This window comes from Brevibacterium luteolum (assembly GCF_013004595.1).
GTDB classification, from domain to species: domain Bacteria; phylum Actinomycetota; class Actinomycetes; order Actinomycetales; family Brevibacteriaceae; genus Brevibacterium; species Brevibacterium luteolum.
Map to the genome: position 1 here is coordinate 1 of NZ_JABEMC010000008.1, position 57,671 is coordinate 57,671.

Annotated in this window: 47 protein-coding genes and 1 pseudogene (1 of these 48 running past the window's edge); 26 read left to right on the forward strand and 22 right to left on the reverse strand. The window is 67.1% G+C overall.

All coding sequences use genetic code 11. The annotated features are described in order from the left end of the window. Positions 1-161: 161 nt before the first annotated feature. Positions 162-1,151 (forward strand): annotated as a pseudogene (locus HLA91_RS13920) (M14 family zinc carboxypeptidase). Further along, a complete protein-coding gene (locus HLA91_RS11125) occupies positions 1,148-1,678 on the forward strand; it encodes a hypothetical protein (RefSeq protein WP_170274726.1) in 531 nt (176 codons plus the stop codon). The pseudogene HLA91_RS13920 and the gene HLA91_RS11125 overlap by 4 nt, the downstream one beginning before the upstream one ends. Before the next feature lie 195 nt (positions 1,679-1,873). Here HLA91_RS11125 and pcp read toward each other — a convergent pair whose 3' ends face one another. The 3 genes from pcp to HLA91_RS11140 are packed head-to-tail and all read right to left on the reverse strand — an operon-like array spanning position 1,874 to position 4,385. Further along, positions 1,874-2,533, reverse strand: coding sequence for a pyroglutamyl-peptidase I (gene pcp, locus HLA91_RS11130; RefSeq protein WP_170274727.1), 660 nt, complete (start codon positions 2,531-2,533; stop codon positions 1,874-1,876). Further along, the gene (locus HLA91_RS11135) at positions 2,533-2,802 is read right to left on the reverse strand and encodes a hypothetical protein (protein WP_170274728.1); all 270 of its coding nucleotides are present in this window, start codon (positions 2,800-2,802) and stop codon (positions 2,533-2,535) included. Before HLA91_RS11135 ends, pcp begins: the two co-directional genes overlap by 1 nt. Then, entirely contained in the window at positions 2,799-4,385 is a 1,587-nt protein-coding gene (locus tag HLA91_RS11140) for an acyl-CoA carboxylase subunit beta (protein ID WP_170274729.1), read from the reverse strand. The genes HLA91_RS11135 and HLA91_RS11140 overlap by 4 nt, the downstream gene beginning before the upstream one ends. A gap of 63 nt (positions 4,386-4,448) precedes the next feature. On the opposite strand from HLA91_RS11140, the gene HLA91_RS11145 reads away from it, so the two are divergent. The 4 genes from HLA91_RS11145 (at position 4,449) to HLA91_RS11160 (ending at position 7,464) form a co-directional block, all read left to right on the forward strand. Beyond that, on the forward strand, positions 4,449-5,297 hold the full coding sequence (locus HLA91_RS11145) for a biotin--[acetyl-CoA-carboxylase] ligase (RefSeq protein WP_170274730.1): 849 nt from the start codon (positions 4,449-4,451) through the stop codon (positions 5,295-5,297). Then, the gene (locus tag HLA91_RS11150) at positions 5,294-6,529 is read left to right on the forward strand and encodes an adenylate/guanylate cyclase domain-containing protein (protein WP_170274731.1); all 1,236 of its coding nucleotides are present in this window, start codon (positions 5,294-5,296) and stop codon (positions 6,527-6,529) included. Before HLA91_RS11145 ends, HLA91_RS11150 begins: the two co-directional genes overlap by 4 nt. A gap of 261 nt (positions 6,530-6,790) precedes the next feature. After that, entirely contained in the window at positions 6,791-7,072 is a 282-nt protein-coding gene (locus HLA91_RS11155) for a type II toxin-antitoxin system Phd/YefM family antitoxin (protein ID WP_170274732.1), read from the forward strand. Next, positions 7,069-7,464 (forward strand): PIN domain-containing protein, encoded by a 396-nt coding sequence (locus tag HLA91_RS11160; RefSeq protein WP_170274733.1) that lies wholly within the window; start codon positions 7,069-7,071, stop codon positions 7,462-7,464. Before HLA91_RS11155 ends, HLA91_RS11160 begins: the two co-directional genes overlap by 4 nt. A gap of 5 nt (positions 7,465-7,469) precedes the next feature. Here the strand turns inward: HLA91_RS11160 and HLA91_RS11165 are convergent, their stop codons facing one another. Beyond that, complete coding sequence (locus HLA91_RS11165; protein WP_170274734.1) at positions 7,470-10,097, reverse strand: DNA gyrase/topoisomerase IV subunit A; 2,628 nt, start codon at positions 10,095-10,097, stop codon at positions 7,470-7,472. Positions 10,098-10,182: 85 nt separating this feature from the next. Further along, positions 10,183-12,864: a bifunctional acetate--CoA ligase family protein/GNAT family N-acetyltransferase gene (locus HLA91_RS11170; RefSeq protein ID WP_170274735.1), complete on the reverse strand. Its 2,682-nt coding sequence runs from the start codon at positions 12,862-12,864 to the stop codon at positions 10,183-10,185. Positions 12,865-12,944: 80 nt separating this feature from the next. Here HLA91_RS11170 and HLA91_RS11175 point away from each other — a divergent pair, with 80 nt between their 5' ends. Further along, positions 12,945-13,547: a DUF5998 family protein gene (locus tag HLA91_RS11175; RefSeq protein ID WP_102162839.1), complete on the forward strand. Its 603-nt coding sequence runs from the start codon at positions 12,945-12,947 to the stop codon at positions 13,545-13,547. 2 nt (positions 13,548-13,549) lie between these two features. Further along, complete coding sequence (locus HLA91_RS11180; RefSeq protein WP_170274736.1) at positions 13,550-14,698, forward strand: alkaline phosphatase family protein; 1,149 nt, start codon at positions 13,550-13,552, stop codon at positions 14,696-14,698. Positions 14,699-14,735: 37 nt separating this feature from the next. On the opposite strand, the gene HLA91_RS11185 is transcribed toward HLA91_RS11180, so the two are convergent. Further along, positions 14,736-15,197: a GtrA family protein gene (locus HLA91_RS11185; protein ID WP_170274737.1), complete on the reverse strand. Its 462-nt coding sequence runs from the start codon at positions 15,195-15,197 to the stop codon at positions 14,736-14,738. 124 nt (positions 15,198-15,321) lie between these two features. Here HLA91_RS11185 and HLA91_RS11190 point away from each other — a divergent pair, with 124 nt between their 5' ends. The 3 genes from HLA91_RS11190 to HLA91_RS11200 are packed head-to-tail and all read left to right on the forward strand — an operon-like array spanning position 15,322 to position 18,273. Continuing rightward, entirely contained in the window at positions 15,322-16,536 is a 1,215-nt protein-coding gene (locus HLA91_RS11190; protein WP_338076748.1) for a 5-(carboxyamino)imidazole ribonucleotide synthase, read from the forward strand. Continuing rightward, complete coding sequence (gene purE, locus HLA91_RS11195) at positions 16,533-17,066, forward strand: 5-(carboxyamino)imidazole ribonucleotide mutase (RefSeq protein ID WP_170274739.1); 534 nt, start codon at positions 16,533-16,535, stop codon at positions 17,064-17,066. Before HLA91_RS11190 ends, purE begins: the two co-directional genes overlap by 4 nt. A 58-nt stretch (positions 17,067-17,124) precedes the next feature. Then, on the forward strand, positions 17,125-18,273 hold the full coding sequence (locus HLA91_RS11200; protein WP_170274740.1) for an acyl-CoA dehydrogenase family protein: 1,149 nt from the start codon (positions 17,125-17,127) through the stop codon (positions 18,271-18,273). An 86-nt stretch (positions 18,274-18,359) separates the two neighbouring features. Here HLA91_RS11200 and HLA91_RS11205 read toward each other — a convergent pair whose 3' ends face one another. The 3 genes from HLA91_RS11205 to HLA91_RS11215 form a co-directional block, all read right to left on the reverse strand. After that, entirely contained in the window at positions 18,360-19,790 is a 1,431-nt protein-coding gene (locus HLA91_RS11205) for a TIGR00366 family protein (RefSeq protein ID WP_170274741.1), read from the reverse strand. 59 nt (positions 19,791-19,849) lie between these two features. Next, positions 19,850-21,376 carry an AMP-binding protein gene (locus tag HLA91_RS11210; RefSeq protein WP_170274742.1) on the reverse strand — a complete coding sequence of 509 codons (1,527 nt, stop codon included), beginning with the start codon at positions 21,374-21,376 and terminating at the stop codon, positions 19,850-19,852. Between the two features lie 123 nt (positions 21,377-21,499). Further along, positions 21,500-23,179, reverse strand: coding sequence for a helix-turn-helix domain-containing protein (locus tag HLA91_RS11215; protein WP_338076747.1), 1,680 nt, complete (start codon positions 23,177-23,179; stop codon positions 21,500-21,502). 289 nt (positions 23,180-23,468) lie between these two features. Between HLA91_RS11215 and HLA91_RS11220 the strand changes: the two genes are divergently transcribed. The 3 genes from HLA91_RS11220 (at position 23,469) to manA (ending at position 29,274) form a co-directional block, all read left to right on the forward strand. Continuing rightward, positions 23,469-24,953, forward strand: coding sequence for an LCP family protein (locus HLA91_RS11220; protein WP_170274744.1), 1,485 nt, complete (start codon positions 23,469-23,471; stop codon positions 24,951-24,953). Positions 24,954-25,254: 301 nt separating this feature from the next. Further along, on the forward strand, positions 25,255-27,897 hold the full coding sequence (locus HLA91_RS11225) for an NlpC/P60 family protein (RefSeq protein WP_239557054.1): 2,643 nt from the start codon (positions 25,255-25,257) through the stop codon (positions 27,895-27,897). Between the two features lie 156 nt (positions 27,898-28,053). Continuing rightward, a complete protein-coding gene (manA, locus tag HLA91_RS11230; protein WP_170274745.1) occupies positions 28,054-29,274 on the forward strand; it encodes a mannose-6-phosphate isomerase, class I in 1,221 nt (406 codons plus the stop codon). Here the strand turns inward: manA and HLA91_RS11235 are convergent. The 5 genes from HLA91_RS11235 to HLA91_RS11255 all read right to left on the reverse strand — a co-directional run bounded on the left by HLA91_RS11235 (position 29,265) and on the right by HLA91_RS11255 (position 33,383). Then, entirely contained in the window at positions 29,265-30,014 is a 750-nt protein-coding gene (locus HLA91_RS11235) for a hypothetical protein (protein WP_170274746.1), read from the reverse strand. The two genes, manA and HLA91_RS11235, sit on opposite strands and share 10 nt — an antisense overlap. A gap of 71 nt (positions 30,015-30,085) precedes the next feature. After that, entirely contained in the window at positions 30,086-30,742 is a 657-nt protein-coding gene (locus HLA91_RS11240; RefSeq protein ID WP_170274747.1) for a CoA transferase subunit B, read from the reverse strand. 1 nt (position 30,743) lies between these two features. Next, positions 30,744-31,514: a CoA transferase subunit A gene (locus HLA91_RS11245; protein ID WP_170274748.1), complete on the reverse strand. Its 771-nt coding sequence runs from the start codon at positions 31,512-31,514 to the stop codon at positions 30,744-30,746. 24 nt (positions 31,515-31,538) lie between these two features. Beyond that, on the reverse strand, positions 31,539-32,183 hold the full coding sequence (locus HLA91_RS11250) for a TIGR03089 family protein (protein WP_170274749.1): 645 nt from the start codon (positions 32,181-32,183) through the stop codon (positions 31,539-31,541). A 15-nt stretch (positions 32,184-32,198) separates the two neighbouring features. After that, positions 32,199-33,383 (reverse strand): coenzyme F420-0:L-glutamate ligase, encoded by a 1,185-nt coding sequence (locus HLA91_RS11255; protein WP_239557053.1) that lies wholly within the window; start codon positions 33,381-33,383, stop codon positions 32,199-32,201. Between the two features lie 367 nt (positions 33,384-33,750). Here HLA91_RS11255 and HLA91_RS14285 point away from each other — a divergent pair, with 367 nt between their 5' ends. The 3 genes from HLA91_RS14285 to HLA91_RS11270 are packed head-to-tail and all read left to right on the forward strand — an operon-like array spanning position 33,751 to position 38,713. Then, positions 33,751-34,179, forward strand: coding sequence for a WhiB family transcriptional regulator (locus HLA91_RS14285; RefSeq protein WP_375544692.1), 429 nt, complete (start codon positions 33,751-33,753; stop codon positions 34,177-34,179). Continuing rightward, positions 34,176-37,262 carry a glycosyltransferase family protein gene (locus HLA91_RS11265; protein ID WP_170274750.1) on the forward strand — a complete coding sequence of 1,029 codons (3,087 nt, stop codon included), beginning with the start codon at positions 34,176-34,178 and terminating at the stop codon, positions 37,260-37,262. The genes HLA91_RS14285 and HLA91_RS11265 overlap by 4 nt, the downstream gene beginning before the upstream one ends. Next, on the forward strand, positions 37,259-38,713 hold the full coding sequence (locus HLA91_RS11270; RefSeq protein ID WP_170274751.1) for a DUF5719 family protein: 1,455 nt from the start codon (positions 37,259-37,261) through the stop codon (positions 38,711-38,713). The genes HLA91_RS11265 and HLA91_RS11270 overlap by 4 nt, the downstream gene beginning before the upstream one ends. Before the next feature lie 3 nt (positions 38,714-38,716). Here the strand turns inward: HLA91_RS11270 and HLA91_RS11275 are convergent, their stop codons facing one another. Next, a complete protein-coding gene (locus HLA91_RS11275) occupies positions 38,717-39,103 on the reverse strand; it encodes a metallopeptidase family protein (RefSeq protein WP_102162856.1) in 387 nt (128 codons plus the stop codon). A 25-nt stretch (positions 39,104-39,128) separates the two neighbouring features. Here HLA91_RS11275 and HLA91_RS11280 point away from each other — a divergent pair, with 25 nt between their 5' ends. The 3 genes from HLA91_RS11280 to ahcY are packed head-to-tail and all read left to right on the forward strand — an operon-like array spanning position 39,129 to position 42,361. Then, positions 39,129-39,461 (forward strand): DUF3499 domain-containing protein, encoded by a 333-nt coding sequence (locus tag HLA91_RS11280; protein WP_165883309.1) that lies wholly within the window; start codon positions 39,129-39,131, stop codon positions 39,459-39,461. Continuing rightward, positions 39,461-40,894: a phosphohexomutase domain-containing protein gene (locus tag HLA91_RS11285; RefSeq protein ID WP_170274752.1), complete on the forward strand. Its 1,434-nt coding sequence runs from the start codon at positions 39,461-39,463 to the stop codon at positions 40,892-40,894. The genes HLA91_RS11280 and HLA91_RS11285 overlap by 1 nt, the downstream gene beginning before the upstream one ends. A 15-nt stretch (positions 40,895-40,909) precedes the next feature. Continuing rightward, entirely contained in the window at positions 40,910-42,361 is a 1,452-nt protein-coding gene (gene ahcY, locus HLA91_RS11290; RefSeq protein WP_102162859.1) for an adenosylhomocysteinase, read from the forward strand. Here ahcY and HLA91_RS11295 read toward each other — a convergent pair. Then, on the reverse strand, positions 42,355-43,275 hold the full coding sequence (locus HLA91_RS11295) for an RDD family protein (RefSeq protein ID WP_259854992.1): 921 nt from the start codon (positions 43,273-43,275) through the stop codon (positions 42,355-42,357). The two genes, ahcY and HLA91_RS11295, sit on opposite strands and share 7 nt — an antisense overlap. 206 nt (positions 43,276-43,481) lie before the next feature. Then, entirely contained in the window at positions 43,482-45,062 is a 1,581-nt protein-coding gene (locus HLA91_RS11300; RefSeq protein WP_170274753.1) for an HNH endonuclease signature motif containing protein, read from the reverse strand. Between the two features lie 253 nt (positions 45,063-45,315). On the opposite strand from HLA91_RS11300, the gene HLA91_RS11305 reads away from it, so the two are divergent. Beyond that, a complete protein-coding gene (locus HLA91_RS11305) occupies positions 45,316-46,314 on the forward strand; it encodes a stage II sporulation protein M (RefSeq protein ID WP_170274754.1) in 999 nt (332 codons plus the stop codon). Positions 46,315-46,390: 76 nt separating this feature from the next. Here HLA91_RS11305 and HLA91_RS11310 read toward each other — a convergent pair whose 3' ends face one another. The 5 genes from HLA91_RS11310 to HLA91_RS11330 all read right to left on the reverse strand — a co-directional run bounded on the left by HLA91_RS11310 (position 46,391) and on the right by HLA91_RS11330 (position 52,074). Beyond that, complete coding sequence (locus HLA91_RS11310; protein ID WP_170274755.1) at positions 46,391-47,683, reverse strand: DUF58 domain-containing protein; 1,293 nt, start codon at positions 47,681-47,683, stop codon at positions 46,391-46,393. Next, on the reverse strand, positions 47,680-48,801 hold the full coding sequence (locus HLA91_RS11315) for an AAA family ATPase (protein ID WP_239557219.1): 1,122 nt from the start codon (positions 48,799-48,801) through the stop codon (positions 47,680-47,682). Before HLA91_RS11315 ends, HLA91_RS11310 begins: the two co-directional genes overlap by 4 nt. 194 nt (positions 48,802-48,995) lie before the next feature. Further along, the gene (locus tag HLA91_RS11320; RefSeq protein ID WP_170274756.1) at positions 48,996-50,240 is read right to left on the reverse strand and encodes a DUF4350 domain-containing protein; all 1,245 of its coding nucleotides are present in this window, start codon (positions 50,238-50,240) and stop codon (positions 48,996-48,998) included. Continuing rightward, entirely contained in the window at positions 50,237-50,962 is a 726-nt protein-coding gene (locus HLA91_RS11325; RefSeq protein WP_170274757.1) for a DUF4129 domain-containing protein, read from the reverse strand. Before HLA91_RS11325 ends, HLA91_RS11320 begins: the two co-directional genes overlap by 4 nt. Beyond that, positions 50,959-52,074: a DUF7544 domain-containing protein gene (locus tag HLA91_RS11330; protein ID WP_170274758.1), complete on the reverse strand. Its 1,116-nt coding sequence runs from the start codon at positions 52,072-52,074 to the stop codon at positions 50,959-50,961. The genes HLA91_RS11325 and HLA91_RS11330 overlap by 4 nt, the downstream gene beginning before the upstream one ends. A 213-nt stretch (positions 52,075-52,287) precedes the next feature. On the opposite strand from HLA91_RS11330, the gene mtrA reads away from it, so the two are divergent. The 5 genes from mtrA to hpf all read left to right on the forward strand — a co-directional run. After that, positions 52,288-52,968, forward strand: a complete 681-nt coding sequence (gene mtrA, locus HLA91_RS11335; RefSeq protein ID WP_102162867.1) for an MtrAB system response regulator MtrA — start codon at positions 52,288-52,290, stop codon at positions 52,966-52,968. Further along, on the forward strand, positions 52,965-54,686 hold the full coding sequence (gene mtrB, locus HLA91_RS11340; RefSeq protein ID WP_338076746.1) for an MtrAB system histidine kinase MtrB: 1,722 nt from the start codon (positions 52,965-52,967) through the stop codon (positions 54,684-54,686). The genes mtrA and mtrB overlap by 4 nt, the downstream gene beginning before the upstream one ends. Continuing rightward, entirely contained in the window at positions 54,673-56,367 is a 1,695-nt protein-coding gene (locus tag HLA91_RS11345) for an LpqB family beta-propeller domain-containing protein (protein WP_170274760.1), read from the forward strand. Before mtrB ends, HLA91_RS11345 begins: the two co-directional genes overlap by 14 nt. Before the next feature lie 72 nt (positions 56,368-56,439). After that, positions 56,440-57,180 (forward strand): ComF family protein, encoded by a 741-nt coding sequence (locus tag HLA91_RS11350; RefSeq protein WP_170274761.1) that lies wholly within the window; start codon positions 56,440-56,442, stop codon positions 57,178-57,180. 80 nt (positions 57,181-57,260) lie between these two features. Beyond that, positions 57,261-57,671, forward strand: partial view of a ribosome hibernation-promoting factor, HPF/YfiA family gene (hpf, locus tag HLA91_RS11355; RefSeq protein WP_102162870.1) — the 5' portion only. It continues 279 nt past the right edge of the window; 411 of the gene's 690 nt are visible here — the first part of the coding sequence; the start codon lies at positions 57,261-57,263; the stop codon falls past the right edge of the window.

Genomic DNA, 57,671 nt, shown 5'->3' on the forward strand with positions numbered 1-57,671 from the left:
CCGGATCGGCCTGAGCATGGATGACAAGCTCTACGGCACGAGCCTTAAGTTCGTCGGTGTATTTCACTGGCAAGAGAGAATCTCCTTCTTCCAATCTCCCTGCCTCTATTATCCCCGGGGCGATTCAAAACCCAGGACGCTTCAAGGGTGGTCACGACCTCGTGGCGGTGCGCATCACCGCCGGTGTTAAGGATCAGCCCACATACACGGACGGTCAGGAGGGCAAGCCGCGGTTCTTCTTTGGCACTCAGACGCACTCGCGCGAGATTATCACCAGTGAGATGGCCTGGCGCTTCGCTAGCGAGATCATCGGAGGTTACGGCAAGGACGCCCAGATCACCTCTCTTCTCGACTCGACCGAGGTGTGTGTGGCGTTCCAGCACAATGCCGACAGCGTCGACGTCGTCGAGAAGGCATTCGCCGACGGTGTCGACACGACTCCTGCCGGTGATGGCAATCCGGATTCGCGATCGAAAGCATGGCAGCGCAAGAACCAGAACGCAACGGGCTTCGAAGACAAGGGCGCCCCGTGGTCGCGCAATCAACCCAGCATCGACCTCAACCGCAACTGGCCCTACCAATGGGGCGGTGCTTAAACGAGCAGCGATCCGGCGAGCATCCTCTACAAGGGATCTGCTCCGGCCTCCGAGCCCGAGGTGGCAGCGCTGAAGAAGCTGCTCGAAGGCCTGTACGGAACCTACAGCGTCGAAACGTCGACGCCGGCCCCGAAGGACCGGAACGGAACCTACATCCACCTGCACTCGTACTCGAACCTCGTTCTGTACCCGTACGGTTTCGACAACTCAGCCAAGGTCCCCAACTCGGACGCGCTGAGGGCTGGAGCCTTCCGCCAGTCCCACGGCAATGACTACGCCACCGGCGCACCGGGTGACGTTCTCTACAACGCTTCCGGCGGGGACTTCGATTGGGTCTACCGCAAGCTCGGAGTGCCGGGATATGTCTACGAGATCGGCACCGGCGAGGAAGGCGGATTCTTCCCCGGTTTCCAGCGCGCTGACAACTACTGGAAGAAGGTGGGCCCGGCCTCCGCTTCGCTGCCGAGGCCGCGTACGAGCCGTACACCACCTCGCTCGGCGGAGCCGTCTCCGAGCTCAAGACTGAACGTCAGGACGACGGTTCGATCACCGTGACCGGAACCGCAACAGACGAGGCCTACGGCAATGATGCCAATTCCTCACCGCGACGTCCGAAGGTCACCGACATCTCCGACGTGGAAGTCGCCGCGGCTGTCGACCGCAACGCGCTCGACGCGGGGGAGAAGACCGGTGCTGATGGGAAGACGGTGCCCACGCTGGCGAAGACCGTCAAGTTCGACACCAGCGTGCCGAAGGCAGGGTCCGAGAAAGCGAAGTACGTATTTGCGCGGGCCAAGAACGGCAGTGGTGAATTCGGCTCATGGCAGGCCGTCTTCGTCGACCCCGCCGGTGACGAGGGCACACCCGAGCCCGAGCCCATCGACACTGAGACCCCGGATCCGGACCCGACCGACACACAGTCGCCGAATCCTGAACCGACACCGTCAGATGACAGCAAGAACGACGGCTCAGATGACAACGACAGCGATGGCGGCCGGGATAATGACAAACCCTCGCGCGACAACGATGCACGGGGCCGCGACGATCGTTCGTCGCTGCCCCGGGCAGGCACCGGACTCTGACCGCTTGCCGCCGGAGCCGCGCTGCTTGTCGAAGGTGGACTCGGCGTCTGGTCAACTCGGCGCAGGAGCTGACCGCTCTCTGCTGAGGAGCTGAACAGCTGATAAACGGCGGGTGCGGTGTCGCAATAGGGCGACGTCGCACCCGCCGTTTCATGTCATCGATGAGTTACCCGCAGCGAAGCGCGCAGGTGGTGGCTACGAGGTTGCGCCGATGTCGGTGCGAAGATCGCCGTCGCGGACCGAACAGCTCAGCTTTGCAGCACTCACGACTGCGGCATCGATGAGATGTTGTTCGACCGAGGGCGTACCCGTGTCTGAGCCGGGCTCAGTCGCCGACGGAACGTGGACGAACCCAGTCCGCACGTCCATGCCCGTCGTCTGTGCATGCTCCGCCGCCGCATACGCGACCGCATTGCACACATATGTCCCGGCGGTGTTGGAGAGGCTCGCCGGGATGCCCTCATCCCGGAGCGCCTGGACGATCGCCTTGTTCGGCAGCGTCAGGAAGTGCGCGGCCGGACCACCTGCAACGACCGGTTCGTCGATCGGCTGTGCGCCCGAATTGTCGGGGATCGGGGCGTCCATGACGTTGATCGCCACGCGCTCGGGCGTGATCTCGGTCCGTCCTGCCGCCAGACCCAGACTGATAACCATATGCGGCTGGTGCTCGTCCATGAGCTCGCGGACGCGCGTACAGGCGGCATCGAACTCAACCGGCAGCACCTCGGTGACAGCACCGGGGCACTCGCGAGCCACCGCCTCGGCGGCGGCGATCGTCGGGTTTGTCTCATGCTCGCCGAACGGTTCGAAAGCCGTGACGAGCACACCCTCGTACGGCAATTGGTCGCGTGCCATCAGCGCCTCCGCCACGACGGCGGCAGGGGCCGGCGCACTTTGCGCCTCGGATCGGCGAACCCTCCAGCCTTCTTCACCGGCTCCTCGGCAGCGGCACCGGCAAGCTGACGCACAGCCACAAGTGCTGCCGCCACAGCAGCACGGGCCAGGCGGCGCTCCTCGTCAGCCGACAGCGTCGTGCTGCCGGCCTGCTTGTCGAAGCTGACCTCGATGCCGTCGAGATCCGTGTCGCTGGCCATGATCGGGTTCTCTGCCTGCTCGTCACTCACAGCGGGATGTTCCCGTGCTTACGAGCTGGCGGATCGATGTGCTTGTTCTTCAGCGCGCGCAGCCCGCGGATGATCCGCTCGCGGGTCTCGCTCGGCTTGATGACCGCGTCGATGTAGCCCTCCTCGGCGGCCTTGTATGGATTCAGCAGCGCATCCTCGTAGTCCTGGATGAGCTCATCGCGCAGCGCGTCGACGTCCTCGCCGGCCTCACCTGCGGCCTTGAGCTTGCGGCGGTAGACGATGTTGGCAGCCCCCTGGGCGCCCATCACGGCGATCTGGGCGCTCGGCCACGCGAGGTTGAGGTCAGCACCCAGTTGCTTGGAGCCCATGACGCAGTACGCGCCGCCGTAGGCCTTGCGGGTGATGACGGTGATGAGCGGGACGGTCGCCTCACCATAGGCGTAGATGAGCTTCGCGCCGCGGCGGATGATGCCGCCGAGCTCCTGGTCGGTGCCGGGCAGGAACCCGGGCACGTCGACGAACGTGAGGATCGGGATGTTGAAGGCATCGCAGAGACGGACGAACCGGGCGGCCTTCTCCGAGGCGTCGATGTCAAGCGTGCCAGCCAGCTGCATCGGCTGGTTGGCGATGACACCGACCGTCGTGCCCTCGACGCGTCCGAACCCGGTGCACACATTCGGGGCGAACAGCTCGGAGATCTCCAGGAACTCACCCTCATCGAGCACCCGGGTGACGACATCGAGGATGTCATACGGCTGGGAAGGCGAATCCGGCATCAGCTCATCGAGTGCCAGATCCTCATCATCAACCGTCAGATCGGCCGGGGCATCGAAGTCCTGGGCATCGTCGAGGTTGTTCTGCGGCAGGAACGACAGCAGATCGCACACGAAGTTCAGCGCATCGGTCTCATCGGCTGCCAGGTAGTGGGCGTTGCCGGACACCGAGTTGTGCGTCCGCCCTCCGCCGAGCTCCTCATGGCCGACGTCCTCACCGGTGACGGTCTTGATGACATCCGGCCCGGTGATGTACATGTGGCTGGTCCCATCGACCATGATCGTGACATCGGTCAGCGCAGGGGAGTAGACCGCACCACCGGCAGACGGGCCCATGATGAGCGAGATCTGCGGGATGACACCAGACGATGCGACGTTCCATTTGAAGATCTCAGCGAACAGCGCAATCGAGCCCACGCCCTCCTGAATGCGGGCGCCGCCGGAGTCGTTGATGCCGATGATCGGGCAGCCGAGCTTGAGCGCGAGCTTCTGCACCTTGACGATCTTGCGGCCATTCGCCTCCGCCAGCGACCCGCCGAGGACCGTGAAGTCGTGGGCGAACACCGCCACCGTGCGTCCGTCGATCGTGCCGAGACCGCAGACCACCCCATCGCCGTCGGGCCGGTTGTTCTCCATCCCGAACTGCGTGTTGTGGTGGCGGACGAACTCGTCGATCTCCTGGAACGACCCGTCATCGAGCAGCTGATCGATGCGCTCGCGGGCAGTCTGCTTGCCTCGCTTGTGCTGATTGGCAACGGCACGCTCATTTCCGGCATGCGCGGCCTGACGACGGGATTCGAACGCGGCGATGCGTTCGGCGGTGGTACGCGGCACAGTGCTTTCGGTCATGGCACTAATGTACCGCCCGCCTCCTGCGTTGTGCGAAGCCGCCAAAAGCCATACAGTGATCTGGTGCACACCGTTCCTTCCCGCCCTTCTTTTGATATCCCTGCCCTGCGATCCGCGCTCGCCCGCGCCGAGGTCACCGTCCCGCGCATCGAGTGGCCAGCCGCCTGCCCGTCGACCAATGATGCGCTCGTCGAGGCGATCGCCACCGCTCCCGAGGAGTGGCCTGACTATGCCGTCTACGGCACCGATCATCAGACCGCCGGCCACGGCCGGCTCGGCCGTACCTGGACCGTCCCGGCTGCTGCCAGCCTGACGTTCTCGACCATCATGCGGGTGCCCGTGGGGTTCGATCTGGCCGGCCTAGGCTGGCTGCCGCTCATCGCCGGCTGGGCCGTCGCCGAGGCCGTGGGAACCGCCGGTGTCAACGCGCAGGTGAAATGGCCCAATGACGTACTCGTCGACGGGAAGAAGATCTGCGGGATCCTCACCCGCGCCACCCAGCTGCCGAAGACCGACGAGGCCGAGATGGCCGTCATCCTCGGCATCGGCATCAACGTCGACATGACCGCAGACGAACTTCCGGTCGAGACTGCCACCTCGCTCACGCTGGCCGGCGGGTCGATCTCCCGGGAGGTGCTGCTGGCCGAGGTGCTGCGCCGTCTGCACCAGGCGACCCCGTTCCTGCTGGCCTCCTCAACCGCCGAGGCGTTCTCCCAGTCCGTGGCCGCCGATGAGATCCGCAACCGCATGGCGACCCTCGGCATGGATGTCCGCGCTGAGCTTCCCGGTGACACCCAGGTGCGCGGCCGCGCCGTCGGTGTCGATGCCGGCGGCAACCTCATCATCGACACCGGCACCGGCCGCGAGGTGGTCAGCGCCGGCGACGTCACCCACCTGAGGCCCAGCCGATGAGCGAAACGCCCAACGACGACGAGAACCTCGCCTCTGAGGAACTCGGCGACGAGGCGCTCGACGCTGTCGCCGCAGCTGCCCAGGAGGCCTTCGCCGCCCGCCTGGCCGGATCCCGGCCGGTACCCGAGACCGTCGACGAATCGATCGTCGACGAGCGTGAGAAGGCCGAGATCGAAGACACGATCTACCACCTGCGCTCAGCCGCCCAGAAGCTCGAGGAAAGCCTGCTCGGCGGCAAGCGCGTGCTCACCCGCAAAGAGGTCGCCCAGCTCGCCGGCGTCTCCACGGTTGCGGCCCGTAAGTTCTGGCGCGCCCTCGGTATGTCCCGCGTGCCCGAAGGCCAGACCGCCTTCACCGTTGAGGACGCCAAGGCGCTGCGCGAGATCGCCTCGGTCGTCGATGCCGGTGTGCTCGATGAGGCGACAGTGCTTTCGCTGGCCCGCGCCATCGGTCAGACGAGCGACCGGCTTGTCGTATGGCAGATGGAGACGCTCGTCGAGTATCTGTCCGATACCCGCGGGCTGGAGGAGACGCACGCCCGCCAGCAGGCGATCGAGCTGTTCGAGAGCAGTATCGAGCCGCTCGAACGGGTCCTCGTATACGCGTGGCGCCGCAATCTCGCCGGCGCACTCGGGCGCATGAACGTCAATGTCGCAGAAGGCCTGGCGATTGAGAACCGGCAGGGCTGGTACGACTCCCAGATGCCGCTGGCCCGCGCCGTCGGCTTCGTCGACCTCGTCTCCTACACCCGTCTGTCCCAGCGGCTGGAGCCCAAGCAGCTGGCTTTCCTCGTCAAGCGCTTCCAGGACATCGTCTTCAACGTCGTGGCCACCGGCAACGGCCGGGTCATCAAGACCGTCGGCGATGAGGTCTTCTTCGTCGCCGAGACCCCGCAGGCCGGTGCGGAGATCGCGCTGACGATCCGGGACCTCATCATCGACGACAAAGAGTTGCCTCAGGCCCGCCTCGGCCTCGCGTGGGGGCGCGTGCTCTCACGGCTCGGCGATGTCTTCGGCTCGACGGTCAACCTCGCCGCGCGTCTCACCGCGATCGGCGAGCCCGGAACCGTCGCAACCGACTGGGAAACCGCCCGCATCCTCGAACGCTCAGGGGAGTACGTCTTCTCCAACCGCCAGACCATCACCCTGCAGGGCCTCGGTGAGATCTCGATGTTCCAAATGGACCGCGGCACCGCCGAAAGCCTCGACCTGTCGATGGATGGGGACGAGTAGCAGCTCATCAGTGGCTGTGAAGGACGTCTGAGTCTGCGTTGATCCTCCGAACGGGGCGACGCTTGATTCGCTCCCATGTCTTTCTGCTGGCGTTCTGGAAGCGGACCCGAAAGGTTTCAGTCGCGCCGAGATTGCCGTCGGGGAACTGAATGACCACCTGAAGTTCTGCAGGTGGCGTGATGGCGGGACAGGAGTCGGGTGCAGAAGCTAGCCCACCGCAGAGCTAAGGCGTGCTCGTCGCACGGGTGCTACACTTGAGTCATGAGTGTTGCCCAGCCCGAATCCGAAAGCCTGTCTCAGCGCGAACTGCGAAATGAGTCAAGTCGTGTCCTGCGCGAAGTGAGCGAAGGTCACTCCTTCGTGCTGACAAATCGCGGAGTCCCGGTCGGTCGCGTCATCCCTTTGGATGCGCCTGCGCCCGGACTTGAGATCACCCGTCCTGCCAAGCGCATCGGCGGCTGGTCGGACCTCAGTATCAAGCGCAGGCGCAGCGAACGATCTGTGCAGAAGCTCATCGATGAGCAGCGTGAGGATCGGGTGTGAATGCCAGAGTCGTCTACGTTGATACCTCCGCGCTGGCAGCACTCCTGAAGCCTGAGCCGCAAAGCGAATCTTTGGAGCGCTGGCTCGACGACACTTCGGCGACGCTGGTCTCCAGCATCCTGCTTGAGACTGAGCTCCGTCGCGTCGCCGTCCGCGACGGGCTGAGCCAAACTGATGTGACAGCGCTGCTCGACGGAGTGGCTCTCGCTTCGCTCGACCGGGCAGTCTTTCGCAACGCTGGGTTCCTGCCGATGGAGATGCTGCGGACTCTTGACGCGCTGCATCTTGAGGCCGCTATTCGCCTCGATGCCGACGCCATCCTGACGTACGATCATCGTCTCGCGCAGGCGGCCGAATCCGCTGGACTGACAGTCATCGCGCCCGGCCGCTGAGCCGCTCAGAACAGCGCGCCGCCCGCATCGTCCTCGTCACTGGAGACGATCACGACAGGGGAATCGTCCTCATCACGAGCCTGAGCGATCTCCTCCTTGCGGCGCGCCAGCTCGGCGGCACTGAGCCCACCCGCTGCGCCAGCATCCGCGGCGCTGCCAGCTCCCGCCTCGGGAACGGGCACCGCACCAGCTTCTGCACCGTAGTCATGCGCCACGGTGCCGATCGCATCGACCTTCGACTCCAGCGGTTGACCGGAGCCATCCCGCCTACCCAGCTCTGTGGGCAGCTTGCGGGCACCGCCGCCGGTGGCTGCGCCCTGCGGTTCGGGCCCGGCGAAGGCGGTGACGAGCTCGGTCTCGCCCTTGAGGAAGCGATGCGCACGCACGCCGGCGGTCGCGCGTCCCTTGGTGGGGAACTCGGCGAGATCGGTGACCTTGACGCTCAGCGCGGTCTCACCGTAGAAGTTCTCACCCGTCGCGATTGTCACAACGCGGTTCTCCGCCGCGGGATCGACAAGGCTGAAGGCGATGACCGAGGCATCGGCGGCGACCTTCATGCCGGTGACACCTCCGGCGTTCCAGCCCTGGGCGCGCAGCAGATCGGTGCCGAAGGTCAGCAGCTGGGCGTTCGAGGTGATGAGCACCGCGCGGGCGGCGTCGATGTCGGGCAGCTGGCCGGCACCGATCACCGTGTCACCGGACTTGAGGTTGATGACATCCCAGGCATCCTTGCCCTTGGCAGGCTCCGCACCGGCAACGCGCTTGATGACCCCGCGGGCGGTGGCGAGGACGAAGTCCTTGGTGATGTCGACGAGCCCGAGCACCTTCTCCCCGGAGTCGAGGGTGACGAACTCACCGACCTTCACACCTCCGGCCAGGCCCGGCCGGGTGGCCTGCGGCGGCAGGGCCGGCAGGGCAACAACGTCGACGGTCAGCAGACGGCCCTTCGAGGTGATCGCACCGATGATCCCGCGGGTAGTCGAGGCGACCTGAGAGACCAGCGCGTCATGAGCTAAGCGCTTGCCGCCGGTCGGCAGAGCCGAACGGTCAGAGGTGCGGGCGATCCGACCCGAGGTTGAGAGCAGCACCCACGTCGGTGAGTCGGCGACCTGCAGCTCCGGTGAGCCCTTCTTGCGGCCGCGGGCAGTGATCTGCTTGTGCGAGCCTTCGACGAGCACGGTGCGGCGCGGGGAGTCGATCTGCTCGGCGACGGCGCCGAGCTCCTCAGAGACGACCTGGCGCAGCTTCGCCTCATCGTCGAGGATCGACTGCAGGTAGTCGATGCGCTTCTTCAGCTCATCCTGCTCCGCCTCAAGTTCGAGCCGGGAGAACTTCGTCAGCCGGCGCAGCTGCAGGTCGAGGATATAGGTCGCCTGCACCTCGGAGAGGTCGAAGACGCTCATCAGCCGGGTGCGGGCGATCTGCGCATCATCTGAGGATCGGATGAGTTCGATGACCTCGTCGATGTCGAGGATCGCGGTCAGCAGGCCCTCGACGAGGTGGAGGCGGTCCTTGGCCTTGCCGAGCTGGAAGACTGTGCGCCGGCGAGTGACGGCGATGCGGTGGTCGACGTAGACCTCCAGCAGCGCCTTGAGCCCAAGCGTGCGCGGCTGCCCGTCGACGAGGCAGACGTTGTTGATGCCGAAGGAGTCCTCCAGCGGGGTGAGCCGGTAGAGCTCTTCGAGCACCGCATCGGGGTTGAAACCGTTCTTGATGCCGATGACCAGCCGCAGGCCGTGCTTGCGGTCGGAGAAGTCGTCGATCGAGGCGATGCCGGCGAGCTTCTTGCTCCCGACGACGTCCTTGACCTTCTCGATGACCTTCTCCGGGCCGACGAGGTAGGGCAGCTCGGTGACGATGATGCCCTTGCGGCGGGCAGTGATGTTCTCGATCTTCACCGTCGCCCGGGTGCGGAAGGACCCGCGGCCGGTCTCGTAGGCCTCACGCACACCGGACAGCCCGATGATCCGGCCGCCGGAGGGGAGGTCGGGGCCAGGGACGTACTTCATGAGCTCCGAGAGCTCCGCTTCGGGGTTGTCGATGAGGTGCTGGGCTGCGGCGATGACCTCGCCGGGGTTGTGCGGGGCCATGTTCGTGGCCATGCCGACCGCGATTCCCGAGGCGCCGTTGACGAGCAGGTTCGGAAACGCACTCGGTAGGACTTCGGGCTGGGTGGTCGAGGAGTCGTAGTTGGGCACGAAGTCGACGACGTCCTCATCGAGGCCGGCGATCATCGTCAGCGCTGCGTCGGTCAGGCGGGCTTCGGTGTAGCGCGGGGCGGCCGGGCCGTCGTCAAGCGAGCCGAAGTTGCCGTGGCCGTCGACGAGCGGGGTGCGCATGACGAAGTCCTGGCTCAGCCGCACGAGGGCATCGTAGATGGCGACATCGGAGTGCGGGTGCAGTTTGCCCATGACGTCGCCGACGATGCGGGAGCTCTTGACGTGCGGACGGTCAGGGCGCAGGCCCATCTCGCCCATCTGGTAGATGATGCGCCGCTGCACGGGCTTGAGACCGTCGCGGGCATCTGGCAGTGCCCGGGAGTAGATCACCGAGTAGGCGTACTCGAGGAACGAGGTCTCCATCTCCTCGGAGACGTCGATATCGACGACCTGGCCAGCGACCGGCTCTGTCATGGAACTCCTTCGACGGGCGAAACGACAGGCCTATGCTACCGGCAAACCGACGCGAAGCCCGGGATTTCGCCGGGTGCGGAGGTTCTCACCCCATGCTCATGCGCCGGCGCAGCGAATCCATCCGGTCGGCTTCAGCGGCGAGTTCGACTTTGACGGAGAGCAGGTACGCATCGCCTTCGGTCACCGAGATCGGCCGCAGCTCGATCTCACGCACAGCCGGGAACTCCTCGACGAGTGCTGAGAGCCTGAGGATGACCTCCTCGGCCGGTGCCATGTTCATCACCGGCAGGCCCTTGTAGCCGAACAGCCGTGGTGAGGACTTCAGCGAACGGACCATCTCCCTGGCGTCGACATCGGTCAGCGGTGCGACCCGATGGGCGACGTCATCGAGCAGCTCAGTCGTATCCCCGGCCAGGGAGAAGGACACCATCGGCCCGAGCAGCGGATCCTCACCGGCGGAGATGACACACGCGGTGCCGGGCGGGGCCATCGGCTGCACATCGATGCCGTGGTCCTCGTCCTCGTTAAGCAGCGAATCGATGACCTCGGCGATGCCCTCCCAGTCCTCGGCGAGCTCTTCCGGGGTGTCGATGTTCAGCCGCACCCCGCCGAGCTCCATCCGGTGCCGCAGCCGTTTGTGCACGGCTTTGAGCGCGACCGGGTAGCCGAGCTTCTCAGCGGCGGCGATGCCCTCCTCGACGGAGTACGAGGTGATGTAGGGCAGGCATTCGACGCCGTAGTGGGCGAGCAGCTGCCGGGAGTCGTCCCGGCTGAGGATGACCCGTTCACCGGCGTCGACGCCGTCGAGGTTGCGTTCGATGATCTTGCGGGCTGCGCGCACATCGAGGTCGTCGAACTCCGGGTAGACGCCGTGGTCGGCCTTCTTCCACATCGCATAGTCGGTCGCCCGAGCCAGCGCCCACACAGCATCTTCGGGGCCGATGTAGCTGGGCACCGTGTGCGCGGTCGTGGTGCCCTCACCGTCGTCGATGCGGGCGGTGAGCTCGTCCTGCACACCGGTGATGCCGAGGAAGCAGGCGACGGTCGTCTTGCCCGAGGCCGCGGCCGTCTCCGCCAGCACGGTGGCGATCTCCCGCTCATCAGCACCGGCCGAGGGGGTGAAGGTGACGACGACGGTGTCGATCGAGCTGTCGGCGTACATGTCCTCCAACTGTCGGCCGAACTCCTCGACGCTGACCTCCGGGTGCATCGACACAGCAGGCGATTCCACCCGCAGCCCTTCGGAGCGGGCGCGCTGGATGATCAGCGTCGAGAGAGCCGCGGAATTGCCGATCACTCCGACCCGCCGGCCGCGCGGTGCCGGCTGGGTCGCGAAGACCTGGGCTGCGTCGAAGAGCTGGTGGATCGTATCGGCGCGGATCACCCCGGCCTGCCCGAGCACCTGGTCGAGTGCCTTGCCCGACAGACTCGACAGACGCACCTGGTGCCCGGGCGGCAGCTCCCGGCCGGTGAGATCGGATTTGATGACGATGACCGGTTTGACCCGGGAGACCCGGCGGGCGATGCGGGAGAACTTGCGCGGATTGCCGATCGACTCCAGATACAGGCCCACCGCCTGCGTCGCCGGGTCCTCCTCCCAGTACTGCAGCATGTCATTGCCCGACAGATCCGCCCGGTTGCCGGCAGACACGAACGTCGAGATCCCCAGCCCGCGGGTCTTCGCCGCAGCCAGGAGCGCGGTGCCGAGCGCCCCGGACTGGCTGAACAGGCCCAAGGTTCCCGCCTCGGGCAGGAACGGGGCGAGCGAGGCGTTGAGCGAGACCTCGGGCGAGGTGTTGGCCACGCCGAACGAGTTCGGGCCCACCACCCGCATGCCGTGGGAGCGGGCGGTGGTGACCATCTGCCGCTGCAGCTCCAGGCCGTGCTCGCCGGTCTCAGCGAAACCAGACGAGATGACGACGCAGGCCTTCACGCCGTGGGCGGCGCAGTCGCGGACCACCTGGGCACACGATTCGGCAGGCACGGCGATGATCGCCAGGTCGGCCGGGTCGTCGAGCTCATCGAGCGAGCGCACCGCGGGCACACCGGCGACCGCATCGGCTTCGGGGTGGACGACGGAGAGCGTGCCGGTGAAGTCGGCGCCGACGAGGTTGCGCAGCAGCAGGTTGCCGGTCGAGTTGTGGGTGCGGCTGGCGCCGATGACGACGACTGAGGTCGGGTGCAGGACCTGGCGCACCGAGATCGCCTCTGCGCGGTGCTCGCGGGCCTCCTGGACCTGCATCGACTTCTCGGTCGGGTCGATGTCGAAGCGCACGGCGACGACCCCGTCGTCGAACTCGCGGGAGACCTCGTAGCCGGCGGCGGCGAAGACCTGCAGCATCTGCCGGTTCTGGGGCAGCACCTCGGCGGTGAAGACGCTGATCCCGCACTCCCGCGCAGCAGCGGCGAGGTGCTCTAAGAAGATCGAGCCGATGCCGCGGCCGTGGTGGGCGTCAGCGATGTTGAACGCGACCTCCGCCGAGGTGTCGTCGAGCCGGTCGTAGCGGGCGGTGCCGATGATCTCCTCGCCGATCGTCATGACGAAGGCGACCCGGTCGTGATAGTCGACGTTGACGAACCGGTCGAGGTCCTTGGCCGGGATCACCGGCAGGGGAGCGAAGAAGCGCAGATAGATGGACTCCGGGGACTGCTTGGAGTGCATCTCCTGCACACCGGCGGCATCCTCCGGCACAATCGGGCGCAGATGAGCCGTGGCTCCATCGCGCAGGACGACATCGGCTTCCCAATACGCTGGATATGCTCCCATGACGCCAGCATAGTGACTCGGCTGCACCCGGTGGTAGTGGCCGGTGGGGTGCAGGCCGGGCTGTGGGGCACAATGGGGGCATGCCCACGATCCCGCAATCACTTGCCCACGACCTGCAGTCAGCCGGGTACTATCCGCAGCTGGCCGCTGAGATGCTGAGCGAATCGCTGTTCGGTGAGCCGGTCGTCTCACACCTGGTGCACATGGAGACCCACGTCGATCTCGACGCGATCCACCGCCACCTCACCGCCTTCGTCCTCACTCCGACCCGGCTGCTGCTCACCCACATCGACGACGAACCGCAGACCGAGCTTGGCAAGATGCCCCGAGGGCTCACCACCACCGAGGACATCGCGCTCGCCCGCGTGAGCAACGCCCTCATCTCCCGCACCTACGACAATCCAGCCGACTTCGAACCCGGTGAACGCCCCGTCGAGGTCGCCCTCACCTTGGGCTGGGGATCGATGCGCCGCATCGACACGGTGCCCGAATCCTGCGGCGACCCCGACTGCGACGGCGACCACGGCTACTCCGGCTCCAGCTATCCCGAGGACGTCACCCTGCGGGTCTCCGCCCAGGCCGAAGGGCAGGCCGCTGTCGACCAGGCGCTCGACTTCGCCCTCAACCTGCGCCGTCTGGTCTTCGAGGCCCGCCGCAGCGCTGGTCTGCCCGGCGGGCTGTGAGCATGCAGACGCGCCAAGCCCCTGACTACCGGAACTCCCCGCTGCTCTCCGATGTCATCCCGGCTGCCGCGATCAGCCTCGGGGCCCGGGAGATCCTCGACGACGGAGCTGCTGAGCGGGCGCTGAAGCTCGGCTTCGATGCCGAACCGCGGGTGGTCGTCGTCGCGCTCATCGACGGACTCGGCGCCGAGCTGCTGCGCGCCCGTGCTGCGCACGCCCCGTTCCTGCGCGGGCTGCTGCCGGACATGCTCGCCATGAGCGCAGGCTTCCCGTCGACGACGGCGAACTCGCTGTCCTCCCTGGGCACCGGGATGCTGCCCGGCGCCCACGGGGTGGTCGGCTACCAGCTGCTCGACCCGGAGCGCGAGATCGTGTTCAACCAGCTGACCTGGGACCCCGAGGTCGATCCCGAGGTGTGGGTGCCGGATGCGACGATGTTCGAACGCCTCGTCAGCACCGGGGTCGACGTCGTCAGTCTGGGAGAGCCGAAGTTCGCCGGCCGCGGGCTCAACCAGGCATCCCTGCGCGGCGGCCGGTTCCGCGGCTCACGCACGATGAGCCAGCGCGTCGATCACGCCCTCGAAGAGATCCGCCGGCCCGGCAGGCGCCTCGTCTACTTCTACTGGGGCAACCTGGACAAGACCGGCCACGTCCACGGCGTCGACTCATGGCATTGGCTCGAAGAACTCGAAGAGGTCGACGGGCACCTGTCGCGACTGGCCAACGGCCTGCCGCATGACGCCCAACTGGCCATCACCGCCGACCACGGCATGGTCGACATCCCGCATGAGGGCCGCCTCGACCTCGCCGACCATCCGCACCTGCGCGAGGGGCTGCGTGCTGTGGGCGGCGAACCGCGTGCGGTGCACCTCTACGTGCGGCCCGGCGCCTGCGAAACCGTCCACACCGCCTTCGCGGAGGCTCTCGGTAACCGGGCGCTGGTGATGACCCGTGAGCAGGCGATCGCCCGTGGCTTCTTCGGACCCGTGCGCCCGCAGAACCTCCAGCGCATCGGCGATGTCATCGTCGTCTGCGAGGCCGGCACCGGCATCGTCGATTCGGAGCACGACTCACCCTCGGCGCTCGCCCTCATCGGTCACCACGGCGGCATCACCAGCCAGGAGCTGGCGATCCCGCTCTTACGCACGTAAGCCGGCCACCGCCTCGGGCGCGGGGAGTGACACGCGGTCAACCGCCGTCGACGTTGAGCACCTCACGGCGGTGCTTCCGGCGCCTGGGGGTCACGCGGTAGACGACGAGGCGGTACATAAGGTAGCGGAAGATGTTGCCCAAGCCGACGCCGACGACATTGGCGGAGATGTTGTCGGCCAGTGCCGAGCGGAAGCCGAGCAGGTAGTGCGAGACCCACAGACACGCCATCGCGATGAGCAGGCCGATGGCGTTGACGACGAAGAACCACACCGCCTCACGGGTCGCTGAGCGGTTCCTGCCGTCTCTGAACGTCCAGTAGCGCGAACCGAGCCAGGCGACGAGGGTGGCGAGGGTGACCGAGATGATCTTCGCCCACATCGGGCCGATCCCGAGAGCCTCGGGGCGCAGCAGGTTGAAGACGAGGAAGTCGACGCCGAAGGCGACGAGGCCGACGACGGAGAACTTCGCGACCCGCTTGGCCTCCTTGCGCATCTCCATGACCGCGCACCTGTCTGTCGTCGGGATCCGTCATTCCTGCCGTTTCCGAGATTACCGGACGCGCATGCCCGGCGGTCGCAGACCCTCCGGCTGCCCACGGTGTGGTGACGGGTACAGTGGTGCTGTGACTTTTCCCAAAGTAGGAGTGATCGGCGGAGGCCAGCTGGCGCGCATGATGGCCCCGGCCGCCGAGGCGCTGGGCGTGGGATTCCACGTGCTGGCCGAAAGCGACGACGTCTGCGCCACCGAGGTCTCCGCCCATGTGACCGTCGGCGACTACCGCGACTATCCGACGCTCAAAGCCTTCGCCGAGACCGTCGATGTCCTCACCTTCGACCACGAGCACGTGCCGCCGGAGCACCTGCGTCAACTCGCCGCCGCCGGCCACCCGTGTCATCCCGGTCCCGAGGCGCTCATCCACGCCCAGGACAAGCTCATCATGCGCGCGAAGATGGACGAACTCGGCCTGCCGAACCCGCGCTGGGCGCAGGTGAGCTCGACCGAGGAGCTCGAGGCCTTCGGTGCCGAGATCGGGTTCCCGCTCATCCTCAAGACCCCGCGCGGCGGCTACGACGGCCACGGCGTGCGCGTCATCGACGCCGCCTCCGAGGCCGCCGACTGGCTGGCCGAGGGCGCACCGCTGCTGGCGGAGGAGAAGATCGACTTCACCCGCGAGCTCGCCGTCATGGTCGCCCGCTCGCCGATGGGCCAGACTGCCGTGTGGCCGGTCGTGGCAACCTACCAGCAGGACGGGATCTGCAAGGAGGCCCTCGCCCCCGCTCCCGGTCTCGACGCCGAGCTGGCCCGGCAGATCTCTGCCGATGTGCTGCGGGTGGCCGGCAGCCTCGAGGTCACCGGCGTCATGGCGATGGAGATGTTTGAGACCTCAGACGGCTACGTCGTCAACGAGCTGGCGATGCGCCCGCACAACACCGGCCACTGGAGCCAGGACGGCTCGATCACCTCGCAGTTCGAACAGCACCTGCGCGCCGTCCTCGACCTGCCGCTGGGCGACCCGGCAGCCCACACACCGGTGACCGCGATGGTCAACGTGCTCGGCGCTGACCGCGACGACCTCTACCACGCCTACCTGCACGTCATGGCCCATGACCCGCAGGTCAAGATCCACATGTACGGCAAGCAGGTGCGGCCCGGCCGCAAGCTCGGACACGTCAACCTCACCGGCACCGACGCCGCCGAGGTGCTGCGCCGGGCCCGGCATGCCGCCGACTACATCGCCGGCACCGACCCCGACCCGCACCCGGACCACCGCACCGGGGGAGCAGAGCACCTCGTCGGCGGGGGCGCCGGCCCAGCTGCAGAAGGGAACCGTTCATGACTGAGCCAGCCACCGCTGCGAAAGCGGGCCCGGTCGGCATCGTGATGGGATCGGACTCCGACTGGCCGACGATGCGCGCGGCCGCCGAGGTGCTCGGCGAGCTCGGCATCTCCGCCAGCGCCGAGGTGGTCTCAGCCCACCGGATGCCCCACGAGATGATCGAATGGGGCACCACCGCCGCCGAGCGCGGGATCCGGGTCATCATCGCCGGCGCCGGGGGAGCGGCCCACCTGCCCGGTATGCTCGCTTCGGTCACCTCACTGCCGGTCATCGGCGTGCCGGTGCCGCTCAAGCAGCTCGACGGGATGGATTCCCTGCTCTCAATCGTGCAGATGCCCGCTGGCGTGCCCGTGGCGACCGTCTCGATCGGCGGTGCCAAGAACGCCGGCCTGCTCGCCGCCCGCATCCTCGGGGCAGGCGAGTCAGAGGACGCTGCTGCGATCCGGCAGCGACTCGATGGCTACCGCAACGAACTCAAGGCCACCGCCGAGGCCAAAGGCCGCGCGCTGCTCGACCAGCTCGACGGCTGACCCCCACTCGACCCGACCCGGCACCTGGGTGCCGGAGCATCACCTGACAAGGAGAGACATGTTCGACATCTATAAGCTGAGCGAGGACCACGAAGCGATCCGCGAAGCCGTCCGCGAGGTCGTCGACGCCAAGATCGCCCCGCACGCAGCCGACGTCGACGCCAGCGCCCGCTACCCGCAGGAAGCCCACGACGCGCTCGTGGCCACCGACTTCTTCGCCCCGCACATCCCCGAGGAGTACGGCGGCGTCGGCGCTGATGCGCTGGCCACCGCGATCGTCATCGAAGAGGTCGCCCGCGGCTGCATGTCGTCGTCGCTCATCCCAGCGGTCAACAAGCTCGGCTCGATGCCGGTGCAGATCGGCGGATCCGAGGAGATCAAGCAGAAGTACTTCCCGGCTGTCGCTTCAGGTGAGTCAGGATTCTCCTACGGCCTGTCCGAGCGCGAGGCCGGCTCTGATACCGCGAGCATGAAGACCCGCGCGGTGCGCGACGGGGATGACTGGGTGCTCAACGGCGTCAAGACCTGGATCACCAATGCGGGTGTGTCCGACTTCTACACCGTCATGGCCGTCACCGACCCCGATGGGCCGCGCGGACGCAACATCTCCGCCTTCGTCGTCGAGAAGTCCGATGAGGGCTTCTCCTTCGGTGAGAAGGAGCGCAAGCTCGGCATCAAGGGCAGCCCGACCCGTGAGCTGTTCTTCGAGAACTGCCGCATCCCCGGCGACCGGATCGTCGGCGAGGAGGGCCAGGGACTCAAGATCGCACTGCAGACCCTTGACCACACCCGCGTCACCATCGCCGCGCAGGCACTCGGCGTGGCCCAGGGTGCGCTCGACTACGCGATCGGCTACATCAAGGAGCGCAAGCAGTTCGGCAAGCCGGTCTCGGAGTTCCAGGCGCTGCAGTTCATGGTCGCCGACATGGGCATGAAGCTCGAAGCCGCCCGCCAGCTCACCTACGCCGCCGCGGCCAAGAGCGAGCGCAACGACGACGACCTCGGCTACTTCGGTGCTGCTGCCAAGGCGTACGCCTCGGATGTCGCCATGGAGATCACCACTGATGCCGTGCAGCTGCTCGGCGGCGCCGGCTACGTGCAGGACCACCCGGTCGAACGGATGATGCGCGATGCCAAAATCACCCAGATCTACGAAGGCACCAACCAGATCCAGCGCCTCGTCATGGGCCGCAAGCTGCTGGGGTGATGTGACGCTGATGGGGCCGGTGCGGACGCGTTACGCGTTCACACCGGCCCCATTATCGTCTCCGGATTACTCTCCGTCCTGTTGGGTCAGCCGATCGCCGACAAGATGAGGAGATAGGTGCTGACGACGCCGATCATGACGAGCACCGGCGGCACCGTGTAGCCGACGACCTCACCGAACTTCAGCTTGAAGTTCGCGAGGTACGGCAGCGCGAAGAACGGGATGAGGAGATTGAACACCGCGTCACCCATCTGGTAGGCCTGCATGACCAGGCTGAAGTCCGCCTGCAGGTCGAGTGTGGTGGGAACGATGTACGGAGCCTCAATGACGAACTTGGAACCGCCGGACGGGACGGCGATGTTGAGGATTCCCGAGTAGAGGAACGCGATGAACGGCCAGGTCGTCGCGTTCGAGATGGCGGTGAACGCCTGCGAGATCAGGACGCCGAGTCCGGTGGCACTGATGAGGCCGAAGATTCCTGCGTAGAACGGGAACTGCAGGATGAATCCCCACGTGCCGGAGATGCCCTCACGCACGAGTCCTGCGTAGTATTCAGGGCCCTGATTGGCGCACAGCAGAATGCCGAGGGTCAGGAACAGGAAGTTGTAGGCGTTGAGGTCGAGGCCGGCGATGCCGGTTGCAGCGATATTGAGGATGCTGAAGGCCAGACCGATGCCGCCGACCACGATCATGACGATGCGGCTGGCGTTGGCGCGCTGTGCCGGGGTGTTGCGTTCGACGATCGCCGAGGCGGCACCTGACTCAAGCTCCTCGAAGACCGAAGCGTCGACCTGCTTCATCTTCGTCTGGTCCTTCGGGTGCATCAGCAGCATGAAGATGATGCCGACGAGCATGCAGGCGACGAGCAGAAGGCCGAAGTCCGGACGGACGACGGTGTCGGTCAGCGGCACGGAGACCGGGGTCGCTTCGACGTGGGAATCAGGCACCAGATCGCGCAGGTACTCCGGGGTGGCTGCATACAGCACTGCGGCTCCGGACATGCCGGCTGCTCCGGGGACCATGCACATGAACAAGGTGGCCACGAGGACCGGTGCGTGGAGTTTGATATCGCGCTTCTTCGCCTCGGCCAGGAGCTCCTTGCCGAGGACGATGCCGCCCATCATGCCGAGTCCCCAGTGCACGAAGCCGAGGAGGCTGGCAACGGTTCCGGCCAGGATGATCACCTGTGTGCGGTTCTTCGGGATCCGGGCGACCCAGGTAAGCAGGCGCTTGGCCGGGGGAGAGGTGGCGACCGCGTTGCCGGTCGCCAGCAGCACTGTCATCTGCATCGTGAATTCGAGCAGGTTCCAGAAGGAACCCGTCCATGCAGACACGAGCGTGACCTCTTCGGCATCCGATGACCAGAACGAGGTCCCGGTGAGGAAGAAGGCGAGCGCGCCGACGATGATGGTCAGGGCTAAGCAGATGACGAACGAATCCGGCATCCAGCGGATGAACCAGGCAAGGTACCGGTCGAGGAACTTTGGCTTACGTTCGAGGTTGGTGGTCGAGCTCATGTGTGAAGTTCTCCTTGGAAAATGTGCGTGCCGGCGGGCATGCGCGAATGACGCTGGGCTCAGCTGTGCTCGCGCAGCTGCTTCTTGTTGATCTTGCCGACGGCCGTGACGGGCAGAGCGTCGGTGAGGTGGACGTACTTCGGCCGCTTGTAGCTGGAAAGCACGTCCCGGGAGGCGTTGATGATGTCGCCGGGCTCGACACCCTCACGTGCGGGTACGACGTAAGCGGTGACCGCCTCACCCCAATCCGGGTGAGGAGTGCCGACGACAGCGACGTCTTGGACGAGATCGAGCGCAGACAGCGCCTGTTCGACCTCGCTGGCGTAGACGTTGAAGCCGCCGGTGATGATCATGTCCTTCTTGCGATCGACGAGGTAGACGTAACCGTCTTCGTCCATGTAGCCGAGGTCGCCGGTGTAGAGCCACCCGTTGCGGACTGTCTCCTCTGTCGCTTTGGGACGGTTGAGGTAGCGGTCCATGACATAGGGCGCGCTTCCGATGACTTCGCCGACCTCATGCGGATCGCAGTCGGTGTCGTCATTGCGCACGACGCGCACGGCGGCCATGAGCGAGCGCTGGCCACAGCTGCGCAGCCGTTTGGGGAAGCGGTCGGCGTCGTGGTCGTCTTTGCGAAGGCGTGTGAGGAAGTTCGGTGCCTCGGTCTGTCCGTAGAGCTGCATGAACACCGGGCCGAAGATCCGCAGTCCCTGACGCAGTCGCTCCTCCGAAATGGGGGAGGCGCCGTAGAGGATCGTCTGCAGTCGGCCGGGATCGAATTTCGGGCGTTCCTCGGTCGCATCCAGAAGCCGGTTGATCATGGTCGGCACCATGAACAGATACGTCACGCCACCGGTCTCGATCTTGTTTAGGGTGGACTCCATGTCGAACTGCTTCATCACCTCGACAACGGCTCCCTGCAGCAGACCGGCGAGTGCAAGGACGCCTGCGCTGTGGGGGAGCGGCGAGGACAGCAGCAGGTGATCGTCAGCCGTGATCTCGGTTTCGATGACGTGCGAGAGGAGATTGGAGGCGAAGCCCTTCTGCAGGTGGACGACACCCTTCGGCCGGCCGGTCGTGCCTCCGGTGTACATGATCAGCGCGATATCCTCGGCGCTGACAGCAGGCAGCTCCTGTGCGGCATCTGCTGTGAGCGGGCCGTCGGCGTCGGCCACCGCGACACGTCGTTCGTCGGAGACGCTGAGGATGAGCTTCTCCAGAACGGATTCGCCTGTCGCATCGGACAGCGTGCCTCTGCGAGCATCCGATGTCAGCACCAGCTTCGCACCGGAATCGGATAGGATGTAGGTCATCTCTGCTGGCGAGAGCATCAGGTTGATGGGGACTTTGGCAGCGCCGACGGATGCGATCGCCAGGTCGGCGACGAGGTATTCGGCGCTGTTGTCCAGCATGATGGCCACCGGGTCGCTGGCTTTGACCCCTCGTGCGATTAGAATGCTGGCGACTTCGCGTGCGGCATTGTGCAGCTCCCGGTACGTCCAGGTTCGTCCGTCGGCGATGACGGCTGTGCGGCTCCCGTGCTTCTTGACTGCCGGCAGAACCAGGTCCCGGATGACATCACATTGCATCGTTGCGACTCCCTCTCCCTTGAGCGATGTGGCCCGCGCCACGTTGTCAGTCAGGATGTCGCACGCATGCAGGGCTGGCTATGTGAATCGGGTACAGACTTCCGGCCGTCGCCTGTCAGATCGTCACAGGGCTGTCGTTGGTGTCGTGCGGGCCGCTAGCACGGCAGCCATGCGCACGGCAGTCTCCGCGCGATACCGGTCGTCGGTGCGGGCGAAGCTGAGGTCGAGCAGTTCTTCGATGCGGGCGATGCGGTTGCGCACAGTGTTGTAGTGCACGTGGAGCTCGGCTGCGGTGTCGCCGAGGTGTCGGTCGTTGGCCAGGTACGAGCTGATGGTTGTCATGTAGTGCGTTCCGTGGCGCTCGTCATGGGCAATGATCGGCCCGAACGTGTCCGTCACCATCGCCTGGAGCTGGGCATTAGGGATGCTCGCCAGCCCCTGAAGACCCAGAGCCCGGGCGCTGGCGAACCCGTCGATGCTGGTCTGCGGGTTGGACATGCCCACGGTGCATGCGGCCCGTGCTTCATCGTAGGAGATGGACACCTCATGCAGCTGTTCTGTGCGACGTCCGATACCGGCGACGAATCTGCGGCTGTCGCCTGGGCTTCCTTCGGCCGTGCCTTTTCGCTTCCGACGATGCTCTTCGCGGCCAAGCAGATCTGCGATCTGAAGTGAGAGCTCTTCTTCCGACCCGCCGTTGCCGATGATGACGACAGTGGACTCATCGCGATGATCGACAAGATAGTCCGGGAACGTCGTGCGCAGGTCGCTGTGGAAGCGCTCAGAGATCTGATCGGCCTGGTCCCGTGCTCTGATGACGATAACCCGTGCATCTGATCCGATCGGTGAGCACCCGATGAGCGCGAGTCGCCGCTGAATATGGGCCGAATTGGTAAAGTTGCCGGTCAGCAGCTTCTCCTGGAGGTCTCCGCGTAGCGTCTCGATTGTCGCCGACCGCTCGCAGAGGCGCAGCAGCTGAAGCTTGAGCGCATGAAGAGCGATCCGGGCAGACGGCTCGGTGAGGGTCGTGTCCTCATCGACGCAGGACAGGTGCACCGTCAGTCTGCTCTGCGGGCTGAGCCGGCTGGAGATTTCTACTCCATGGCATGATGCCCGGTCTGGACCGGATGCTCCGATGACTGAATTGTGGCGGTCATGCAGTTCGATCCGGGCGTTGAGGTAAACCGCGACTGCATCCAGAGCGTGATTGACCGCCGATGCCGAGCTCAGCAGCTCGACCAATTCGATGGCCGACGTCAGGTGGGAGTCGGCTGCTTCGGCTCGTCGCCGGGCGTCGCTGGCCCGAGCTTCTGCCAGGCGGACGCGATCGAGCTGCGCCAGGCGCACCGAGAGATGGTCGGCGATCGACTCCAGCTCGTCGATGTCCTCTGAAGTCCAATTCCGCTGCCGTCGGTCTGCGGCATACAGCACCCCAAGCGCTGCGTCGTGTGCCATGAGCGGAGACACGAGCACTGACCCGATCTTCTCGTTGTCGATCAGCCGTTTGGCGGGCACCCTGCGTGAGTCGTGCAGATAGTTGCTGCTCTTCTGCGTGCGCTGCAGCGACGCAGCCTTCCCGCCGATTCCCTCACCGACGGCCAGATGCCAGTCCGCTGCCATCTCTGGCGTCTGAAGTCCGTGGTGGGCTCCGATGTGCATCTCAGCATCAGCCTTGACCACACCCGTCCATGAGATGTCGCACTGCACCACCGCGACGACATGGCGGACCGCCGCCTGCATCGCCTGAGTTGAATTGTTCGCTGTCAGAAGGGACGAAAGAAACTGTCCCGTTTCAGCTGCCATCGAAGTCCGATCTGCGAAGTGCCAGTGGAGCCCTCATCTTAGGGGAGCCTGCGGCACAGCGAGGGGGCTTCTCACAGCTTGTACACGACCGACTGACAGCAAGACACGCGGACACTCGCAGCCGGATTCTCCCAGGCAGTCTCAGGCTTGAGCGCTAACCTGGTTCAGTACCGACGCGACGTCCCCGTGCGGCGCAGTTGCCGCACCCCGCGTCACACCGCCTCCGGAGCGTGCGACCTGCCCCATGACGAGGACGTGAGAGCGCACGCCAGCAGACGGGAGGCAGCCGATGGCCGAGCGCAGGCCCCTGAAGTACATCGACCCGGTGCGCTATCCGGAGCATGCCAACCAGCCGGTGCGCAACGCCCGCGGCTGGATCCTGCTCGCGTCAACGGTCCTCGTGCCCGGCTCCGTGCAGTCGCTGTTTCGGGTACGCCGCTGGGCGAAGATCTCCCTCATCCTCACCCTCATCGGCTGGGCGCTGCTGCTCATCGCCGCGCTGACGGCGATCTTCGCCCGCGGCTTCCTCATCACCTTGGGCACCAACCCGTTCGTGCTCACCGGCGTCACCGCCTTCCTCGCCGTCTACACGCTCAACTGGATCGTGTGCCTGCTCGACACTGTGCGCCGGGTGAAACTCGTGACGCTGTCACCGAAGGTCCGCCGCACATTCCTGGCCGCCAGCCTCGTGTGCACGCTCGTCATCGGCGGGGGACTGGCGTGGGGGACGATGATGATCAACAGCCAGCGTCAGCTCATGACCGATGTGTTCGCCGCCGGCTGGGGTCAGCGCGCCGTCGACGGCCGCTACAACATCCTGTTGCTCGGCTCCGACGCCGGCAAGGGCCGCACCGGCATCCGGCCTGACAGCCTCTCGCTCATCTCGATCGATGCGAAGACCGGCAAGGCTGTGAGCATCGGGATGCCGCGCAACATGCAGAACGTGCCCTTTCCCGAGGAGTCGCCGCTGCACAAGCACTATCCGCAGGGATTCAACTGCGGCGACGAGTGCATCCTCAACGCCGTCTACCAGCAGGGTGAGAAGCACGCCGACGAGTTCGACGGCAAGACCCCCGCCGGCATCCAGGCGACCAAGGACGCCGCCGAAGGCATCACTGGGCTCAAAGTGCAGTATTACGCGATGATCGACCTCAAAGGCTTCGAGCAGCTCATCGACGCCATGGGCGGCATCGACATCGTCTCCGGCAAACGCGTGCCGATCTCCTCGAAGGTCAACCCGAAGACCGGCAAGCACGGCCCGGTCAAAGGCTGGATCGAACCCGGCGAACAGCACCTCGACGGCTACCACGCGCTGTGGTACGCCCGCTCCCGCGAGTTCTCCAGCGACTATGAGCGCATGGTTCGGCAGCGCTGCGTGCAGCAGGCGATGCTCAAGCAGCTCGATGCCTCGACGGTGATGCTGCGGTTCCAGGACATCGCCAAAGCCGCTCCCGAGGTGGTCTCCACTGATATCCCGCAGCTGCAGGTTGATAAGTTCGTCGACCTGGCGATGAAGTCGCGGGAGCACCAGATGGAATCGCTCAACCTCACCCCGCCGAAGGTCAACCCGACCCACCCGGACTTCGGTGCCGTCCACGAGCTCGTCTCCTCGACGATTGAGGCCTCCGAGAAGAACGCCGAGGACACCGCCGCGGGCCTCTCCGCTCTGGCTGGCGTGGCCCTGGCCACCGGCGGCATGCACATCACCGCAGCCCAGCCGGAGGGCGGCAATGGCACGGACGAGGACGACAAGGCCATCTGCCACGTCCCTTGACCGGTCGTCCAGCCCGGTTTCCGCACTGACTCCCCACCGCCTCGGCGGCGGTGCTCCCGTGACCCGGATGTCAGCAATCTCACCGAGTTCGCAAGGGGATCACAAAAAATTTTCAGCCCTCTCGAAGCGCATGAACACGCGGAACGACATCGTTGTAATTCTTCTCACGAGGGATTTTTCAAAGCGACACGCCGCGAAGTATGTAACAATTCTGTCATGTTGAGCTGATTCGTCATCTTGCCAATGACGGCAATCACTCGTGAAGCCTATCTTCCCTGTCTTCCTCGCAAAGGCTGAAACGATGAGAATACTGATACCCGCTGTGGCGACGTGTGCCGCAGCCGTCATGACCTCGACCCTGGGACTGGTGTTGCCGGCCTCGGCCGACACCGTCACGCCCGACGTCGAGAAGAAGTCGCTGACCGATGTCAGCGAGCCAGGTCTCGAAGCCCCCGGCGCCCGCGCAGCCTCCGGCAGCGCAGCCGATGCGGCGAATCAGTCGATGACCAATCTGCCCAACCTCATGAAGTCCGATGCGTTCATCCAGCAGATGAGCGTCGGCAGCTCCGGCGTCTTCGGCGCCAGCGCCGCACCGATGAGCACCGCCCCGGGCGAGCTCGGCGGCGGCGAGGCCCCTGAAACCGGAGGCGGCTCGGACGAATCCACCGAGGCCCCGACTGAGACGAGCAAGCCGGACATGTCCGGCAGCGTCCAGGAGAAGACCGAAGACGGCGTCAACATCGCTGCGATCTCCGACGTCCTCGACGTGCCCGCCGGCCGCTCCTCGGTCATCGGCGCGGCCTACCAGGGCACCACCAACGTCACCATCGAGGTGCGCGTGCAGTCCGCCGACGGCTGGTCGCCGTGGGAGGAAGTCGAGCACGAGAACGGCCAGGGAGAGGGCACCGAGGGCACTGAGCCCTTCATCGTCAACTCCGCCACCGCCGTGCAGATGCGCGTGCTGGGCGAGGCCGCGCCGCAGAAGGCCGAACTCGTCCTCGTCGACCCGAAGTCCTCACCGGCAGACGCCGATGCCGTGGCCAGCAACGCCCCGGTCGTTGACGCCGCTGGCGCGACTGACGGCGCTGAGACTGAGGGAACTGCTGACACCGGGGCCGGAGATCCGGCCGGGGAAACCGATGCGCAGCAGCCCGAGCACGACGCACAGAACGCCGCCTACGTCCCTGGTGACGCCGCTGTGGCGAACACCTCGTTGAAGAAGGTGCCCAAGCCCTCGATCGGCTCCCGCAAGTCCTGGGGTGCCAAGGAGAGCCTGCGCAAGGGCAAGCCGAGCTACGCCAACGGCGTCAAGGCCACCGTCATCCACCACACCGCAGGCTCGAACAACTACAAGGCCTCCGATGTGCCGGGCATCCTGCGCGGCATCTACAGCTTCCACACCAAGGGCCGCGGCTGGTCCGACGTCGGCTACAACGTGCTCGCCGACAAGTACGGCCGCCTGTGGGAGGGCCGTGCCGGAGGACTCGACCGGGCCGTCATCGGCGCCCACGTCGCCGGCTACAACACCGGCACGTTCGGCATCTCGGTGATGGGCACCTTCGAGAAGTCCGCACCGCCGAATGAGACCCTGCGCGCCGTCGAGCACGCGATTGCCTGGAAGCTCTCGGCCAACGGCGTGCCCGCCAAGGGCAAGACGACCGTGGCCGGCAAGCGGATCAACACGATCGTCGGTCACCGGGACCTCGGCAACACCTCGTGCCCGGGAGCTGCTTTCTACTCCAAGATCGGCGGCATGCGCAATGCCATCGAGAAGATGCAGAAGGACGGTTCGGGCCCGAAGGAGGAGAAGCCAAAGGAGGACAAGCCGAAGCCGAAGCCGCCGAAGCAGACTCCGATCGACAAGTACGCCGAGAAGAACGCCGACAAGCTCGGCAAGGCCACCGGCAAGGAGTACGGCTTCCAGGGCGGCACCGCCCGCGACTTCGAGAAGGGCGCGGTCTTCCACAAGAACGGCAAGACCTTCCTGCTCAAGGGCGCGATCCGGAGCATGTACAAGGATTCGATGCGCGACACGCTCGGCTTCCCGACCTCCGATGAGCGCGGCGGCCTGAAGAACGGCGGTGTCTACCAGAAGTTCGAGAAGGGCTCGGTGCACTGGACGAGCGCCACCGGCGCGCAGCCGACGCACGGCATCCTGCAGAAGTACTGGGGCTCGAAGGGCTACGAGAAGGGCCACCTCGGCTACCCGACTGAGGCGCCGAAGTGCTCCGACGGCCGCTGCGAGCAGGTCTTCGAAGGCGCTCGCCTGGTCTGGGCCAACGGCTACGGCACCACCGAGTTCTCGCCCACTGGTTCGATCGAGGGAGGGGCCCGGGATCACAACCGGGCCTCGCCCCCGGGCGACGACAACGATTCGCCTGCTGACGACGGGGAAGGTCCAGCAGACGACGACAAGAACAACAAGGACGATAAGAAGAAGGACGATTCCAAGAAGAAGGACGATTCCAAGAAGAAGGACGATTCCAAGAAGAAGGACGATTCCAAGAAGAAGGATGATTCCAAAAAGAAGGATGACTCCAAAAAGGACAAGCCCAAGAAGGATGAGAAGAAGTCCAAGGCTCAGCAGGAGAAGGAGCTGCGGGACAACATCATCAAGACCGCCCGCAAGGGCATGGGCGTCCGCTACGTCTGGGGCGGCAACACCACCAAGGGCTGGGACTGCTCGGGCTACACCGTGTGGGTCTACAAGCAGAACGGCATCAACCTGCCGCGCCACACCTCGGCGCAGAAGGCTGCCGGCAAGGTGATCCCGGCCTCGCAGGCCAAGCCCGGTGACCTCATCTGGGTCCCTGGCCACATCGGCATCGTCTCCGAGACGAAGGGCCAGATGTACGACGCCGGCTCCAAGCGCACGGGCACCACGAAGCGCTCGTACAGCTGGATGCTCAAGCGCGGCGCGGTCTTCGTCCGAGTCATCGACTGACACCACTGCCACAGGCGCCTCGCACCCTCCCGGTGCGGGGCGCCTGTTGCATTCCCAGGACACCTCGGCGTCACCTGCGGTTCACAGCTGCCGCCTACGGTTGGTCTTCGTCCTCGTGCAGCCCTAGGCTGACACCATCGAAGCGAAGGGAAAGACGTGCGGTTCCTGTCAAACACAGTTCAGCGCTACGCCTGGGGGGCACCCAGCGGCATCCCCGAGATCCTCGGCCAGCCTGTCACCGGCGAGCCGGCCGCAGAGCTGTGGATGGGCGCCCATCCTGTCGCCCCCTCCCAGCTGCTCGACGCCGACGGCCAGCCGGTCGCCTCGCTGCTCGAATGGGTTGAGACCGCACCCGAGGCGACACTTGGGAAGGCATCGATCGGCGCCTTCGGCAACCGGCTGCCGTTCCTGCTCAAGATCCTCGCAGCGGAAACCGCCTTGTCGATCCAGGCGCACCCATCGCTGGACCAGGCACGTGCCGGCTACGCCCGCGAGAACGCCGCCGGCATCCCGCTCGATGCTCCTGAGCGGAACTACAAGGACGATTCGCACAAGCCCGAACTCATCTACGCGCTCACCGAATTCCACGCCCTGTGCGGTTTCCGCCGTCCGGAAGCAATCACTGCGATGCTCGACCGCTTCGCCTCAGCCCTCGACGCCGCTGGTGAGCAGACTCAGCTGCCGGCCCTGGCCGATTGGCGCGACGCCCTGGCGTCTGAAAATCTGCAGCAGGCGACGGGCCTGCTGCTGCGTGAACGCGACACCTACGGCAGTCTCGCCGACACGCTTGCACACATCGCCATAGACCCGGTGGCTGCCGACGATCCGTCACATGCAGGCTCGGCCGTCGACCCGGCCCTGACCCTGCGGGAAGTCCAGGCCGATTTCCCGCACGATCCCGGCGTGCTCGTCGCGCTCATGCTCAACCGGCTGCGGCTCGAGCCGGGCCAGGCGCTGGCCCTTGACGCCGGGATCCTGCACGCCTATCTCGGCGGGCTCGGCATTGAGATCATGGCCTCGTCTGACAATGTGCTGCGCGGCGGACTGACGAGCAAGCACATCGACGTTGAGGAACTCGACGCCGTGGTGAGCTACACACCCGGCCAGCCTGAACTCGTCACTGCTGATGATTCCGGCGTGCTGCGCGGGCCGAGCGATGATTTCGCCCTCCAGGTCATCGACACCGCCGAGGACCAGGAGATCCACCGGGCCGGGCCGGCCCTCCTGCTGTGCACCTCGGGCACCTTCACCTGCAGCGACGGCACCCGCCTGCAGGCAGGCGACTCCGTGTTCCTCGCTGCCGAGGCCCCGGCGCTCACCGTCACCGGCTCCGGGCGGCTGTTCGTCGCCACCACCGGACTGCCTGATCAGTCCTGAGCTACGGGAACGCGCGCACTGTCGCGGATCGCCTCCTGGTCGTCTTCCGTTCTGAATTCGACGACGATCTCTCCGCCGATTTCGGAGCGGGGGAATCCCACGAAGCCGAGCTGGTGGGAATCGGGGAGGAGACGTCGCGGGAGGACGGAGTTGAGGCCGTGGTCGACCTGCTCTCCACCGGGATTCCGGTAGACCGCTGACGTGACCGGTTCGATGCTTCGGTCGTAGGAGTGGAATCTGATGACGACGACGAGCAGCTGTTCGTCATCTGCTGACTGGGCAGCCGACAGCACCTCGAAGCCAGCGATATCGCGGGACGTGACCATCTTTCCGTCGCCGATCACGAGGCGCTCGCCGACGCTGGTGCCGTTGGCTGAGAAGTCTGACAGCTTCCCGTCTTCGAACGTGAAGTCTGCGTAGTCGGTGCACCTGCCGTGCTGACACACCGATACCGCATCGTCAGCGACTTCGACATCGCTGCTGCGATGATCCAGCCCGTTGGCGTTGTTTGCCCTGGCCACATTCAGCTGATGAGCGAGATAGCGGGCCGCCGTGGAATCCTCGACAGCGGTGTCCGCGGCGTTCTCGATCTCCGCCGGATCGCTCGAGGCGAATGCGGTGAAGTACGCGTCGACGACTGCCTTTTCCGATTCCGGTTCAGGCTCCGGAGCAACCCCGCTGCATCCGGCCAGCAGCAGTGCGGACCCGGCGGCTGCGGAGACGAGTGCGCTGATCTTCATGACGTCCTCACAGAATGGGAGCTGATCGGGAGCCGGCCGCCTCCGGCGAGGCGGCCGGCAGCCGACAGCGTCTAGAGCTGCATCTCCGGCACATCGCCGTCGACGTTGAGGGTGGCGCCGGTGGCCTCGCGGATCTCCTCGATACTGACACCGGGGGCACGTTCGACGAGGGTGAACGAGTCGCCCTCGACGTCGAGCACGGCGAGGTTCGTGATGACCCGCTGGACCACACCCTTGCCGGTCAGCGGCAGCTCGCACTCTTCAAGCAGCTTGTGCGAGCCGTCCTTGGCGACGTGGTCCATGATGACGAGGACCTTGCGGGCGCCGTGGACGAGGTCCATCGCTCCGCCCATGCCCTTGACCATCTTGCCGGGGATCATCCAGTTGGCGATGTCGCCGTTGACGGCGACCTGCATCGCCCCGAGGATCGCGACGTCGATCTTCGATCCGCGGATCATCCCGAAACTGGTGGCCGAGTCGAAGTACGACGAACCCGGCAGCATCGTGACGGTCTCCTTGCCGGCGTTGATGAGGTCGGGGTCGAGCTCGTCCTCCGTCGGGTACGGGCCCACACCGAGCAGGCCGTTCTCGCTCTGGAGCACGAGGTGGACGCCCTCGGGCACGTAGTTCGGCACGAGGGTCGGCAGCCCGATGCCGAGGTTGACGTAGGCGCCGTCGGGCAGCTCCTGGGCGGCCCGTGCTGCGATCTGCTGTCTGGTCAGTGCCATCTCAAGCCTCCCGTAGGGTCTTCTTCTCAACCGGCTTGTCGGCGGCCTCTTCGGGGCTGAGCACGACGATCCGGTGGACGTAGATGCCCGGCAGATGCACGTCATCGGGTGCGATCTCACCGGCTTCGACGATCTCCTCGACCTCGGCGATCGTGATCCGTCCGGCCTGGGCGACCGGCGGGTTGAAGTTCCGGGCCGAGGAGTGGAAGACGAGGTTGCCGTGGCGGTCGGCCTTGGCCGCGCGCACGAGCGCGAAGTCGGCCGGCAGCGACTCTTCGAGCACGTACTCCTGCTTCTCACCGAAGGTCTCGAAGGTCTTCGTCTCCTTGGCGGGGGATTCCTTGACGACGTTGCCCTCGGAGTCGTACAGCCACGGCATGCCGCCCTCGGCGACCTGCGTGCCCGCGCCGGTGATCGTGTAGAAGGCCGGGATGCCCGCACCTGCCGCGCGCAGCTTCTCGGCCAGGGTGCCCTGCGGGGTGAGCTCGACTTCGAGCTCGCCGGAGAGGTACTGGCGGGCGAACTCCTTGTTCTCACCGACATAGGAGGCGATCATCCGCCCCACCTGCCCGGATTCGAGGAGCATGCCCAGTCCGCGGCCATCGAGGCCGGCGTTGTTGGAGATGAGCTCGAGATTGTCCGCGCCCTGGTCGCGGAGTGCGCGGATGAGGTACTCGGGCACGCCGACGACCCCGAATCCGCCCACTGCGATCGTCGACCCGCTCGCAATGTCCTTCACAGCCTCAGCTGCTGATGCAACTACTTTGTCCATGCCACCATTCTGGCATGACCCGGATCACATCGAGACGGCAGGTCCGCTCAGCGTCACCGTCCCCGCCACCAGCGCCGCAAGCACTGCTGCCAGCTCCTCACCATCCACCGGGATTCCGGTGGTCTCAAGCTCCGTTCCCGAGGCGGTGGGCACCTCCCGGCTGTCGCTCGCCACCTGCTCGCCGCGAGGCAGTGTCAGGCTGATCTGGGTGCCGGGGATCGGGCACACGTCGGGGTGGGCCCGGACCTCGGAGTTGAAGTCGATGCAGCCCTCCGGCGCCTCGGCTGCCAGCGCAAGTGCCGGTGCCGCGTAGACGAAGACCTCATCTGCCTCAGTGGTGATCTCATCTGCGGCATGCGATTCATCAGCAAACGCGACCCATTCCGCCTCGGGCGGCTCCGAATCCGCGCCGAGCAGCGCCACCGGCGCATCGAGTCCGAAGGCGGCCAGCATCGCCGCCAGTGCCCGCCAGTGCAGGGGACCGGTCTCGTCGAGCACAATCCCGACACCCAGATCCGGGCCGACTCCCGCCTCGGCGAACAGGCTCGTGGTCTTGTACACCCAGTTCGCCACCACCGTGCCGGTGAGTTCCAGCCGCTCACTGCTTTCCGGCAGGTAGGTGAGCACCGGGTAGCGGCGAGAGGAAAGTGCGTCGATGAGCTGCTGCATGGGGTCCTTTTCTTCTCAGGGCTGCGGGTGGGCGAGTTCGATCGAGAGTCTCGCACCGGTCGGGGAGCCGTTGTCAGCCCAGGTGTACTGGGTGCTGGCCTGCAGGTCCTCGCACCACAGTGCGGACTGCAGGCGGTCGACGAGGGCGCCGAGGCCGAGGGTCGCTTCGATGAGAGGGTGCCCGCCGGCGACCGACCGTGCTGGGGAGTCGGCAGGGGAGATGAGGATCTGTCCGCCGGAGCCTGCGACGCGCATCCGCCACGCCGACTGGCCGGGGGTGCGGGCCGCACCGCGGCGCACGACCGCCAGGGCACGCGAGACCTTCGTGAGGATGTCGTCATCACCGTCAGCCGAGGCCGGTGCGACGTCGAGGCGCCCGCACCCGAGTGACCGGTGGACGGCTTCGACGTGACCGTAGCGGAACCAGTCCTCGACGAACTCCCGGCCCAGCTCCTGTGCGCTTCCCCCGTCTGCACGCACATGTGCACCCATGCCGCGCACGACGGCAGCCGGCAGGCCGCGCGCGGCGCCCTTGACGAGGTCGGCAGCAGCGGCGATCTCATCGGCGATCGCCCGCACCGTCACGCCCTGCCGCCGCCCGGAGTCATCGAGCCGCCCGCGCTGGTCATCGAGCACTTCGATTCCGGCCGCGCCGATGGCGATGTCGGCCACGCCTGCCCGCCATGGCCGGGAGGTCGAATCGGAGATGACAATGCCGAGCGTCGCGCCCAGCTCGCGTGAAAGCTTCGCCCGCAGCTTCTCAGCCGCCGCATCCGGATCATCCGGCTGCAGCAGCACAGTGCCACCACCGCCTGCACCGTCCCGGGTGCCGGTGTTCGAACGATCGAGCCCGCCGGCGGCCTGCACGGTGCCGATCGGGGTGCGGGTGATCGCCACGGTCGCAGGGCCGCGGGCAGTGTGAAAGGTCCGCGCGGCCACAGTCCCGGTCGAATGCTCGGTGACGAGGCGTTCGAACTCCGTGCGGTCTGCTGCGGTGCGGATGAGCCCGTCGGCCTTGGCGACGAGCTTCGAGGCTATGACGAGGATGTCGCCGTCCTTGATCTGGATGCGGTTGTTCGCGATCGCCCAGGAGATCTCGACGGCCAGGTCGTCACCGGGTGAGATCTGCCGGATGCCGGGGATCGCGTAGGCGGTCAGCAGCCGGCTGGAGGGCGGCGGGGTTGGTGCGGGGCCGTTCATAGCCTCCATCATGTCACCTTGCCCTCAGCGGTGCCCGCGCCAACAGGTATGGCGAGAAAAACCGCAGAGATCACAGAATGGCACCAGTTGTGGTCAGTGCATGCCACGGGCACCATATGTAGTGATAAAGGGCACTCTGGGTTGGAACACCCGTTCGAATGGGCTGCGGCTGGGTCCTTTGAATACCAAACAGGCGCTTGACTAATAGGTAATGACACGCGTGTAATTTTAGGTACGGGAAGGCCGGATGTCCGTACAGAAGCAGGGGAACGGCACTGAGGTTCTCCAGCGCTTCACGGCATCCGGCAAGCGAAAGGGGAAGACCGTGACTACTGCACGCAACTACGCGAGACAAGAGCAGCCGGCACTGCAGCCGGCCGTCTCCGCACCGGGTGTGACCGCGCGAACCGCCGAAGACTGGTTCGTCGATCCGACCCGCGCCACTCCGACCATTGTTCCGGATCCGCTCCAGCTCGATCCACTCGACCTGAGCCCAGTGCCGGGTGAGCCGACCCCATCGGAGAGCCTGGCGGCCGTCTCACCGCTGTCGCTGCTGCTCGGCGACGCCGACGAGACTGCGCTGAGCTGGCAGGACCAGGCGCTGTGCGCCCAGACCGATCCCGAGGCGTTCTTCCCTGAGAAGGGCGGCTCGACGCGCGAAGCGAAGAAGGTCTGCGCCTCCTGCGAGGTCCGCTCCGAATGCCTCGAGTACGCGCTGCAGAACGACGAGCGCTTCGGCATCTGGGGCGGGCTGTCCGAACGCGAACGGCGGCGACTGAAGAAGCGGGTCGTGTGAGTTTCAGTGTTGCGGCCGTCATCCGCACCGGCGGCCACACCGTCAGCCGAGCCTGGCTGACAGCACTGCGGCACCATTTCCCTCAGATCACCTCGGTGGCGCTGCTCGACGACTCTCGGACAGCGCAGAAGCTCGCCCGCCGGCGCCGGCGGAATCCCGAACTGCCGGCGGGCGAGACCCTCACCGCAGCCGAACTGGTGTCCTCCCCGGACCTCGAGCGCGCTGACTACGTCTGGTTCCTTTCCCCTGACTCCCTTCCGGAACCCGACTGCCTCACCCAGCTGCACACCCGGCTCAGCGCCGCCGACACACTGGCCGTCGTCGGTCCGAAGATCCTGTCTGCCGACGGTGACCTCGTTTCCGTCGGCGTGACGACCACCGCTGATGGCGCCCGCTACTCACCGGTCAGCCCCGGTGAGGAGGACGCCGGACAGCACAACCGCCGCGAGGACGTCTTCGCCGTCGACGAACCCGGCATGCTCGTCGCCGCCGCCGTCGTCCGCCAGCTCGGTGTGCCCTCTGAGACCCTGTCGGTGAGCTACCGCGGCATCGAATACTGCGACCGGCTGCGCCGAGCCGGCCACCGCGTCGAAGTCGTTCCCCAAGCCCGCATCGCCATCCCGACCGAGGGAATCGGCCGCTACTACTCGTCCCCGCGCCCGCTGCCGCACAAGCACATCGTCCGCCACGAGCACCGCTACCGGCTGGCGACCGCCACCCGCGGCCGCTCGAGCATCATGCAGCTCAAACTCACGCTGCTCGCCGTTCTCAAAGCACTCGGCAACCTACTCGCCAACTCACCCGATGAAGCCTCCTGGTGGCTCGGCGCCGCCTGGGCGCTGCCGCAGGACGCCCACGCCACCCGCCGGCTGCGCCGCTACCGCACCGGAGGCAGCCTGCCGGCCAGCGTCTACGCCAGCAAACACGACCTGCGCTCGGCCCGGCGCGAACTCGCCGGAGTCGGCGGCGAGGTCGCGGCCGACCACCTGCGCGAAGACGGCGCGCTCAACACCGCCGGCGACCTCGCCGAGTTCTCCGGCATCGACATCCGCACCAAGCGCAGCCTGCTCTTCCACCCGCTCGTCGTCATCATCGTCGTCAGCTCGATTGCCAGCGCGCTCATGTTCTACCGGCTCATCGGCCCCGGCGCGATCACCGGCGGCGCCTGGGCCCGCCTCGACGTACCCTTCGCCGAGGTCGTCACCAGGATCTTCTCACCGGTCCTCGAACTCGGCCTCGGCAGCTCGACGCCAGCCGATCCGCTGCTGAGCGTCCTGGCCGTCCTCAGTCTGCCCTTCGGCGGCAGTCTTGACCTCATGCTGCGCAGCCTCTGGCTGCTCGCCCTGCCGCTGGCAGCGACCATCATGTACCTGTGTGCTGGCCGCGTCGTGCCCGCCGCCGGACTGCGGGCTCTGCTGGCCCTCATCTGGATCGCCCAGCCCGCCTTCCTCATCTCCTTGCACGACGGCCGCGTCGGCACCGTGCTGTCCTGGATCGTCGCCCCGGCCGCACTGTGGGCACTCGACCGCTCGATCCACTACCGGTCGGTCGCCGCAGCCGCAGCCTGCGGGCTCGCCTTCGCCGTCATCATGGCAGGCTCACCCTTCCTCATCGTCCCGATCATCATCGTCGTCATCACGGTCATGATCCTCTACCGCTCCACCAGCTTCATCTGGGCGCTGCTGCCCGGCATCGGCCTGTCCTGGCCGTGGCTCATCGCCGCCATCCGCCAGCCCGATGCGCTGCTGACCAACCCCGGCCGCGTCCTCGACTACGCCCAGCCGCACAGCTTCCAGCTCGCCCTCGGCTGGGCCACCCGCCCGCAGCTGGCCTTCCTGGAGAACTGGCTGCCCGCACCTGCCGTTCCGTGGGTGCTCGCCGCCCTGCTGCTGCCGCTGCTCGCCGCTCTCGTGCTCGCAGCCCTGCGGGTGCGCAACAACCTCGCCGTCCTCGCCCTGGCCGTTGTCTGCTACTCCGCAGGACTCGCCGGCGCGATCGTGCAGGCCGCGCTCGAAGGACAACTCACCGCCGACGGACTCGTCGCCTCCTTCACCGGCGACTCGATGCTGCTCATCGGCCTGGGCTTCTGTGGCTTCACCGCCGCCGCGCTGTGGCCGGTGGCCCTCGACCGCGGCTCCCGGGTGCGCAACTACGCGCTGCGCGGCCTCATCCCAGCCGGCGCACTGCTCATGATCACGGCCTTCACGCTGCAGTCCCTGCTCGTCGGCACCCCGATCCACCGCACCACCGCCTCGCCGCTGCCGGCCTTCGCCGCCGAACGCCACACCGGTGCGCTCGGCCAGCAGACCCTCATCCTGCAATCGGATGACGACCAGCTCTACGGACAGCTCGTCACCCCGGAGTCGAACACCATCCTCACCACCTCGACGATGCACGAAGCGCGCAGCATCAGCGGCCACCCCTTCGACCGCCGTCCTGTCGCCATCGACGACGCCGACATCGCACTCGCCCGCGTCATCGGCCGGCTCACCAGCGGCAGCGGAGACGACACCCGCACCGCGCTCGACCAGCTCGGCATCGGCTTCGTCGTCATCCGCGGATCCGGGGCCAGCGAACTGGCCCAGACCGTTGCCGTCTCCCCAGGGCTCACCCGCCTCGGGGCCACCGATCAGGGGCTGCTCTACCAGGTGGTGCCCGACGGATCACCGCTGTCCTCAGCCTCCGTCGTCGCCGATGACGGCAGCCTCAGCCCCGTCGAGATCGTCGACGGCCGCGGAGAAATCCCGGCAGGCACCGGCCAGCGCACCCTCATCCTCGCCGAGCGAGTCGGACTGGCCCGCGTGCAGATCAACGGTCAGGACGCCGTGCGCGAGGAGGCCCGCACCGGCGCGCCGAGCTGGCAGGCCGCCTATCAGCTGCCCGACGAGGCATCGACGGTGACCATCAGCTACACCTACCCGCAGTACGCGATCGGCGTGGGCATCGGCTGGGTGCTCGTCTTCGTGTCCGTGCTCGTCGCAATCCCCTTCGGCAACCGGTCGCGTGCCCGCACCGCCCCACGGCCGGCGACCACCGCCTCGGGCACGGCTGAACACCGGACCGACGAAAGGGTCAGCGCATGAACCGCCGCAACCTGCGCTCCGTGCTCACCTTCACCGCGATCGGGCTGCCAGGCCTCATGATCGCGGTGACCGGGTACCTGCAGCCGCTGGCCGGCGGATCCGTGCCGCGCGGGGCCGAGCAGGTGCGGCTGCCAGCCACCGACACCGTGTCGATGTGCCCCGGGCCGTTCAAGACCGAAGACGATGCTGCCGGCACCGATGAGGAGTTCCAGACCAGCGAGGTCCCGACCCCGACCGTGCGCACCGCCTCGGCGCTGACCCAGGCCCCGGACTCGACGATCCTCGCCGCAGGACTCGAATCCCGGACGCTCGGCGGCGAAGACAACTACACGGTCGGGACGACCAACGGATTCGTCTCCGGTGCCGACGAGCAGCAGGATCCGACGACCGTCACCGGTGTGGCCGAGGGTGAGAACCCTGCCCTCGTCTCCGCTGTGCAGGTGACCCGCGCCGATGACGGCGACTGGGCCGGGGTCGCAGCCCTCGAATGCGTCCGCCCGGCCACCCACGCCCGGTTCGCGACCTCCGGTGCCTCGGCGACCGACGATGTGCGCCTCGTGCTCACCAACCCAGGCGAGACGACGATCACCGCGACGACCGAGGCGACCGGCGCGCACGGCCCGATCGACATCGGCGGTGATGCGACCGTGAGCCTGCAGCCGCGCGAGCAGCGAGTCATCCAGCTCGGTGCGATCGCAGCTGAGGAACCCGAGGTGGGCCTGACGGTGAGTGCTGACGGCGGGCTCATCGGAGCAGCCCTGCAGCATGCGAAGCGCTCCGGGCTCACCGCCGAGGGCATTGAGATGAGCGGGCCGGTGGCCGATCCGGCGCGCGAGGTGTACCTGCCCGTGGCTGTCGGGGGACCGGCACGGCTGCGGCTGAGCAACCCGAACGGCGAGCCGGTCAGCGTCGATGTCAGCGCTGTCGGCGTCGACGGGCCGGTCGATCTGGCCCGCTCGGGCACCTCGATCCCGGCACACGGCACCGTCACCCTCGACATCGGCGAGATCCCGCCTGCCGCCTTGACGATCACTGCCGGAGACCGGGTCACCGCCGCCGTCGAGGTCACCCGCGACGGAGACGGCGGAGCTGACTTCGCGGTGTTCCCGGCCGTCGAGAAGCTGAATTCGCGTCAGCTGCTCATGCTGCCGGAGAACACCGGCGCGACGATGCTGTTCGGCCCCGGTGAGGGCACGCTCGGGGTCGTCGGCCTGCGCGGTGACGGCTCTGCGACCGGGCAGTTCCCTGTCGACCTGTCCGGCGACCGGGCCACCGAGGTCAACCCCGCCGAGCTGCTCGGCGACGACACCGCTGCGGTCATCATCGAAACGCCCGCCGATGTCAGCGCCTTCGCCGCCGGCGTGGCCCTGACCGGCCGGGGCATCAGCTCGCTGACCGTGCCCGATGCGCCATCGGGCATCGGCTATCGCAATATCCGGCTGACGGACTGAACGTCAGGGCAGCAGATCGTCGGGGTGGCGGCCGCACAGCACTGAGGCCTGCTCGGCGAGCACCTCGGCGACGAGTTCGTTGAGCTCCTCGAAGTCCTGGCACCGGCTGACGACCGGCAGCCGGTAGATGACGATCGTGGCCGGGCGGTCGCGCCGGGCCGGAAACACCCGGCCGAGCTCCACCTGGCGCGCCGGCGGCGGAACCTGGTCGACAGCCAGCCGCACCTCGGAGAGATCGCCGTCGGCGCGCAGCCGGATCTGCTCGAAGATGCGGGCGGCCAGGGCGGCGAAGCGCTGGGCGCGGGTGCGCTTGGCCGGCACCTCGGCGAGGAACAGCTCACCGCGCACGCCACGGCCGTGACGGTCCCGGGGGAGGCGGCGGGCTGGCATACCGCGATTGTATTAGACTCGTGGCGTGCCTGGAGTGAGACTGTGCTCGAAGATGAACTGCAACCGTTCAGCAGCGTGGACGCTGACATACGTCCACGCTGATGCGTGTATTGTCATCGGTCCGCTGTCCATGCACGCCCAGCCGGGAGCCCACGATCTGTGCAGCATGCACGCCGAGAGGCTGACCGCACCCGTCGGCTGGCAGCTCATCCGCCTCGGGCAGGGGGAGGAGACCCCGGAGCGCAGCCGCGATGACCTGCTTGCGATCGCCGACGCCGTGCGCGAGGCCGCCAAACCCAAGCCGGAGCCCGAGGGGCGCACCCACGGGCATCTGCGTGTGATCGGAAACGGAGACTGATGACGACCCGAGCCGCACAGCTTTCGCGCGCCCTCAAGGCCTACGACATCCGTGGCCGGATCGGCATCGACCTCGACGACGACGTCGTCTTCGCCATCGGCTGGGCGACAGCCCACGTCATGCACCGCGAGCACGGCAGCAGCCGGGTCGTCATCGGCCGCGATATGCGCCCGGACTCCCCGCGGTTCGCCGAGGCGCTGGCCGCCGGGGTCGAAGCAGCCGGGTTCGAGGCCACACGGCTGGGCATGACGTCGACGGACCAGCTGTACTTCGCCTCCGGGCACTGGAATGCCCCTGGCCTCATGGTCACGGCGAGTCACAATCCTGCTGACTGGAACGGCATCAAGATCTGCGGCCCGGCCGCCGCCGGGATCTCCCGTGATTCCGGACTCGACGCCATCCGCCTGCTCGCCCTCGAAGCGCCTGAGCACCCAGGTGAGACGACTGGGCAGGTGCCCGTCGCCTCGGGCGCGGCCGCCAGCGAACTCGCTGAGGCCTTCGCCCGCCGGATCCGGTCGCTCACCGGGATTGAGGCGATCGACCGGCCGCTGCGGATCGTCGCCGACTGCGGCAACGGGATGGCTGGCAAGCTGCTGCCCGAGGTGTTCGGCACCGGAGCTGGGCTGGCGGCTGCCCCGATCGACGTCATCGGGCTCTACACGGAGCTCGACGGCACCTTCCCCAACCACGAGGCGAACCCGCTCGACCCGGCGAATCTGCGCGATGTGCAGGCTGCAGTCGTCGGCCACGACGCTGACCTGGGCCTTGCCTTCGACGGCGATGCCGACCGCTGCTTCTTCATCGACGAACACGGTGAGGCAGTCTCGGCGTCTGCGATCGGCGCGCTTGTGGCCGTCCGCGAGATCAGCCGAGCCCGCACCGAGCGCGGCGAGGAGACCCCGGTCGTGCTGCACAACCTCATCACCTCACGCGCCGTGCCCGAGGCGATCACCGCCGCCGACGGACAGGCCGTGCGCACGCCGGTGGGTCACTCGCGGATCAAGCAGCTCATGCGCCAGCACGATGCCGTGTTCGCCTGCGAGCACTCCGCGCACTACTACTTCCGCGACTTCTACGGCGCTGATTCCGGAATCCTTGCCGCCTGCCACGTCATCGCGGCGCTGGCCGAGACGACCCAGCCGCTGAGCGAGCTCGTCGCCGAATGGAACCCGTACGTCGCCTCCGGGGAGATCAATTCCGTTGTCGACGACCCCGAGGCTGCACTCGCCCGGATCCGGCAGGCCGCCTTCGAGGGCGTGTTCGACGAATGCCAGGTCGATGACCTCGACGGGGTCATGATCGAGATGCCCGAGGCGTGGTGCAACGTCCGGCCGTCTAACACCGAACCGCTCGTGCGCCTCAACTGCGAGGCGCCAACGCAGGAGCGCACCGATCAGCTCGTGTCCACAGCTCTGGAACTCATCCGCCGATAGCCGAGAGGAATCTCCATGCTCGACCACCGCATCGCAGACCTGTCCCTGGCCGAAGCCGGCCGCCATCAGATCCGCCTGGCCGAACGGGAGATGCCCGGACTCATGGCCCTGCGCGAGGAGTACGGCGCCGCGCAGCCGCTGGCCGGAGCGCGGATCGCCGGTTCCCTGCACATGACCGTGCAGACGGCTGTCCTCATCGAAACACTCACCGCGCTCGGTGCTGATGTGCGCTGGGCGTCGTGCAACATCTTCTCCACTCAGGACGAGGCGGCTGCCGCCGTGGTCGTCGGGGACGGCACCCCGGAGGCGCCCAACGGTGTGCCGGTGTTCGCGTGGAAGGGCGAGACGCTGGAGGAATACTGGTGGTGCACCGACCAGATCTTCCGGTTCGCCGACGGCCCGAACCTCATCCTCGATGACGGCGGGGACGCCACGATGCTGCTCATCGAAGGTGCCCGTGCAGAAGCCGCTGGCGGAGCGCCGGAGGCAGGGGAGGACGATCCGGAGGAGAAGCACGTCTTCCTCGACCGGGTGCGCCAGTCGCTTGCCGAAGACGCCCAGCGGTTCACGAAGATGAGCGAGCAGATGCTCGGCGTCAGCGAGGAGACGACGACCGGTGTCAACCGGCTGTACCGGATGGCTGCAGCAGGTGACCTGAAGTTCCCGGCGATCAACGTCAACGACGCGGTCACGAAGTCGAAGTTCGACAACCGCTACGGCATCCGCCATTCCCTGCCTGATGGCATCAACCGCGCCACTGACGTGCTCATCGGCGGCAAGGTCGCGCTCATCATCGGCTACGGCGACGTCGGCAAGGGCGCTGCCGAGGCGATGCGCGGGCAGGGCGCCCGGGTGCAGATCACCGAGATCGACCCGATCTGCGCACTACAGGCTGCCATGGACGGCTACGAGGTCGTGCGCACCGAGGACGCGATCTCCTCAGCAGACTTCATCATCACCACGACGGGCAATACGAAGGTCATCACCGCCGAGCACCTCGCGCTTCTCAAGCCGGGTGCCATCGTCGGCAACGTCGGGCACTTCGACGACGAGATCGACCTGGCGGCAATGCGCCGCCAGTCCGGAGTCGAGGTCGTCGAGATCAAGCCGCAGGTCCACGAATGGACGGTGCCGGTGCCGGCTGAGGCCGGTCTGGATCGGAATGAGACGTCGTTCATCGTGCTCTCCGAGGGACGCCTGCTCAACCTCGGCAACGCGACCGGGCACCCGTCATTCGTCATGAGTGCCTCGTTCACGAACCAGGTGATGGCCCAGATCGAGCTGTTCACCTCGCACGAGGACTACCCAGCCGGTGTGCACCGGCTGGCGAAGGAACTCGATGAGAAGGTCGCGCGACTGCATCTGCCGGCTCTCGGCGCTCACCTGAGCGAACTGACGAAGGAACAGGCCGAGTACATCGGCGTCGACGTGGCAGGGCCGTATAAGCCCGAGCACTACCGCTACTGAGTCATCTGCGAATACACAGACGGGGCTGGTCGCTGCTGGCGGCCAGCCCCTGTCGTGTGTGCCGCCGGTCCAGGCTGGTGAGTCTCCGGGCGTGGGGCGTCGAGCGACAGGCCGAAGGGCAGCTGGCCGACGCGCTGCTGGAAGCGCTGGGCTGTGCGAGCGGTCTTCTCCATCTGCCGAGCGTGCTCAGCGCGGGTGCACCCGACGACGGCTGCGAGGAACTCCTCGGGCAGAGTGCCCTCTGGGGGAGCAGGGGCGATGTAGGGGTTGAGCTCCTCGGCCAACTCGACGGCACGGTCCCAGCGCGACTCGGGTTCGCGCAGGTGTGCCGAGATGAGGAACTGGGTGATGCGGTAGTACAAGCCGTTGGGGATCGCAGAGATATCCGCACTGCGTGCCCAGGCATGGAGCCGTGGCGGTACGTGGATCTGGGCGATGGGCGGCATCTTCGCACGTTCGTTGACAGCAATGGTTCCTGCCAGGTAGTCACCGAGGCGTTTCGACTGCGGTGAGAGCAGGCCGACGAGTGCGGCGAGTCCAGCAGCGGTGCCGAAGATCTCGAATCCGTAGAGCATTGCACGCAGGAACGAATGCCGTGCGCTGATCGCTCCGCCGTCGTCTCGTACGATGCGCAGACCGCAGATGAGCTTTCCGATCGACCTGCCACGGGTGAGGATCTCGACGGTGAACGGGACGATGAGCAGGCAGAAGACTGACAGCAGCAGAATAACGGTCCGGAAGATCAGGGGTTCGCTGATCATGAGTTCTTCTATCAACCACGTGGCTGAGACCAGGACGGCGATATAGAGCACCGTGATGATGACGTAGTCGATGGCACACGACACGGCGCGCATCGCCAGCGATGCTGGGCGAATGTCTAGGGCGATCGCCTCGCCGGTCACAAGTGAGCTCACGCAATCATCCTGGCACAGGTGGGCACGCCCAGCCAGTGACCGGTCCGGTCACCGCCAACAGGATTCACTTGTGGGAGCACTCATGAGTAGAGCCGGGCACTATGGAGTTATCAAACATCGTTCTGTCACTGCGGTGGTGCTGCAGGCAGCGCTGGTAGAGAAACGACTGAGAATCGTTTCGGGTAAGTCGGTGGCGGCGGTGTGGTCTAGTCAGTGGTGAGATTCAGGAGCTGTTGGGCGTGTGCCTGTCCGATGGGATTCGTCGGTGGCCTTGCTTGGAGTTGGTGTCCGCCGGGCAGTGTCCAGGTCAGCATCCCAGTGTCGGGACTGCGGGTGACTCTGAGTCTGTCTTCGGTTTTCATCTGATGATGCTGCCGGCACAACGGGTGGAGGTTTGCCATTGAGGTGGGTCCACCTCGTCCAGGGTCTTCATGATTGAACGGTTCGATGTGATCGAGCTCTGCTTTCACGGCGGAGCGATCACAACCAGGCAGAGTGCAGAACTGCCACTTCTCCACGAGAGCGATCCGCATCTTCTCCGGGATCGTGTACGTTTCGGCCGCGTGATCGAGGACAGTGCCGTCGGTCGGGTCGGTCAGAATCCGGTAGACCGTCGGATGCCCCGTACCGGTGAGCTGGCGGGCGGTCTCGGGTGAGATCGGGTGACCATTGACCATCCCCGGAACACGTGCAGCATCGTCTTCCTCGTCGGTGTTCTTGTCGAGCAGGGTCAGTGCCGGGACCGTGATGGTGATGCGAGCTTGGCGCTTGAGCCACTCGCTATCGACCGGGCACTGAACACCGGTCTCAGCAAGAGTCTCGGCGATCTTCTCAGCGGTCGCGTCGACGTCAATACCGGCTGGATTGGCAGCCTCGACAATCGTGGAGTCACTGTCGGTGGGCTGTGTGGTCAGCGTGCCTGCAGGTTGGGAGCCGGTGAGGAAGTCGAACATCAGCTCACCCATCCCCCGGTCGTCCACGATCTCGCGTCCTTCGGGCACCCCAAGTGGTGCGCCGAGGCCCTTGATGACGCTGCGGGCCATGCCAGCCAACCGCGCTTCTAAGAGCGCGATCTGGTGGGATGGGCCGCGGGCGATGAGGATCCCCAACCCGTGCGGCTCGTAGTAGGTCTCAACGGTGCGGCGATCCCGGACTTCTTTCGCGCGTTCCTCGCGCGTAACGAGTGTGGAAATCAGTTGCGTGACTGCTCGTTTGAACGTCGTCATATCCGACACCCGGATCCGGACAAGCCCGGCATCGAAGTCCGCCAGATGCTCAGGCTCCAGACTCGTGGCGCGCCGGGCGCCGTGAAGATACCTGTCGTAGCCGATGACCCCGGCTCTAGCTAGGGACGTGAAGGCTGGCAGCCCGACGAGTCCTGCTGCAGCGACCTGCACACGGGAGCGAACATGCTTCACGGTGGTATCGAGTGCGTCTGCCATGTGCATCAGCGACGTCGACGCTGTCCGTTCAACAAGCCAGGCGTAGGCGTTCCGGCGCTGCTCGGCCTCGTTCTTAAAGTCCGTGCCGTCACGGTCCGGGCGGCCGAGCGCACGCGGGTCAGCCGCGAGCTCACGGACCGCATCGACCTGCAGGGAGACATCCTCTGGTGAATCGGAAGCCGCACGGGCGAGGAAAGCATCAAAGAGGAATCCAAGCCCAGTCATGCGGCGGTCGTCGATGTCCCGGTTGGTGGATTTCAGCCGGTAGAGGCAGTCAGCGAAATCAGACGTGTCGACCACTGTATCGTTGCGGCGGGTCGTGATGACCTGTTCTTCCACGAGCATCGCGGCCACCTCCCTTGTGATCTACCGTGATCTTTGTTGTTTTAAGTCTAAGTGTGTTCGATATGCTGGAACAATAGTTTCGACTGCGTTCACATGAAACTCACATAAACATATGCCTGCTTCGAATCTAATCTCAGTCTGCCAGCACCCACTGACATCCCTTCCCGCGAGCACCACCGCAACCACCACCTCGGGCACGGCCTGCGGCCTGCCCGCCGGAGGCACCCCTCACTTGCGGTTATGCTGGGATCCTATGGACCCCGCACTCGTCGCCGAACGCCACGCTGGCGAATGGGAGCGCCTGTCGCGCCTGGCGAAGAAGAACACCCTCAGTCCCCATGAGGCTGAGGAGTTCCTGCGCCTGTACCGGGCGGCGTCGAAGGACCTCTCGCGCATCCAGACGGTCGCCCCGGACTCGGAGATCTCGGTACGGCTGTCGAACATCGTGCACCGCTCGCGCACCCAGCTCACGGGCGTGCCGACCGGGGCAGGCGGGGCGCTCGCGCGGTTCTTCACCATCTCGCTGCCGGCCGCGCTCTACCGGCTGCGGTGGTTCTTCGTCTTCACCTTCGTCTTCTTCGTCGGCATCTCCGTGCTCACGACCCTCTGGGCCTACCACACGCCCGGCGTGCTGCCGGCCCTTGCTGATGAGGAGATGCGCCGCCAGCTGGCCGAACGCGACTTCAAGGAGTACTACTTCGAGCACCGCAACGAGGTCTTCGCCGTCGGTGTGTGGACGAACAACGCCTGGATCGCGCTGCAGTGGGTGGCCCTGGGCATCACCGGGATCTACGTCATCTACGGGCTCATCGTCAACGCCGTCAACGTCGGCATCTCCGGGGCGATCATGTTCGAGTTCGACAAGGGCGGGGACTTCTTCTACTACATCCTGCCCCACGGCATCCCCGAGATCACCGGCATCCTCATCGCCGCCGCTGCCGGCCTGCGCATCTGCGTCGCCTGGGTCGTCCCCGGCCCGGAGCTGCGGCGCACCCGCTTGGCGCGGGAAGCCCGCACGACCATCACCGTCGGCCTCGGCCTCATCATCTATCTGTTCTTCTCCGGGCTCATCGAGGGCTTCATCACCCCTTCCGAGCTGCCCAACGTCATCCGCATGGGCTCCGGGATCCTGCTGACGGCGGCGATCTTCGCCTATGCGATCTACTTCGGCCGCCCTGCGCTCAAGGCGGGCCTGAGCGGGGACGTGTCCTCGGACAAGGCAGGCTACGACATCGTCGCCACAGACCGCTGATCCCGCGCCCGAGGCGCCGGGCCGGGTGGCGAGGAACCGCGCCCGAGGCGTGCCTCACCTCGGTGCCGGTGACCGGTTAGAGCTTGCCGCTTGCCTTGAGTGAGATGTAGAGGTCGGCCAGCTGCGGGGCGAGGTCCTCGGGCTCGGCGTGCACGGTGTGGATGCCGGCGTCGGAGAGGGCATGGCCGAGTGAGCGGGCGGCGAGCAGGTCGTGCTCGGCGGCTGCGGCGCGGTAGACCTGGGCGGGGGAGTAGACCTGGGATGCGAGGTCGCCGAGGTCGGGATCGGCGACCGAGGCGATCGCCAGCCGGTGCCGGGCGCGCAGCACCGGCAGAGCCGGCAGCATGTCCTGGGCGATGGTCCGCTCATCGAGGGCGGTGAGGAAGACGACGAAGGCCCGCTGCGTGCTCAGCCGCAGCGTCTGGGTGACGATCTCGTTCCAGTCGGCGTCGATGAGCTCGGGGAACACATCGGCTAAATCGTTGGTCATGATGCCGAGCGGATCGGATCCGGAGATCGGGCCGATGTGCCGGCGCACGCGCGCATCGGCGACGAGGATGTCGACGCGGTCGCCGCCTCCGGAAGCCAGCGCTCCGAGGAGCATTGCGGCCTCCATCGCGGCATCGAAGGCGGTGCCGTCGCCCATCCGGCGGGCGGCCAGGCGCGAGGAGTCGAGGACTATGACGACCCGGCGGTCGCGTTCGGGCCGCCACGTCTTGACCATGAGGTGCTGGGCGCGGGCGGTGGCCCGCCAGTCGATTGAGCGGACGTCGTCGCCGCGGACGTATTCGCGCAGCGAGTCGAACTCGGTGCCCATGCCGCGGGTCATGAGCAGGGTGCGCCCGTCGAGCTCACGCAGCCGCGCGAGCTTGGACGGCAGGTGCTTGCGGGAGACGAACGGCGGCAAGACGCGGATCGCCGCCGGCACCTCGACCGACTGCTGACGGAGAGACAGACGCAGCGGCGAGGCCACCCGGACGGTGACGAGATCGGCCGGCAGCTCACCTCGGCGGGTGGGCACCAGCCGTGTCACGTGCTCATGCTGCTCACCGGCTGCCAGCCGAACCCGCAGCCGGTTGTCCTTAGCACCTGCCGACGGCGGCCAGGCATCGCGGATGTGCAGACTGGCGGCCCACTTACCGGCATTGATGACCGTCAGCGTCGAGTCCGTCTCATGGCCCAGCCGCACGCGCCGGCCGGGGGTGCGCTGCAGCCGGATCGTCGCAGGCGAAGCGGTGACCAGCCAGTCGAGGAACGCCACGAGCAGCACAGAGCCTAAGGCGATGCCGGTGGTTCCCCAACTGGGGAAGACCATGACCGGGATCGCCGCCAGCGCGACGAGGACGACGAAGCGCCAGGTGACGATCATCGCGGCACGCGGGTGGTGTCGATGATCGAGGCGAGCACCTGGTCGACGGTGATGCCGTCCATCTGCGCCTCCGGCCGCAGCATGACGCGGTGGCGGAAGGCCGGCGAGATGAGCGTCTTGACGTCATCGGGGGTGACGAACCCGCGCCCGGACATCCACGCCTGCGCCTGGGCTGCGGCCAGCAGCCGGGTGCCGCCGCGCGGGGAGATGCCCATCGCGAACGACGGTGCGCTGCGGGTGGCCTGCACGAGGTCGACGATGTAACCGAGCACCTCGGGATCGACGTAGATGTCACCGACCCGCTTCCCGGCCTCCAGGATCGTCGCAGCATCGGCGACGCGCTCGATCCCGGCATCGGACAGGCGCCGGCCGTCGAAGCCGTGGGCGTGGCGGGTGAGGATGTCAAGCTCGGTCTCGCGCTCGGGCAGCGTGAGCATGAGCTTGAAGAGGAACCGGTCGAGCTGCGCTTCGGGCAGGGGGTAGGTGCCGTCGTGCTCGATCGGGTTCTGGGTCGCGGCGACGACGAACGGCTGGGGCAGCCGGCGGGTCTGCCCGTCGACGGAGACCTGCCGCTCCTCCATCGCCTCCAGCAGTGCGGACTGGGTCTTCGGCGGGGTGCGGTTGATCTCATCGGCGATGAGCAGGTTGGTGAACACCGGGCCTTCGCGGAACTCGAAGTCGCCTGAGCGGGTGTCGTAGATCATCGAGCCGGTCACATCGCCGGGCATGAGATCGGGGGTGAACTGCACGCGCGTCGAGTCGAGTTCGAGCGCCTCAGCCAGCGCGCGCACGAGCAGCGTCTTCGCCACGCCGGGCACGCCTTCGAGCAGCACATGCCCGTGGCACAGCAGGGCCAGCAGGATCCCGTCGACGGCCTCATGCTGGCCGACGACCGCCTTGCCGACCTCCGTGCGCACCGCGAGGAACCGCTCGCGCAGCTCGTGATCGCGGTCGGCCAGCTGGTGTTCGGCGGCCAGTCGCTCGTTAAGTCCCGGCTGCACCGTGCCCGAGGCGGTGGTCGCCTGGCCGTGGGCCGGCACCTGGCCGTGCGGCTGGCCTGGCATCTGTCCGGGAGCCGGCGCGTGCCCCGGTTGCTGGCCGGGCTGCTGGATCGGCATCTGCCCGGTCTGGGGTGCGTGTTGTGGCGGCAGCGGCGCCTGACCCGGCTGCACACCGGGCTGACTGCCGACCGGACCACCGGGCTGGCTGCCGACCGGTACGCCGGGCCCGCCCGGCTGACCGCCCGACCCGAACGGACCAGCGGGCTGTCCCGGCTGCTGGCCGGGCTGCTGCGGATGGTGGGGAGTGTCGGTCATGTCGGGGAGACCTCGCTTTCGATGGCGGTGATGAGGACGGCGATGTCGGAGAGCTGCCGGTCGTTGGCCGGCACTCCCTCAAGATAGGCGTAGCGGACTTCGGCCAGGTCGCGGCCGGTGTGGGCGGCGATCGCAGCGCACAGCTGCTCGGGCCGCTCCTGGGAGGGCCGGGTGAGCCGCGCGGCGATGCGCAGCAGTGAAGCTGTGCGCAGCGAGTGCAGCGATGCGGTGCGGGCCCCGGCCCGCTGCATGAGTGCGGCGCGGCCGTGCACGGTCTCAACCGGCGGGACGACGACCGGCAGTCGTTCGACAGCCAGCGGCCCGAAGCGCCGGACCCGCCACCACAGCAGTGCGGCGGTGAGCGGGATGAGCCACAGCAGCGCGACCCCGAACCACGGCGGGATGAAGGTCAGCGCATCCGGTGTCTCCTCCTCGCTGGCCGAGGGCTGGTCGCCGGCCTGCGGCAGATAGACGACGAGGTTCTCGTGCTGGCCAAGCGCGTGCAGCATGAGCGCGGCATGACCCTCCTCGTCAAGCTCGGCGTTCGTCATCCACGCCCGCGCACCGAGCACCGTGACATCGGCGCCGCCCGCCTCGGCGCGGGCATAGGCACCCGAATCCGGCGGGACGCCGGGGAACGCGTAGCAGGTGGTGACTGCGTCTTCGTATCCCGGCGAGGCCGCGTAGAAGCCATCGGCGCCGCGCAGCTGCCCGGCGGCCACGGCGGCCGGGGATTGGCAGCCGGGCTGCAGCAGCTCGTTCTGCGCCTCGTTCTCGAAATAGGGCGCCATCCGCAGTGCTGGGGTGAAGTCCTCGACGTCATAACCGGGATCGGCGAGCACGAGCGAATTGCCGCCGGAGCGCACCGCCTCGCCGAGCTCTTCGCGCGTCTCGGTCTCGCCGTTGCCCTCAACGTCGAGGTAGAGCACCGTGGTGTCTGCCCCTGCGGCGGCCGTGCGCGCCTCCTGCCTGGATTCGGTGACCGTGACCTCGACGCCGCGCTCGCGCAGGATGTCCATGAGCGCCTTCGTGCCCGAGGGCTGCACGGACTCCGGGTGCAGCTCGCCGGTCTCCTCATCGAGGATCGAGAGGAAGAACCCACCGATCGCGGTCACCAGGATGACAACCGCGGCGATGACCCACAGTGCTGCCGCCCGGGTGCCGCTGCGCAGCCGGTCGACCCGGCCCGGCCCGGTGTGCGCAGTCGTGCCGCGTACGGCGAGGTCGAGACTCGTGCTCATGCGCCGGCCTCCCCGCTGCCCGCGCCCGAGGCGGTGGTCGCCTGCGCAGGCTCCGCGCCCGAGGCGGTGGCCGAGCTGGCGGCTCCCGAGGCGGCGGACCGCGTGGAGACGGCCTGGGAGGTAGCGGCGGTGATCCGCTCGGCGCGGGCGAGCAGGTCCTGCCAGTCAGCGGCTGTGGCTTGGGCTTCGCCGAAGGTCACGGCGTCGAACAGCCCACCGGCGGCATGCGCATCGGCGGTGGCCGGCGGGCAGGCAGAAGCGGCCGCGCGGGCCAGCTCCGAGGCGGTCGAGGCGGCGGTCATGTCGATGAGACTCAGCGAAACGAACTGGGCGAAGATCGCCCGCACTCCGTTCTGCACTGCCAGCGTGTAGTCACCCCCGGCGGCTGCCGCATGCGCGGCGTCCCAGAAGGCCTGCGGGTTGATCGTCTCGGCCCGCTGGGCGGGGTCGAAGGCGGCGAGGTCGACGCCGCCGCTGGTGCCGCGGCGGACCCGCCAGATGACGAGCACGACGAGCCCGATGATGAGTGCGGCGATGACGAGCAGCGTCCACGGCGAGTCGATCGCGGCAGCGCTGCTGATGAGCCCGTCGAAGAACCGGTCGATGGCCCGGCCGAGCTTCTCCAGCGGGGACAGGTCGGCGTCGCGGTAATCCGGTTCGGACAGCTTCTTCTCAGCCCAGCGGCGGGCCTCATCGCGCTCAGGGGCCAGGGGAGTGCTCATGTGCTGCGATCCAGCTCCTCGGCCTCGCGCAGCAGCAGGAGGTCATAGCCTTCGAAGCGCATCCGACGGTCGAAGTACAGGCCGGTGATGACCCCGGACTGGTAGGCGTAGAGGACCGCGGTCGCCGCCGAGGTGAGCGCGAGCCCGAGGATCGTGAGGGTGGCGATCACGACGGCGCCGAAGGTCTCGGCGCTGCCGGAGTCGAGGATGGTCAGCGAGATGACGATCGCGGCGATGAAGAAGATGAGCAGCAGCGGGGAGACGATGATGCTGATGAGCTGCGAGGACAGGTAGCACGACAGCAGCAGGGTGCCGGTGGTGGCCCAAAAGCGGCGGCGCGTGAGCTGCCAGGAGCGGGCGAAGGCCTGCCGGATCGTCATCCGCTCGACGGCGATCGCGCAGCCGACGAAGGCGGTGCGGACCATGAAGAAGACGGTGAACACGACCCAGCCGAGCGCCCCGAGGCCGGCGAGCAGGAACCCAATGACGGCCTGTGAGGTGAACACCGCGATGATGACGCCGGGGGCGAGCAGCAGCGCCAGGGCTGCGAAGTGCGCCCCGCCGAGCAGGGCGGTGGCGGCGATGAGGCGCAGCCGCTGGCCGGCGAGCATCCCCCATGTGCGGCGCAGGGTCGTCGTCTTCTGCCCGCGCGCATCGACCGCACGCCCACCGGGCGGGGTGAAGAAGGCCTGCCGGGCAGGGATCGAGAGCAGCCCGGAGAGGAAGTGAAGGAAGCACAGTGAGAGCAGCGAGACCGCGGAGGCTGCGAACTGCATGAGGAAGGACAGCCCACCGGCGGCATCGGAGCTGGCGAAGACCCCGACGAGATAGCCGAAGCTCAGCCAGATGAGCCCGGCCACAGCGGCGCTGACGGCCAGCAGGAACAGCGTCAGCACGATCATCGCAGTGCCGACTGAGACCCCGGGGCTGAAGCGCAGCAGCCGGAACCCGGCATCGAGTGACTCGGCGAAGCGCATCGGCCGCTTCGACAGCACCCCGGGCTTCGGCGCCGGCTGCCAGGCGGGGCGGGTGCGGGTCTGGCTGCGCGGCTGCCAGCGGCCGGTCGTCCAATCCGTCTGCGCATCCCAGGCGGCGCGGTCGGTGACGAACAACGGCACCTCCTGCCTTGGGGTCAGATCACGCCCCATTCTATGCACACGACCCCGGCACGCAGGCGACATTCGGGCACTCACTTGCATCACCGCCTCGGCGCCGGACCAGCAGGCGCGCCACGCGGGCCCGTCATGCAGACTCACCGTGTGAACCTGCCGACACCTGCCGCCCCCTGCGCTGACTTCTCAGCCGGATAGGTGACAATGGATGCTATGAACGCACGGATCCTGGTAATCGACGATGACACCGCGCTGGCGGAGATGATCGGCATTGTGCTCAAGAGCGAGGGCTTCGACCCGCACTTCTGCGCCACCGGCGATGGTGCGATGGAGGCCTTCCACAGTGTCAGGCCCGACCTCATCCTGCTCGACCTCATGCTGCCCGGCAAGGACGGCCTCGAGGTGTGCCGGGAGATCCGTGAGGAGTCCGGGGTGCCGATCATCATGCTCACCGCCAAGTCCGACACCGTCGACGTCGTCCTCGGACTCGAATCCGGTGCCGATGACTACGTGCCCAAGCCGTTCAAGCCCAAGGAGCTCGTCGCGCGCGTGCGCGCCCGCCTGCGGATGTCAGAGCCCTCCGCGCCCGAGGTGCTCAACGTCGGCGACGTCTCGATCGACGTCGCCGGGCACACCGTGACGAAGGGCGGCAAACCGGTGTCGCTGACCCCGCTGGAGTTCGACCTGCTCGTCGCGCTCGCCCGCAAACCCTGGCAGGTGTTCTCGCGCGAGACCCTGCTCGAGGAGGTGTGGGGCTATCGGCACGCCGCTGACACCCGGCTCGTCAACGTCCACGTCCAGCGGCTGCGCTCGAAGATCGAGAAGGATCCGGAGAAGCCCGACATCGTCGTCACCGTCCGCGGTGTCGGCTACAAGGCGGGCCAGGCTTCGTGAGTCGCTCCGCATCGGCCGTGCGACTGGGCCGGAGCGCCTGGGGCGGCCTCATGCGGATCTACCGGTTCCTCGCAGCGGCTTTCACCCGCTCGCTGCAGCTGCGCATCGTCGTGCTCACCATCCTGCTCACCATCATCGCCGTCTACGGCGTCGGCAGCTTCATGGCCCAGCAGATCTCCCGCGGCCTGTTCGAAGCGAAGCTGTCCTCGGTCTCGACGCAGATGTCCGGCTATGCCGGTGAGCTCGAATCGCTGTCCCCAGGTGAGGACGACAGCGCGCTGTCCGAAAGCCTCAACGTCCAGCTGCGCGGGATGCTCTCCCGGTCCCCGACCCCGCTGCGCTCGATCGCGCTGGAACCGCGGGAGCGCTCCTCCCAGGTCCAGCCGACGACCGCGGTCGTTTCCGGGCGCGAGGCGATCGCTCCCTCGGCGATGCCGGATGCGTTCCGCAACGCTGTGTCCCAGGCGCAGGCCGGCGAACAGCTCTACCAGTCCGTCGAACTGCCTGGACCTGGCAGCTCACCGGGTCTCATCCTCGCCCAGCAGGTGACCGTGCCCTCTGCCGGCCAGTTCGACCTCTACGTCGTCGCCGACCTGCAGGAGGAGCAGAACACGCTCGACTTCGTCCAGCGGGTGTTCATCGTCGCCGCCCTCGTGCTCGTGGTGCTCGTCGGCGCGGTCGCCTGGCTCGTCACCCGGCTCGTCGTCGTCCCGGTGCGCACCGGCTCCGAGGTGGCCCGCAAGCTCTCCGACGGCGACCTCGACCAGCGCATGCCGGTTCAGGGCAACGACGAGATCGCCACCCTGGCGCAGAGCTTCAACGACATGGCCGACACGCTGCAGGACCAGATCATCCGCATGGAGCAGCTGACGGTGCTGCAGCGCCAGTTCGTCTCCGACGTGTCCCACGAGCTGCGCACCCCGCTCACCACCATCCAGATGGCCTCGGACGTAATCTACGAGTCCCGCGACGAGCTCGACGAATCCCATCGCCGCATCGCCGAGCTGCTCAACTCGCAGGTCGAGCGCTTCGAGGCGCTGTTGAATGATCTGCTGGAGATCTCCCGCCACGACGCCGGTGCCGCCCAGCTGGTGACGAAGCCAGCCGATGTGTGCGAGGTCGTTTCCGGGGTCATCGACACGCTGTCGATGGTCGCCGATCACGCCGACACCCGCATCGTGCTGCACGCTCCCTCGGCCCCGGTCATGGCCGAGATCGACCGGGTGCGCATCAACCGGGTGGTCCGCAACCTCATCGTCAACGCCATCGAGCACGGCGAGCAGCGCCGGATCGACGTGTTCGTCGCCGCCAACGCCGAGGCGGTGGCCGTGAGCGTGCGCGACCACGGGGTGGGCATGACAGAGGAGCAGGTCGAGCACGTCTTCGACCGGTTCTGGCGGGCCGACCCGTCTCGCCGCCGCACGCTCGGCGGCTCCGGGCTCGGCCTGGCGATCTCCCTGGAGGACGCCCACCTGCACGGCGGCTGGCTGCAGGCCTGGGGCCGGGCCGGGGAGGGCTCGTGCTTCCGGCTCACGATCCCGCGCCGGGAGGGCCAGTCGATCACCACCTCGCCGCTGCCGCTGCCGCCGGCCGATGCACGCGTCGGCGGCACCGCACTCGTGGCAGGACCGGCCACCTCGGACGGTTCGCTGCGCATCCAGACCGGCAGCATCCCGATCGTCGTCGAGACCCAGGAGGCCAGCGATGAGACCGCGTAGCCTGCTCGCCGCCATCCTCACAGCCGTGTTCCTCATCTCCGGCTGCGCTTCGATCCCGAAGGACGGATCGGTCGGCCACCGTGACGTCAGGGGCGATGACCCGCACGTCCAGTCGCGCATTGATCCCGACGGTCCTGTCCCCGGGCAGAGCCCGAACGAGATCGTCCGCGGGTTCCTCGCCGCCGGAGCCGGCTACAGCAACAACTTCGAAGTCGCCCGCTCCTACCTCACCGACAGCTTCGCCGACGAATGGAACCCGCTGTCCTCGGTCACTGTGCTGCAGCCTGGGCGCACACTGGATTCGGTGACGAGCGAGGTCACCACCGACTCGCAGTCGGTGTCGCTGACGATCCCGGTCGGCGGTGTGCTCGACGACCGCCGCATCTACCGCGAATCGGCCCGCGGCACCCAGGTCGATATGGACTTCACGCTGCGGCAGGTCAACGGCGAATGGCGGATCTCGCAGGCCCCGGCGGGCATGGTGCTCACCGCCGTGAACTTCTCGACCCTGTTCCAGCCCTACCCGCTGTACTTCTACTCACCGGGTTACGAGCTGCTCGTGCCCGACACCCGCTGGTTCATCCGCTCACCGGCGACGGCCAGTGAGATCATGACCGAGCTGCTCGGCGGCCCGGCCGACTACCTCACCGGTGCCGTCGTCTCCGCGATCCCCGACGGCACCCAGCTCGACCCGCGCTCCGTTGCCGTCTCCGACGGCGTCGCCCGCGTCGAACTGTCTGCGACTGCCTCGGGCCTGGATGAGCGCACCAACGGGCGGATCGCGATGCAGATCCAGACAACGCTCAAAGAAGTCGGGTCGATCACCGCGGCGCGGGTCTCCGGCACGAGCGGCGAACTCGACTACGGCTCCCTGCCCGATGTGCCCACCACGCTGAACATCTCCGGCAACCCGATCGCGATCTCCGACCGGCGGCTCGTGCGCATCCTCGGCACCACCATCGAGCCGATCGACGGGGCCCCGCAGCTCGTCGACGGAGCGGCCCGGCCTGCGATCGCCCTCGACGAGTCGATGTACGCCTACATCGCCGACGACGCGCAGGCTGTGCGGCGCCTGTTCGCCGACCGTCTCAACGACGAGGAGGTGCTGCGCGGTGAGAGCTACGCCAGCCTGTCCTTCGACAAGGAGGGCTGGCTGTGGGCGGCGGAGACGGCCTCCGACGGCAATATCCAGGCCATCAGCCGCAACAGCGACCTCACCGAGGTGGCGGTCCCGTTCCTGGGCGGCCGCACGGTGACGAGCATCGGCGTCTCACCCGACGGCACCCGCCTGGCAGTGCTCAGCAGCGACGGCGACGACACCCGTCTGGAGGTCGTCGGCATCTCCCGGGACTCCCAGGGCGCCCCGACCGGGGTGTCCTCGGCGACGCCCCTGCAGGTGGCGACGGGCTTCTCGAAGATCACTGACTTCTCCTGGTTCGGCTACGACGCCCTCGTCCTGCTCGGCGCCGAACAGGGCACGAGCGTCGAACCGCTGTCCGTGCCGGTCTCCGGGCCCTCGACCTCGCTCGGCTCGATCGAGGGCGGCACGCAGATCACCTCCGGTGAGGAACAGCGCTCCGTGCGCGTCGGCACCGCTGACGGCGAGATCTACAGCTACGGGGCAGGCTCGTGGCAGAAGCTCGTCGACGCCCAGACCTACGACCCGGCAGCGCCGGGCTGACGGCCGCCGACCTGAGGTCACAAACGCCGTCTCCCCGTTGCCCGCGCCCGAGGCGCCGGGCAGGCTGGGACGATGGGCGCACCTCGGGCACGGGGCCCGGTCACAGCGTGGGCGGCCGCAGCCGCCGATGAGCTCGCCGAGCTCGTCATCCCGCGCGCCTGCGTGGGCTGCGGGGCCGACACCGTCTCCGTGTGCGGACACTGCCTGACCGGGATGGCCACCGAGACCATCACCGCGGTGCCGCGCTACGGCACCGCAGCTGTCACCGCCGCAGGGCCCTACACCGGGGTGCTGCGGGCAGCGCTGGTGGCCTTCAAGGAATCAGGCCGGAAGGACCTCGCCCCGCTGCTCGGCCTGCAGCTGGCCCGGTCGCTCACCGCCTGCCTGCAGGAGACCCCGGCACCCGGCAGGCTCGTCATCCTCGTCCCGGTCCCGGCCACACCGCGGGCGCGCCGGGCACGCGACGGCAACCACGTCGCCCAGCTGTGCGCGGCCGCCGCAGATCTGCTGAACACCGACGGGCTGCGGGTGCACACCGCCGAGCTGCTGACAGTCAGGCGGCACCGCGACCAGGTCGGCTTCGGCGCCCGCAGCCGGCGCCGCAACGTGCGCGGCTCCCACGCACTCGACACCCGCCTGACACCTCGGGCCCGGCACGCGCTGTCGGAGGCGACCACGATCCTCATCGACGACATCTGCACCACCGGGGCAACCCTTGCCGAGTCGGCACGCGCGCTGCGCACCGGCGGCATCCTGCCATGTGGAACAGCTGTGATCGCACTCGCCCCCGGCAGTGGTTCCCTCGAGCGCTGAGATGGTATGTAATGGAGTAACCCCATCCGATCGGATGGGTACGGAGCGATCCGTCTCCCCGACGTGTAAAGGAAGTCACCATGGACATCGTCGTCAAAGGTCGCCACACGACCATCTCCGACAGTTTCCGGTCACATATCGAGGACAAGGTCTCCAAGGTCGAGCAGCTGGCGCCGCGCGCCCTGCGCACCGAGGTCGTCGCCACGCACGACGCGAACACCAGCCAGCCCGACACCGCCGAGCGCGTTGAGATCACCGTCATCGCCAAGGGCCCGGTGCTCCGCGCGGAGGCACACGCATCCGACCGCTACGCGGCCCTCGACCTCGCCTGGGCGAAGCTGCTTGAGCGACTGCGCCGGGCGCGCGATCGCCGCAAGGTCTCCCGCAAGGGCGGACACCGCCAGGCCTCGACCGCCGAGGCGCTCGCCGAGCTCGAAGTCATCGAGCCGCTGGCGCCGAGCCAGGAGGACGACAGCCAGACCGAGCAGCCC

What these genes read in the sequence shown, in the direction of transcription:
- HLA91_RS11170 (WP_170274735.1), bottom strand. Translation starts at nt 12,864, where the DNA reads ATGGGAGCATATCCAGCGTATTGGGAAGCCGATGTCGTCCTGCGCGAT.
- purE (WP_170274739.1), top strand. Translation starts at nt 16,533, where the DNA reads ATGACTGAGCCAGCCACCGCTGCGAAAGCGGGCCCGGTCGGCATCGTG.
- HLA91_RS11180 (WP_170274736.1), top strand. Translation starts at nt 13,550, where the DNA reads ATGCAGACGCGCCAAGCCCCTGACTACCGGAACTCCCCGCTGCTCTCC.
- HLA91_RS11255 (WP_239557053.1), bottom strand. Translation starts at nt 33,383, where the DNA reads ATGAACGGCCCCGCACCAACCCCGCCGCCCTCCAGCCGGCTGCTGACC.
- HLA91_RS11215 (WP_338076747.1), bottom strand. Translation starts at nt 23,179, where the DNA reads ATGGCAGCTGAAACGGGACAGTTTCTTTCGTCCCTTCTGACAGCGAAC.
- HLA91_RS11210 (WP_170274742.1), bottom strand. Translation starts at nt 21,376, where the DNA reads ATGCAATGTGATGTCATCCGGGACCTGGTTCTGCCGGCAGTCAAGAAG.
- HLA91_RS11175 (WP_102162839.1), top strand. Translation starts at nt 12,945, where the DNA reads ATGCCCACGATCCCGCAATCACTTGCCCACGACCTGCAGTCAGCCGGG.
- HLA91_RS11220 (WP_170274744.1), top strand. Translation starts at nt 23,469, where the DNA reads ATGGCCGAGCGCAGGCCCCTGAAGTACATCGACCCGGTGCGCTATCCG.
- HLA91_RS11245 (WP_170274748.1), bottom strand. Translation starts at nt 31,514, where the DNA reads ATGGACAAAGTAGTTGCATCAGCAGCTGAGGCTGTGAAGGACATTGCG.
- HLA91_RS11275 (WP_102162856.1), bottom strand. Translation starts at nt 39,103, where the DNA reads ATGCCAGCCCGCCGCCTCCCCCGGGACCGTCACGGCCGTGGCGTGCGC.
- HLA91_RS11320 (WP_170274756.1), bottom strand. Translation starts at nt 50,240, where the DNA reads ATGAGCACGAGTCTCGACCTCGCCGTACGCGGCACGACTGCGCACACC.
- HLA91_RS11305 (WP_170274754.1), top strand. Translation starts at nt 45,316, where the DNA reads ATGGACCCCGCACTCGTCGCCGAACGCCACGCTGGCGAATGGGAGCGC.
- HLA91_RS11270 (WP_170274751.1), top strand. Translation starts at nt 37,259, where the DNA reads ATGAACCGCCGCAACCTGCGCTCCGTGCTCACCTTCACCGCGATCGGG.
- HLA91_RS11240 (WP_170274747.1), bottom strand. Translation starts at nt 30,742, where the DNA reads ATGGCACTGACCAGACAGCAGATCGCAGCACGGGCCGCCCAGGAGCTG.
- HLA91_RS11235 (WP_170274746.1), bottom strand. Translation starts at nt 30,014, where the DNA reads ATGAAGATCAGCGCACTCGTCTCCGCAGCCGCCGGGTCCGCACTGCTG.
- HLA91_RS11200 (WP_170274740.1), top strand. Translation starts at nt 17,125, where the DNA reads ATGTTCGACATCTATAAGCTGAGCGAGGACCACGAAGCGATCCGCGAA.
- ahcY (WP_102162859.1), top strand. Translation starts at nt 40,910, where the DNA reads ATGCTCGACCACCGCATCGCAGACCTGTCCCTGGCCGAAGCCGGCCGC.
- HLA91_RS11310 (WP_170274755.1), bottom strand. Translation starts at nt 47,683, where the DNA reads ATGATCGTCACCTGGCGCTTCGTCGTCCTCGTCGCGCTGGCGGCGATC.
- HLA91_RS11150 (WP_170274731.1), top strand. Translation starts at nt 5,294, where the DNA reads ATGAGCGAAACGCCCAACGACGACGAGAACCTCGCCTCTGAGGAACTC.
- HLA91_RS11205 (WP_170274741.1), bottom strand. Translation starts at nt 19,790, where the DNA reads ATGAGCTCGACCACCAACCTCGAACGTAAGCCAAAGTTCCTCGACCGG.
- HLA91_RS11345 (WP_170274760.1), top strand. Translation starts at nt 54,673, where the DNA reads ATGAGACCGCGTAGCCTGCTCGCCGCCATCCTCACAGCCGTGTTCCTC.
- HLA91_RS11155 (WP_170274732.1), top strand. Translation starts at nt 6,791, where the DNA reads ATGAGTGTTGCCCAGCCCGAATCCGAAAGCCTGTCTCAGCGCGAACTG.
- mtrA (WP_102162867.1), top strand. Translation starts at nt 52,288, where the DNA reads ATGAACGCACGGATCCTGGTAATCGACGATGACACCGCGCTGGCGGAG.
- HLA91_RS11325 (WP_170274757.1), bottom strand. Translation starts at nt 50,962, where the DNA reads ATGAGCACTCCCCTGGCCCCTGAGCGCGATGAGGCCCGCCGCTGGGCT.
- HLA91_RS11285 (WP_170274752.1), top strand. Translation starts at nt 39,461, where the DNA reads ATGACGACCCGAGCCGCACAGCTTTCGCGCGCCCTCAAGGCCTACGAC.
- HLA91_RS11225 (WP_239557054.1), top strand. Translation starts at nt 25,255, where the DNA reads ATGAGAATACTGATACCCGCTGTGGCGACGTGTGCCGCAGCCGTCATG.
- HLA91_RS11250 (WP_170274749.1), bottom strand. Translation starts at nt 32,183, where the DNA reads ATGCAGCAGCTCATCGACGCACTTTCCTCTCGCCGCTACCCGGTGCTC.
- pcp (WP_170274727.1), bottom strand. Translation starts at nt 2,533, where the DNA reads ATGGCACGCGACCAATTGCCGTACGAGGGTGTGCTCGTCACGGCTTTC.
- HLA91_RS11140 (WP_170274729.1), bottom strand. Translation starts at nt 4,385, where the DNA reads ATGACCGAAAGCACTGTGCCGCGTACCACCGCCGAACGCATCGCCGCG.
- HLA91_RS11185 (WP_170274737.1), bottom strand. Translation starts at nt 15,197, where the DNA reads ATGGAGATGCGCAAGGAGGCCAAGCGGGTCGCGAAGTTCTCCGTCGTC.
- HLA91_RS11315 (WP_239557219.1), bottom strand. Translation starts at nt 48,801, where the DNA reads ATGCCGATCCAGCAGCCCGGCCAGCAACCGGGGCACGCGCCGGCTCCC.
- HLA91_RS11350 (WP_170274761.1), top strand. Translation starts at nt 56,440, where the DNA reads ATGGGCGCACCTCGGGCACGGGGCCCGGTCACAGCGTGGGCGGCCGCA.
- HLA91_RS11300 (WP_170274753.1), bottom strand. Translation starts at nt 45,062, where the DNA reads ATGCTCGTGGAAGAACAGGTCATCACGACCCGCCGCAACGATACAGTG.
- HLA91_RS11165 (WP_170274734.1), bottom strand. Translation starts at nt 10,097, where the DNA reads ATGACAGAGCCGGTCGCTGGCCAGGTCGTCGATATCGACGTCTCCGAG.